Below are 57,671 nucleotides of genomic sequence, written 5' to 3'. Positions count from 1 at the left end.
TTACGATGCTTCAGGTAATGAAATAGCTACTGAAACTTATTATTCTATTGGAGGTGGTTTTGTTATTCAAGAAGATGAAGATTCTAATAAGAAACAAGATACTGAAGCTCCAAATAAATTTCCATTTCCTATTTCAAAAGCAGTTGAATTAGACAAATATTGCAAACAAGAAAATAAATCAATATCTGAAATTGTTTTTGAAAATGAATTAGTTTTAAGAACCCCAGAAGAGATCTACACTAAAATAGACGGTATTTGGGATACCATGCTAGAATGCATGTACATTGGTTGCCATACAGAAGGTACATTACCTGGAGGATTAAATGTAAAACGTAGAGCTTTTGCTACGCACGAAAAACTAATTAAAAACACTCCATATAATGGAATTTCAGAATGGATTACAGCTATTAGAAGTACTGAAGTAAAATTTAGAGAAATTTTAAAATGGGTAAGTTGTTTAGCATTAGCTGTTAATGAAGTTAATGCTTCTTTAGGTAGAGTTGTTACAGCTCCTACTAATGGAAGCGCCGGTGTTATTCCAGCTGTATTAATGTATTATATGGTTATTGAAAACCATGAAGCTACTATAGAACACGCTAGAAAATTCTTATTAACTGCTGGAGAAATTGGTAGTTTATTTAAAAAGAATGCTACAATATCTGCAGCAATGGGAGGTTGCCAAGCTGAAATTGGAGTTTCCTCAGCAATGGCTGCTGCTGCCTTAACAGAATTGCTAGGTGGTACTCCTGCTCAATGTTTAGAAGCAGCTGAAATTGCAATGGAACATCATTTAGGTTTAACTTGCGACCCTATTGGCGGGCTTGTACAAATTCCTTGTATTGAACGAAATGCTATGGGAGCAATAAAAGCTATTAATGCTGCCGAACTTGCATTAGAAACAAATCCAGAAGAAGCTGTAGTTCCTCTAGATAAGGTTATTGAAACCATGTGGGAAACCGCTAAAGACATGAGTCGTAACTACAAAGAAACTTCGGAAGGCGGTTTAGCTATAACTGTAGGTTTAGCAGACTGTTAATGAAAAACACGATTAGTGTTTACAATTTTTATCTTGTAAACACTAAATCTTGTTCTGTAGACATTTCTTCTGAAAAACGATATCCATCTGTATCGAAGCTTTTAATACCTTCTAAATTTTCAATATCATTTTCTATAATATAACGTACCATAAGACCTCTTGCTTTTTTAGCGAAAGTCATAATGGTTTTATATTGACCATTTTTAAAATCCTTAAAAACTGGAGTTATCATTGGTACTTTTAAAGTTTTTTTTGGTATTGCCTTAAAATACTCTGAACTCGCTAAATTTATTAGTAATTCATCATCTTTTAACTCTTCATTTAAAGAATTTGCTAAAGTATCTCCCCAAAACTTATACAAGTTTTCTTTCCTACCTACTTTTAACTTTGTTCCCATCTCTAAACGATAAGGCTGTATTAAATCTAAAGGCTTTAACAAACCATATAAACCTGATAAAATTCTAAGTTTTTCTTGCAATGCAGGAATCTTATCTTCTTTTATAGTTGTTGCATCTATTCCTCTATACACTTCTCCTGTAAAACTATATACAGCTTGCTTAGCATTATTAGTGTCAAACGGCAAACTCCAACTCTGATTACGGTTATAATTCAATGCTGCTAAATCTGTAGAAATTTTCATTAACTCTGATAATTTCTTTCGAGAAAGTGTTTTCAATTTCTTATGTAGCTTCTCTGATTCCTCTAAAAAACGTGGCGTTGTATGTAAATTAGTCGGTGCACTTGTTTCAAAATCTAATGATTTAGCAGGCGAAATAATTATTTTCATCTATTATACGAGTTTTATTATTGTAAAAATACAATGTTTTACAAATTTAAAAGCGTTCTTTATATAATCAATTTTGATACTAATATAAGCAAACATCATAACTTCTTGCAATTAACTAAAAGTCAGAATTCACTTATATTAAACAGTCTTAAAGAGCTAAAATAATTTTATATTTCTCAAGTTAATTCAACAAAAAATAAGAGGACAGCACTAGTATTTTAATACAAAAAAAATATTACACCAACAGAAGCAATAATAGCCACCAAATAATAGGAACAGATTCCACCCAAAAAGAAGCATAATATTTAGACTGCTTTCTCTTAGCTCTTTGTAACAATATTAATAGCAATACAAATATGATTAAATAAGCGACCTTGAATTGATGGTTAGGCGTAATAAAAAACTCAATTACCATTGTAATACCTAAAAGAACAAATCCTAGTTTTTTGGTTCGCTCGATACCAATAAGTTGCGGAATAGTTTGTAAATGTTTTTTATCAAAACGTAAATCTCTAATATCAAACGGAAGTGTTAATACAATAACAAACAAAAACCTTTGTATAGTCACTAATACTATCTTTCCATTCACATATGCATCCACATTCAATATTGGTATTAAAGAAGTTACACCTGCCCAAACTATTGCAATCACAATAATTTTTAGGCTCGCAGTATTTCTAAGATTTTTTGTAAGTCCATTAAACATAGGAACAGCATATAGCAATGTTAACAGACCTAAAGGAGCAAAATACAATAGTGTGTTATATTCTATTTTTGAAGCATAATACAACATCAACACAAAACTTATCAATGATAAGATTTGAATTAATCGTAAGTTTTTTGTCAAACTCATATGATGTAACTTCGCTATACCAGCATATTTCACAAAATTGTAGCCTGTTATACTTCCATAAAAAATGAAATAATCTAAAGGTTCATTATAAGGTAATCCAAAATATAACTCTGTAATTCTTACCAATGCATATACAGCGAATGCTACATGTAGACTCGAATTTATATAAAATGCTAAAATTGTTTTGAAAACTTTCACAAAGCAAAGGTAATTTAATTGTTCATAACACATATACTCAGTTAATAATTTAAGAGTATGGATATTAAAAAATCTTTAAGAATTAATTATTTTTGCACATCAAAAATAACAACACACTAATGAATACAAATTCGTTTCAATTACGTCACATAGGTCCTAGAACTAAGGAACAAGAAACTATGTTGAAAGCTATTGGGGTAGACAGCTTAGACCAGTTAATTTATGAAACAATTCCAGATGATATTCGCTTAAAAGAAGACTTAGATTTACCTAATGCTTTAAGTGAATATGAGTATTTGAATCATATTAATGAATTAGGAGCTAAAAATAAAGTCTATAAAAGTTATATAGGTTTAGGATATCATGAAGCTATTTTACCTAGTGTTATTCAAAGAAACATTTTAGAAAACCCAGGTTGGTATACTGCTTATACACCTTATCAAGCAGAAATTGCTCAAGGTCGTTTAGAGGCATTATTAAATTACCAAACCATGGTCTGCGATTTAACCGGTATGGAAATCGCAAATGCATCTTTATTAGACGAAGCAACTGCCGCTGCTGAAGCAATGGCGTTATTATTTGACGTTAGAGAACGCGCTAAAAAGAAAGCTGGAGCAATCAAGTTTTTTGTATCAGAAGAAATTTTACCACAAACATTATCTGTACTTAAAACACGTGCTATTCCTATTGGAATTGAATTAGTTGTTGGTAATCATGAAAAATTTGATTTCGCTGAGGATTACTTTGGAGCTCTTTTACAATATCCTGGAAAATATGGACAAGTAACAGATTATACTGATTTTGTTGCTACTGCAAATTCTAGAAATATTAAAGTAGCTGTTGCTGCTGATATCTTATCATTAGCTTTATTAAAAGCTCCTGGAGAATTTGGAGTAGATGTAGTTGTAGGAACTACACAACGTTTTGGTATTCCTTTAGGCTATGGAGGACCGCATGCAGGTTATTTTGCAACTAAAGAAGCTTATAAAAGAAGTATCCCTGGTCGTATTATAGGAGTTACTAAAGACATGAATGGAGATAGAGCTTTGCGTATGGCTCTACAAACACGTGAACAGCATATTAAAAGAGAAAGAGCTACTTCAAATATTTGTACAGCTCAAGTGTTATTAGCTGTTATGGCTGGAATGTATGCAGTATATCACGGAAAAGACGGTATTCAATTTATAGCTAATAAAGTTCATACTGCAACTATGACTTTAGCAGCTGCTTTAAACCGATTAGGTTTTACACAAAAGAACACAACTTATTTTGACACTTTATTAATTGAAGTTGAGGCTGAAAAGCTAAAACCTGTTGCTGAAGCTAATCAGATTAACTTTAACTATATCGATAAGGATCACGTATCTATTTCTCTAAACGAAACGGTTAGTTTCAAAGAGATCAATGCTATTGTTGATTGTTTTGAACAAGCATTCAACATCCAAGATATTACAATTACAGAGTTTGTTACTAAAGATATAATTCCTGCTAATATTAAAAGAAATACTTCTTTCTTAGATAATGAGGTTTTCAATACGTATCGTTCAGAAACAGATATGATGCGTTATATAAAAAAATTAGAGCGTAAAGATTTAGCATTAAATCATTCTATGATCTCTTTAGGATCATGTACTATGAAATTAAACGCTGCTTCAGAAATGTTACCTTTAAGTAACCCACAATGGGGTAACATTCATCCATTTGTTCCAATAAACCAAGCTGAAGGATATCAAACTGTTTTACAGAATTTAGAACACCAACTTAATGTAGTTACTGGCTTTGCTGCTACTTCATTACAACCAAACTCTGGTGCTCAAGGTGAGTTTGCTGGTTTGATGGTTATTAGAGCTTATCACGAAGCAAACGGAGAATCACATAGAAATATTTGCCTAATTCCTGCTTCTGCTCATGGTACGAACCCTGCTTCTGCAGTAATGGCTGGAATGAAAGTAGTTGTTACAAAAACAGATGAAAAAGGAAATATTGATGTAGAAGACTTAAGAGCAAAAGCAACTAAATATTCAGAAAATTTAGCTGCTTTAATGGTTACTTACCCTTCTACACATGGAGTTTTTGAAAAAGCTATTCAAGAAATCACGCAAATAATTCATGATAATGGCGGACAAGTATACATGGATGGAGCTAATATGAATGCTCAAGTAGGACTTACAAATCCTGCAACCATTGGTGCAGATGTTTGTCACTTAAACTTACACAAAACATTTGCAATTCCACATGGCGGTGGTGGACCAGGAGTTGGACCAATATGTGTAGCGCCACAATTAGTTCCATTTTTACCAACAAACCCTGTTATTACTACTGGAGGAGAACAAGCTATCACAGCTATTTCTGCAGCTCCTTGGGGTTCTGCTTTAGCTTGTTTAATATCTTACGGATATATTACCATGTTAGGTGCTGAAGGACTTACAAACTCTACTAAAATAGCTATTTTAAATGCAAACTATATGAAAGAACGTTTGCAAGGTCATTTTAACACTTTATATACTGGAGAAATGGGTCGTGCTGCCCACGAAATGATTTTAGACTGTAGAGAGTTTAAACAAAAAGGTATTGAAGTTGTAGATATAGCAAAACGTTTAATGGACTATGGTTTCCATGCTCCTACAGTATCTTTCCCAGTAGCAGGAACAATTATGGTAGAACCTACAGAAAGTGAAAGTATTACTGAATTAGATCGTTTTTGTGATGCGTTAATTTCTATACGTCAAGAAATTGAGAATGCCACCAAAGAAGACGGTAATAACATTTTAAAGAATGCTCCTCATACCTTAGAAATGCTTACTTCTGACACTTGGGATTTACCATATTCTAGAAAAGAAGCTGCTTTCCCATTAGAATATATTACAGATAATAAATTCTGGCCATCTGTTCGTAGAGTTGATGACGCTTATGGAGATAGAAACTTAATTTGCTCATGCAACCCTATTGAAGATTATATGGAAGCAGAAGCTTAAAAATGATTATAATAAAATTTTAAATATAAATGCCATTCTAAAAATAGAATGGCATTTTTCATTCACCTCTCACCAGAATAACTAGCACTATTTAAACAACAAAGCCTTTCTATTATCTAGAGAGGCTTTATTTTTACACATTTTCAAAATTATTCTTACTTAGATATTCTCCAAAATGACCTTTTATATAATTAAAAAGTTAATTCGGAAAGTCCTTTAAGCAATTCACAAGATCTGAGTAAAATTGTAGTTCTTCGGTATATTTCTTGCGCCTTTTAAATCAAATTTAAATTATAATAAATAATGAAAAAACTATTATTATCTGCTATTCTATTAGCAAGCACAATGACATGGGGGCAAGAAAAAGAAGAAAAACTAATTATTGAAAAAGGAACTTGGGGTGTATCTGGCCAAATTTCCACAAGCCATGATAAAACTACCTTTGAAAACACTCCGAATTTAAAAAACACTAACTCTATATTCAATTTATTTCCAAGTACCGAATACTTTATTTCTGATAATTTATCTTTAGGTTTAAGCTTAGGTTATGGGTATTTCAAAGGAAAGTCATCAAATACAAATTTTAATTCTGAAACTACTATAAATAACTATTCATTTGCTCCTTTTGTAACAAAATATATACCAATTACAAAAAGACTAGCTTTTTCTTTACATAGTGAATTAAGTTATACCTATTCAGATTCAAAATCTATTAATAGCAACACCCCTACGGTTATTAATACTGGCTTCGCTCATAATTATGCTATAAACATACGACCAGGAATTAGTTTCTTCGTAAGTAAAAATATTGCATTAGATGCTAACATTGGACAACTAGGTTATAACTACAGAAATCATAAAGGAAGAGCAGATAGTAGTTCAGAATCATTCACTAGTGGTTTTAATTTCAACCTAAACTCTTCTTCTATATTATTGGGGGCTTCCTTATACTTATAAATAAAGGACTAATGAAATAACAAATCTTTTCTATTTAGAAAGACTTACTTTATGTTTATAAAAAAACTCTCTAAATACTATTGATATTTAGAGAGTTTAATAATTTATTAAATTATGTTATTAATTTATGCCACGCATACAATTCGTTGTAAAGGAATTAATGTTGCTTGTTTTAGTATTACCGATTTATCAGTAACACCCCAAACAGTTGTTTCAACTCGCTTATAGCCATCATCGTCTACAAAAGTAATTTTAACTTTCTGACGTTCTAAATTTCCTAGTGCAAGTGCTCTTTGTAATTCTAAAGATCGATTTGCTTGATCTTTTCTTTTCTCTAAAATTTCATTTTTTGGGAATGTAAGGAACTTAATTTGCTCCTTCTCGACTGTTTTTACATTAGAATGTAATGTCATAAGGGATATTGTTTAGGGATTAATAAGATATATACTATTTAAAGTATGTAATTCAACGAGATAAATATAAAATTTTATTTCTAATCAAAAAACATAAAAATTAAACACTTTTCAACAAACAATCAACAATATTGAAAAATATCAAAAAAAACACCCAAAACAATACTATTACATAAATCCGTTTTTTATTGTTTTATGCATTCATAAATAATAAATTTAGAATTAGTTGCTAGTACAGTAACAGCTGTAAACAACAAATCTAAGTGAGTTTTGTAATTCAAATGTTTATTAGCTACCATTACAAAACGCCCATTCTCTTTTAACGAATTAGCTATTTTATTAAATAAATTCAAGCTAACCTCTATATTATTCTCATATTCAAAATGAAATGGAGGATTAGAAACTATTAAATCGTAGGAATCATTTTCTATTCCATCCATTATATCAGTACATATAAATTGAGATTTTTCTTTTGGTAAATTCAATTTAGACGATTCAATTGCCAAATTAAAATCATCTACTAAAGTTACATTTACCATCTTATTTCGCTGTAACGCTGTATAAGCTATAACTCCATTACCCGCAGCTACATCCAAGATCTTTTTTTCATTCTTTCTTACCTCTAAGTTTGATAACAAAAATTGTGTTCCTATATCTATACGTTCAGAAGAAAATACTCCATAATACTGTTTAAGCACTTCTTCTTTCCATAAAATTTTATTTATCAGTTCTTTCTTTTCAAATGATTTTGGCGATTTTAAAATAAGTAAGCGTGCCTTTTTCCATGCTTTAGTCTGTTCAATAACCTCAAAATAATGTGCAGCAATTTTAAGGTATGTGGTACTAAAATACTTAGTCATAAAACCACATATCACTTCTGTTTTTTCATTTGCTGCTTGCTGAATTTGATATAAAAACAACTCAAATAGCTCTAATGATTTTGGAATCTTCATTAAAGCTACGTCTACTTTGTTCAAAGTATCTAAAGGAGTTTTATAAGAAACTTCTGTAGAAAGCTTGTTTATTGATAAATTTTGCTTAATTGCTTTTTGTTGACTTGCGTAAGTCCATATAGTAGTTTGTTTTCTATTGTGTAATGTAGAATTCCAAACACCAAAACGATCATTATATAAATGAAACTCTCTATTTTTATAATCTTTGACATGCTCTAAAACCAAAAGTTCAGCATTACTCCATGCTCGTAAGGATTTATCTTTTGTTTTTGGGTATCTTTCTAAGGTAAACTCAGTCGTATTAAACTTTATATTTCTTTCCAATTAAAACTATTGTTTTAGATCTTCAGGTCCTACTTTTAATTCATTCTTTTTTATATAGCCATTAACAGCCAATCCTAATCCTAATAAAACCCAAAAAGTAGGAATAGCACTTAACATTCCTGAACTAATTACTCCCATTATACTAAATCCTAATACAGCTAAGAAGCATCCTAAGCTCAAATAATGTATCCAATTATTTAATGGTACTTTTAAAAGTAATTTAAAAGAGCTTATTAAATACCAGATAATCATTATTATAAAAGTAAACATCGCAATCACCCCAAACTCAACCCCAATTTGTAAGTATAAAGAGTGAGAAGCAGCTATATAAGGAACTTGACCTTTTTTACCATACACTTTTAACTTACTTACATAATCATGATTTGGAAAAGTCAATGGAAAAGTATCCGCTCCGCTTCCTAAAAAAAATCTATCTTTTAGTAATGGGATTCCTAAAGACCATACAATCCCTCTACCACTTATTATACCATTTTGTTTATTCAAAAAAGAGGTTTTTTCTGGTGTAATAATATCTACTATCTTTTTTGTATAAGGATTTATCGTCTTAAAAGTTTTATCCATTATTAAAACTTCATAGTTAAATTCATTATTATATCTCAGTATCATCACATTATATTTCTTTCTTTTTTTAAACAATAGTTTATAATGCTCAAAACCTTCATCTTTCATCATTATAGTATCACCTTTCTTCATAATCTGCAATTGACCGTTAAAATCAGGTGTGTTACTAAACTTAATATTTTTATCATCTAATACCTTTACAAACAAAGGATTTAATTTAAAAGGCTTTATTTCTAATACATCTCTTTTAACTTTAATTTCTTCTAATGATGAATTAGCTATAGACATTTTAAATCTTGCATAATCATCCTCCACACTATTAGCTGCTCCAACTGAATTATATACAAAAAGAAATATTATAAAGCTACTTCCTAACAATATTAAATAATCTTTTATTACATTTTTGTTTTTTTTCCAAAATATAATAAGCAACAACAAAGACATTAATGTAAAAATTATATCTCCTGCTAATGTTCTTGTTCCTGTCAAATTAAAAAAAACAATTAAGTAACTTAATAACAAAACAGTTTTAATTTTTCTATTGACAATAGAAAGATACATTACTGATATTATAATTAATGACACATACAAAAGCATTGCATAATAATTCGTATTATAACTTATAGAGTTTATACTAACTTCATTTATATAATTAAGATTTCCATTTGTTTCTAGAAAAAAAGCTAAGTAATTTTTATGAAAATCTATACTAAAATACTCTAACACCCCTATTACACTTAGAAAAACAGCTGAAAAAATAACTCCATAAACAACTATTTTCACATATTTTAAAGAAGTAAGCTGTGAGGCTCCGAAACAAATGATCATATAAGACAACCAGACTAAAACTCCTTGGTAAGAATCTGCTCCTCCAATTAATGTGTATGCCCTAAATTCAGAAAATATAGAAGATAATAAAATGAAGAAAGAGAGAATTAATAAGAATACATGAAGTTTATACTTAGTACGTTTTCCTTTATTTAATAATACGGCTAAAATGAAAAATGTAATAATTACTAAAAGAATTCCTTTGTAATAATGAAAAAAATCAAATTCACCTCTTGGAATTGGATATGCTTTAAAATCTAATGAATGAACATCTCTTTTTCGTAAGTATGTATGAATAACTAAAGGAATTATTCCAACTACTAAAAAAAGTAAAAACGATAATGCTTTTTCTGCCGTAATAGCAGCGAGGTATTTTTTAATTTTATCCATAAATTTTAAAAGTAAACTTTATCAAACGAAACAATCTCTCCATCTTTATTCCTTCTGAAGATATCTTTTGCTTCCACTTCGGCTATAGAGTTTTTTCCCATTGCTGAGACAACTTCTTTTACCGCCATAATTGTTTTATCATGATAGTTCTTTACGCGTACATTTTTGTCTGTTACTACCAAGGCCTCTACCAAATCTTCATCTTGAGTAGCAACACCAACTGGACACGTATCTAAATTACATTCTCTAGCTTGTATACATCCCAAACTTAACATAAAACTACGTGCCATTCCAATAGTATCTGCTCCCATTGCTTTTAATTTCACAATATCAAAAGCATCGATGGCTTTACCACTAGCTATAATTTTTATTTGATCTTTTAATTTATATTTCACCAACATTTTATAAACAAATGAAAGTCCTTCTAATAATGGTGTTCCTACATAATTAGAAAACTCTAATGGAGCCGATCCTGTTCCTCCTTCTCCTCCATCTACAGCTATAAAATCTGGATAATTATTTTCTTTAGCAAAGGTTTTAATCATTGCTTCAATTTCTTCATTATTACCAACACAAAATTTGATTCCAACTGGCTTTCCATTACTCAAATCTCTTACTTTTTGCAAAAAGACTACCATCTCTTTAAAATTAGAAAATGCTGAATGCCCCGGTGGCGAATCTACTCTTGTAAATGGTTCTACAGATCGTATTTCTGCGATTTCTTTTGTGTTTTTTTTGGCTGGTAAAATACCTCCATGCCCCGGTTTTGCTCCTTGTGAAAGTTTTATTTCAATCATTTTTACTTCGGAGCGAACTGCATTCTCTTTAAAAACTTCTTCATTAAAAACACGTTTTCCGTCTACCGTAGTTCCTGCTCCAAAATATCCTGTCCCAACTTGAAAGATTAAATCTCCTCCTTGTAAATGATAAGGTGAAATCCCTCCTTCTCCAGTATTATGAGCAAAACTTCCCATTTTAGCTCCTTGATTTAATGCCATAATTGCATTCTTGCTCAATGAACCAAAAGACATTGCTGAAATATTAATGATTGAAGAGGTATACTTCTGCGTACACTTATCTGAACCAAAAACTACAGTTTCTCCCTCTACATGATGATGATCTGTAGGAAATAATGAATGTTTTACAAATTCATATCCTTTTTCATAAACATTGTGTTGTGTACCAAAAGGTACAGTCTCTATTTCTTTTTTTGCTCTTTGATATACAATACTTCTCTTTTCTCTATTAATAGGAGTACCATTTAAATCATCTTCTATAAAATATTGTTGAATCTTTTCTCGCTCTTCTTCAAAAAGCCAACGCAATCTCGCTACAATAGGAAATGCTCTCATTAAAGAGTGCTTCTTTTGAATAAAAGCGTCATAAACTGCTAATAATGTAAATGCAGATGCTATACTTAATAAAATATAGTTTCCTGTATCTGGCATAAAATACACCAATACACCACACAATACATTTATAACAATTACAATTGTTAAAATGGTATCTCTCATTTTAATAGAATTTTTGTTTAGTTTTCTGTGTTAAAAATACAAGATTTATTGTACAAAAAAAGCTCTAACAGAGTTAGAGCTTTCAATATTTTCTAGTACGCTAAAATTACTTTTTGAATTTAGCATATTTATTTTTGAACTTGTCAATACGTCCAGCAGTATCTACTAACTTAGACTTACCTGTATAGAAAGGGTGAGAAGTTCTAGAAATTTCTAATTTTACTAATGGATACTCTACACCATCTACATCTAAAGTTTCTTTTGTTGCTGCTGTAGATCTTGTTAAAAATACATCTCCGTTAGACATATCTTTAAACGCTACCATTCTATAATTTTCTGGGTGTATACCTTTTTTCATTTTAAAAAACTTTTAATTTAATTTGAATTTGTTTAAAATTGGTAAAGTTTTAAACGCCTTCAGAAAAATCAAAAACCTGCAATGGCTATTTGAGGGTGCAAATTTAACCCTTTTTTTTAAATTCCAAACAAATAAATTGCTTTATTTGTATTGAAATTCAAGAAAAGATATCCAACCAAAGTAATATGAGATTTTTTAAATACGTCCCATCCCTTTTTTTACTTCTTTTAACAGTAAGTAGTTGTAGTGAAACTAATTATCGTTTCAAATTAAGAACTATTAAAAATACAAAGGCAAAGAAATTAAAGTTAGGTGAAACCGTAACAATAGAATTAGAACAATTAAGCGGAGCGAAACCTGATAGTGTAAAACTTTATGTTGGTACAAAGCAATTTGAGTTAAAAGATAACAAGGCCACTATAAATACTTCAGAAATAGGTATTGGTAAACATCAAGTTTCTGTTTTAGCGTTTATTCCTAATAAAGTAAAGAAAGTTAACAACTCTATTGAAGTGTACTCTAATGTAAAGCCTGAAGTATATACTGCAAAAATAATTAATACTTATCCACACGATCAAACGTCTTTTGTGCAAGGACTAGAATATTATAATGGTTTCTTATATGAAACAACAGGAAAAAAAGGTAGATCTAGATTACGTAAAATAGATCTTAAAACTGGTGAGGTATTACAGCAATATGATTTAAGTGACAAGTATTTTGGAGAAGGAATGACAATTGTTGGTGATAAATTATTTTGGCTTACTTGGCAAGCTGGAAAAGGTTTCATTTTTGATTTAAATACTTTTAAGCTTATAAAAGAGTTTTCTTATAATAGAAGTATCGAAGGTTGGGGATTAACGCATTCCGAAAAAGAACTGATAAAGTCTGATGGAACTAGTAAAATTTGGTTCTTAAACCCAGAAAATCAACAAGAAAAAAGAAGCATTCAAGTATATACAGACAATGTTTCCTTAGAGAAATTAAACGAATTAGAATATATTAATGGAAAAATTTATGCGAATTACTGGCAAAAACCGTTAATAGCTATTATAAACCCTGATAATGGTGTTGTAGAAGGAATTATTGACTTAAGAAATGTTGTTGAAGAAGTTGAAAAAACGCAAAAATTAGTTGAAGGAGAAGATGTGTTAAATGGAATTGCTTTTGATATAGAAAACAACCGTTTATTTGTAACTGGTAAAAACTGGAGCAAATTATTCGAAATTGAAATTATAAAAAAATAACCCTAACCCCCATATATAATGAAGTACTTACAGTCTGTTTTAATCATAATCATAATTATTGCAATAAGCTCATGTAGAAAAGATTTCAGTACTGTTAGTAGCTTCGGAAGACTAGAGTTTTCTAAAGACACAGTGTTCTTAGACACTATTTTCACCAATATAGGTTCTTCTACTTATAATTTAAAAGTTTATAATAGAAGTGATCAAGCAATTAGTATTCCTGAAATTCGTCTAGAAAATGGTCCTACATCGAATTATCGTTTAAATGTTGATGGAATACCTGGGAAAACTTTTCAAGATGTTGAAATTTTAGCACAAGACAGCATTTTTGTGTTTATAGAAACTACCATTGATTTTAACCAAGTTCCAGATCCTCTATACACTGATAAAATTTTATTTGATAATGGTACCAATCAACAAGATGTTGATCTAGTTACACTTGTTCAAGATGCCACATTTATCTTTCCTGGACGAGATCCCATCACATTAGAAATTGACAACTTATCTTTAGACGGTCAGAGCACTACTACTCAAGGACGATTTTTAGAAGATAGTGAACTTACTTTCACTAAAGACAAACCTTATGTTATTTATGGTTATGCTGCAGTTCCTGCTAACAAAACACTTACTATAGAAGCTGGTGCTAAACTCCATTTCCATAGTAATTCTGGATTAATTATTGATAGAGAAGCAACATTAAAAGTAAATGGAACTTTAGATGAAAAGGTAAGTTTTGAAGGAGATAGATTAGAACAAGGTTTTGATAATGTTCCAGGACAGTGGGGAACTATATGGATGCGTGCTGGTAGTAGAGATAATGAAATAAATCATTCTATTATAAAGAACGGTGTTGTTGGTGTTTTAGTAGATAGTATTGGGTCTGATACTACTCCAACATTAAAAATTCAAAATTCTGAGATTTACAACCAATCTAGTTTTGGAATCTTAGGTAGAGAAGCAAATATTGAAGGAAATAACTTGGTTATTGGAGATGCTGGCCAAGTATCTTTTGCAGGAACAGTTGGTGGCACCTATAATCTTGATCATTGTACATTTGCAAACTATTGGAGCAATAGCCTTAGAACACTTCCTGCTGTTTTAATCAACAACTTTTTTACTTTCCAAAATGCTCAAGGTCAAAATATAATTGGAACTGCAGATTTAAAAGCTGCAAATTTCACTAATTGTATTATATACGGTAATAACAATATTGAATTTGTATTAGACAGAGCCGTTGGTAGTAGTTTTAATTACATGATTGAAAACTGTTTAATTCAGTTTGATGATTTTAATGGTTCTTTTGCTAATAATAATGAATTGAACTTTACTGACACAACACATTATCTAAACAATATTATCAATCAAAATCCAGACTTCAAAACTCCTTTTGAAGAAGATTTTAGAATTGGTGCAAATAGCCCAGCAATAAATAAAGCAAAAGCTTCTCCTATTTCATTAGACATACTTGGTGTTAGTAGAACTGCTGCTCCTGATATTGGTGCTTATCAACACATTACATTTAACTAATCTTATATTTTCACTTAACTATACTTATACTACCATTCATCGAAATTTAGACTTTAATACATACATCTAAATTAACTTTGCTGTAAAGTTTGTTTCATTATAATAATTATTTATAATAGTTAATTTGGTTTGTTAAGGACTATTTGTTGTGAGGATAACGAGTAGTCCTTTTTTATTTTAAATAAAATTTTTTACTGTTTTAAGCCTCCCCTATCAATTCTTCGATCCTTTTTTGAAACGCTATTTTATCGTCTATTATAAAGGCCAAAGCCTTAGCTTTCTTTTGTTTTCCATATAAACTTTCATAATCCACGGGTTCTTTAAAGGATAAAACTATATTATGTCCACTCAAACTACCTATAAAAGAAAAATATTGAATATTAGGATTTTTTAAATCTGCTGTAGAAACTTTTATCAATTTAATATTTTCTAAAGCAATAGTAGCTTTTCCTACTATTCCAAATTGCAATATCAATTTCTTATTTTTCTCATCGATATAAATAGGTCTTTTAGATATCGTTTTATATATGGCAATAATTTGCAACAATGTATAAATACTTAATAAGTTTGTTATCCACGCTAATACAACATTACTCTTCATTAAGAACGCATGCAATACGAAAGTTTCTATGATGAGTATTAAAGTAAAACCTAGAAATATTCCTTTATAGGTTCCTTCTTTATGATATGAATATTCATCTGCTTTTAATTGTGTGTTTTTCCAGCTGAAAAAAGTGTAATAAAAAACACTTATTTCTGTAGCTAAAAATGTTGCCAATGACTTTGGTAACACTTCATGACATGCTACGGTAATTGCATCAAAAAAATCTCCTTTACCTTCATTTTTATGAATGGACTTATATAGTAACCTTGCTTTATAAACTACAAAGCTAATCACACAAATTTCTATTACTGGAACAATAAAACTTTTGATGACTTCAAGAAAGAATTGGTCTTTTTTAGGAAGTACATAACTACCAATTACAGTACCCATTACAAAAATACTTAGAACCGTAATCTTACTAACCTCTTTCTTTCTAATTGATAAGAAATATAGAAAAGGTATTGTTACTAATAAATCAAAAACAATAAAACCAGATATACTAGATGAATAGTAATTCGATTGGATTAATAACGTAAGTAGTAGCCACAAAAAAACAGGTATCATTATTACATAATACCTGTTCATATATTTATTTAATCCGTACATAAGACTTAGTTTTACATCTAATAAGTCTATGTAAAGTTAATTTTGTTACAATTATTCTTGTTTAAAAACAGTTCCGTTTTTCATTACAAAAACAACATTTTCCATTGTATCAATATTTTTCGTTGGATCATCGTTTACTGCAATAATATCTGCATAAAAACCTTTTTTAACCTGTCCAATTTCATCATCCATTTTTAAAATTTTAGCATTCGTTACTGTTGCAGATTGTATTGTTTCCATTGCTGGCATTCCAGCTTCAACCATATATCCAAACTCTTTTGCATTATTACCATGTTTAAACACTCCTGCATCTGTACCAAAAGCAATACCAACACCTCTCTTATATGCTTTTGCAAAAGTCCCTTGAATTTGTGGTCCAACTGCTAATGCTTTAGGAACAACAATTGCTGGATAATATCCTTTTACTTTTGCCTTCTCCTCTACTTCTTTTCCTGCAGTGATAGTAGGCACTAAATACACATCATTTTTCTTCATTAAGTCCATCGTTGCTTCACTCATATATGTTCCATGTTCTATGGTTTTTACACCTCCAATAATTGCTCTCTGCATTCCTTCATCTCCATGAGCATGTGCCGCAACATGCATTCCATAATCTTTAGCTGTATCGCAAATTGCTTTTACTTCCTCAATAGTAAATTGTGGATTATCTCCACTTTTTGCAACACTTAACACACCTCCTGTAGCCGTAATCTTAATACAATCTGCTCCATTTTTATATCGTTGACGTACTGCTTTTTTAGCATCTTCTACACTATTTACTACGCCTTCTTTAGGTCCTGGATCTCCAACAATTACACGTCTACTTCCATTGGTAGGATCTGCGTGTCCTCCAGTAGTTGCCAATGCTTTTCCAGCTGTAAACACTCTTGGACCTGGAATCTTATTAGCATCAATTGCTTTTTTTATAGAAATGTTTACACCAGTTCCTCCCAAATCTCTTACTGTTGTAAATCCTTTTAAAAGTGTTGTTTTAGCAAACCCAACCGAATTAAATGCTATATCTGCTTCATCTAAAATATAACGTTCTAAGCGCGTTCTTGGTCCAAATTCATTTTCAATATGCACATGCATATCTATTAAACCAGGCATAACAACTTTATTTTTTAAGTCAATTACTTTAGCTTTTGCATCTCTTGGAATTACATAGCCATCTATAACATTTGCAATCTTATTTTTAGTAACAACAATCGTTTGTTTTGTTTTTATTTTTCCTGACTTTGTATCAATTAGTTTCCCTGCTAATATATAAGTAGTTTGTGCAAAGAAACTATGAAAAGCCATTAGAAAAAGGCAGCATAATACTATTTTTTTCATCGTAATAATGGTTTTAGGATTCTAAAAATAGAGAATTTCATATTAAAAAGACAAAAGTTGTGTAACAGAAAATAAAATCGCACATTTGATATGTATTATCGCAAACAAGTTACTATGGAGCCTATATATGGACGTTCAAACGATAGAAAACGTTTTAATTATTTTGGTAAAGGAAGTGAATTTGCTCTTCTTTTCTTTAAAAATTTCTTGCTAACTATTATAACTCTTGGACTTTATTATCCTTGGGCAAGAGTTGCTATATTATCATATCATTACCAAGCTACAGAATTTGATAAAAATCGCTTTCAATTACATGCTACTGGAGCAGAAGTTTTTAAAGGATATGTAAAAGTATATGCTGTATTTTTTGTTTTGTATGCTTTTCTAATCTATGGTTCTTTATCTAACAATCCAGTAACAGCAAGTATTGCGCTAGGTGTTTTTTATTTATTCATTATTCTATTAATTCCTTTTGCAATTCATGGAGCTGTTCGTTATAAGAGTTCTAAAAGTTCTTGGAAAGGTATTCATTTTACCTACTTAGGAGATAAAATAGAATTATTCTGGAAATGTATTATTGGTATTTTATTAACTATACTTACACTGGGTATTTATGGAGCTTGGTTTAGTGTTGATTTAAGACAATATATCATTAGTCATTTACGATTTGGAAATCTATCCTTTAATTTTAAAGGAAAAGGAGAAACTTACTTTTGGATCAATTTAAAATTCTTCTTTTTATTCTATTTAACATTAGGAATTTATACATTTTGGTATGTAAAAGAGCTAGCCGCTTTTTATGCAGATAATACTGAAATTACTCAAAACGGGAAAAAGGTAAACTTTAGATTCAATGTAAAAGCTGGAGATGTATTTGAGCTATTAATCATCAACTTTTTCCTTATTATACTTACACTAGGATTAGCAACACCATGGGCAATTGTTAGAACACTAAAATTCTTATTTAGATTTTTAGAAATTGAAGGCTTAGATACCAATGCTATCCAGAAAGTTAATTATGATGACTATAAAGATGCTAGTGGAGAAAGCTATTTAGACTTCTTAGACATTGATCTTTTATAAATTAAAACACTACACAATTCATGAAAAAAAATATTGTCATTACTGGAACTAGTAGAGGAATTGGTTTTCAGTTGGCACAACAATTTGCAAAAGCAGGTCATAAAGTAATTGCTTTATCTAGAAATAGTGAACCTTTAGTAGCTGTTAATAATGAAAATATTACTGCTATTTCTATAGACTTAACGGAAGAAAGTGATCTTGCCAAGGCAGGGAAAATTATTTCTGAAAGTTTTAAGCAAGTAGATATTTTAATTCATAATGCAGGTTTACTCGTTAACAAACCTTTTCAACAATTAACTTCAGAAGATTTTCAAAAAGTATATCAGGTAAATGTATTTGCTGTAGCAACACTTACTCAAAATTTACTTCCACTTATGAAAGCCGGAAGTCATGTTATTACAGTAAGTAGTATGGGAGGTATACAAGGTAGTATGAAATTTCCTGGTTTAGCAGCATATAGTTCAGCAAAAGGCGCTGTAATTACTTTATCTGAATTATTAGCAGAAGAATACAAAGAACAGCAAATAGCTTTTAACGTATTAGCTTTAGGTGCAGTACAAACAGAAATGTTAGAAGAAGCTTTCCCTGGCTATAAAGCTCCGTTAACAGCAAATGAAATGGCAGATTATATCTACAATTTTGCATTAACCGGGCATAAATTTTATAATGGTAAAGTATTACAAGTTTCTAGTTCTACACCATAATTTTACAACCTAAAAAATACAACAAAACATTAATTAGAATATCTCACTAATTAATTTCCTTTTTGTATCTTAAAACTTTGAGAAATACATTATTAAAATATATTCCAGAAAAAGCCATTCCATTAGTCATTTACTTGATTAAGGAGCATAAAATAAATTTAAAAATAGTTAGCCAACGACAATCAAAACACGGTGATTTTAGAGCTTTACCTAATGGTGAAACTCAAATTACTGTAAACAACAACTTAAATAAATATCAGTTTTTATTAACGTTAGTTCATGAAATTGCACACCATGTTACCTATAAGAAATTTGGTAGAGTGCAACCACATGGAAAAGAATGGAAAACAGTATTTCAGCATTTGATGCTACCTTTTTTACGACCTGATATTTACCCTAAGGAAATGTTACCATACTTGGCTAATTATTTTAAAAATCCGAAAGCCAGTACAGATACAGATGCAAAATTATCTTTAGCATTGCGTGGTGGTATGGCAGAACCGGGAAAGAGTTTTATATTTGAAATTCCTAACGGAAGTATTTTTCGTTATAAAAACATCCCATACAAACGCGGTAACAAGCGAAGAACGCGCTATGAGTGCACTAATTTAAATACCAATCGCGTTTATCTTTTTAACCAAAATGTTGAAGTTTTACTTTTAGAGTAATAAACCTACATATTTATGAAAAATAACTATTACGCAGTAATTATGGCTGGCGGAGTCGGTTCTAGATTTTGGCCAGTGAGCACACAAAAATTTCCTAAGCAATTTCATGATATGCTAGGTACTGGACAATCTTTAATTCAAAGAACATTCGAACGAATTAATGAATTAGTTCCTACAAGTAATATTTTAATTGCTACGAATGAGAATTATGAGAAACTTGTGTTACAACAATTGCCTCAACTCAATAATAAGCAACTTTTATTAGAACCTGCTATGCGAAATACAGCTCCTTGTATTTTATATGCAGCACTTAAAATATATGACACAAATCCAGATGCTGTAATTTTAGTAGCACCATCAGATCACTGGATTAAAGATGAAGGGGAATTCCTTAGAAACATTCAAACTTCTTTTGAAGCATGTTCTAAAGATGATATTTTAATGACTTTAGGTATTCAACCAGATCATCCAAATACAGGATATGGATATATTCAGTATGAACAAAATGATGCAGAAATAAAAAAGGTAAAAAACTTTACTGAAAAACCAAATCTTGAAACTGCTAAAGAGTTTTTAGATAGTGGTGATTATTTATGGAACGCTGGAATTTTTGTTTGGTCTGCGAAAAGTATTATTGAAGCTTTTAAAAAGTATTTACCTGAAATGGTAAACATACTAGATTCAGAGAAATATAATACTGAAAATGAACGTGGTTTCATCAATAAAAACTACGATAAATCGCAAAATATTTCTATCGACTTTGGAATCATGGAACGTGCAGAAAATGTTCATGTATTACCTGTAGATTTTGGTTGGAACGATTTAGGAACTTGGGGTTCTTTATACGGAAAACTTAAGAAGGATGATCATGAAAATGCCGTTGTAGGTGCTAATGCTATTTTCAGAAATGCAAAAGGTAACATGATTAGAACAGAGAATGGAAAACGTGTTATTATTCAAGGACTCGAAGACTATATTGTTGTAGAGAAAAAAGATATTATTTTGATTTGCCCAAGGGAAGACGACCAAGACATAAAGCAAATCATGGCCGAAGCCAGAGATAATTTTGGTAAAAAATACGTGTAAAATTATCTAAACACTACACTTTATCTTATAAAAACGGTTGTTATTTCATAACCTATCTGACTGTTTTTTAACCTATTCCCTAACGTTTAAAGCTAAAAAATTTAAATTAAACACAATTTTGTATTAGCTTTGCCGTTAGGGAATAAGAATTGATTTTTTCAATTCAGGGATTATAAACAGAAAAAAGCCTTAGATCATTGATTCTAAGGTGGGGAAAAATGAAAAACAAACTTTTATTACTCTCGTTTGCTATTTCTATAATAGCAAGCGCGCAGCAACATACCTATGGTATTTATTTTCCTGATGGGGACAGGGAAACAAAATGTAACGCTTTTACAAAGGTTTTTAAACAAAAACCTAACGAGGTTAGCTTTGGTGTACGATTAATAGAAAACAAAATCTATTTTGAAGTAAACAATCAAAGCTGGTACTACGCACTTTTTAAAGAACCTGGTGATGGAATTGCCGTAGACATCGTCTTAAAAGAACGTTATTCTTGCAACAAAGAAGTAACACCGAAACAAGTAAGAGGTGTTTTATTACCACCTGTATACAATATTAAAGCTTTAGGAAAACTCAAAAGAGTTAAAAGGAATCGATATAGAGTATATATAGGTAAAGTACCTCCTAATCTACAAAAGAAAGATATTGAATTTAACTTACTTTTCTTACACAACAAAGCTTTTTGTAAGTATTATACCATCTATAACTTAGAGAAATATCCTAGAGATTTACTAGATATGGGAATCTATTTAGATGATATAACGTACAACAATAAGAAAATCACTTCTAATAAAAGGAATCTTGTTACTAAGTATAAAAAGCTCACTTTTTCTATTCCTTTTGAAAAGGATAAATCTGAATACAAACCTGAAGATATTAAACCTTTGTATGATTCTTTACAGTTAACAGATTATCATATTAAGAAAATAGATATTAAAGCATACGCTTCTGTAGAAGGTAGTATTGAACGTAATACGGAATTACAAAAACAACGTGCTACTAGTATTGCAGGGTCATTACAATCATTTCAACAGCCAGATATTTTAACAAAAATCTCTACTTCAGAAAATTGGGTAGAGTTTTTTAACGACATCAAGAAAACAAGGCATAAAAAGTTAATTTCTTTATCCAAGAAAAAAGTAAAAGCAAAACTTGTACATGAGTATGCAGCAAGTTTAGAACCTATTTTACGAAACCACAGAAAAGCAGTTGTGGTTCTTTCCTTAGAAAAAAAAGATCAATACAAGGAATTACATGTAGATCAATTAATAACACTATTTAATAAAGCTGTTGTAAAAGATCAATTAACAGAAGCTAGTCATATTCAAAATTCTATTTTAGAAAGAGTTCGTAATGATTTATCTCCTACGCCTCTTAAAAAGATGAAAATTCCTAAAAAGAAAAAGTATGTAAAGTTACTAGCAAAGAACTGTATTATTAAATATTTAATTAATTTAAGACAAACCTTAAATGTTGAAAAGGAGTTGTTAGCCTTAGAAAAATTAGAACCTAACAACAAACGTATTAAGTATAATTTAGCAGTACTAAAGTTCATTGTTTGGAAAAATAGAGCAAGAAAAATAGATAGAGATCAATTTAAAAGAGAAATTCTTAATCTTAAGAAATATGGAATTTCTCAAGATTTGGTTGATAAAATGATTATCAACTTTCATATTGTAAAAGCTATGGAAGATATGCGTAAGAACGACCTTAAAGGAAAAGATACTTCTGTAGCATATGTATTAAAATCTTGCGAAAAAATTCCTTTATCAGATTTTGATTACTTAAATCTTTCTCAGTTTTTAACGTACTATGGAACTGTTTACGACGCTATAGATATTTTAAAAAGTAAGGTAAAAGAAATTACTGTAGATGAAGATTTATTATTCTACTATCTCAATTTAACGATTACTAAAAATGAGCTGACAAAAACAAAAGTATATCGAATGATTATGCTGAATGCGATTAACATGAATCAAAAGCGTTTTTGTAGACTTTTCAATTCTGCTCTTAAAAAAGGAGTTACATTTCAGTTATTAGAAGATGATTATTTAAGAGCCACTTATTGTGAGAATTGTACTAATAGTGATCAGAAAGGAATATAAATAAATTAATTTATTAAGAACATTTGTTTTATAATTTTGAATACTAAGGAAATTTGAAGGATAACCACCTTTAGTTTCCTTATTTTTTTATATAATTAGAAAATTCCTTTCTATTTTTTTCGGTTCTTTTCAGGAGTTACTTAGGGTTACATTTTTCTATGCTGCCTATATTTTTGTTTTATCTTTTGTTATTCTGAACAAAGTGAAGAATTTCTTTCTAACAAAACGTTATTTGCAATAGATCCTTCGTTTCACTCAGGATGACATTGATGTTCCTTTTGTCATTCTGAACATAGTGAAGAATCTTTTAAAAAGAGAATTTAGTTCTTACCGACAGATCCTTCAATCCTCCTTCGATAAAACTCAGGAATCTCTCAGGATGACATAATTTGCTATTATGAATACATTAAAAATTTAGTTTACAAAAAAACACTTTTCTATATAAACTCATTGTTTCACTCAAAAACTCCTAACAAACTCCTCTACTTGCATATTAAAACCTTCTTCGTTTTTTATAAACTCAGTACGGATTTCTATGTAGAACACATTTGCTAATTTACCTTGTAAACGCACATAGTCTTTTTCTGTAGTTAGGATTATTCCATCTTCATTTAATTGCTTTCGCGTTGCTTCTATTTTCAAAATATCTTGCGAAGAAAAATGATGATGATCTGGGAATTTTACATGTTTATATTCGATTTCTTTTTCATCTAAATACGATAACAATGGTGTTGGATTCGCTATTCCCGTTACTAAGGTTACTTTTTCATCTTTTAAATCAGTAATATTTATAGCTTTCTCTTCCCCTTTTATATCTTCATCATAAGAAATTGTTGTAAAAAACACTTGTTGTTCTGGCAACACTTTTAATTGCTTTTTTATCTTTTCTCGCTCAATATCAGACATGTCTGATGGACATTTTGTTACTACAATACTTTTTGCTCGTTTTGCTCCACTCCTACTTTCTCTTAAATTTCCTGTAGGCAACAAAAAGTCTTTGCTATACAAATCGTTGTATTTTGTTAGTAAAATATAGTGTCCTGCATTTACTTTTCTATGCTGAAATGCATCGTCTAACAACACAATATCAGGCTGTATTAATTCTTGTAGTTTTTGTATTCCTTCTGTTCTATTTACATCAACAGCTACATGTATACCCTTAAATTTTGAATAGAATTGTAATGGCTCGTCTCCAACATCTTCAGCAGTATGTGAATCATTTACTAATTGAAATCCTTTTGTTTTTCGCTTGTAACCTCTACTCAATACTGCTATTTTATAATCATCTTTTAACAATCGAATTAAATATTCTATTTGAGGCGTTTTTCCTGTTCCCCCAACACTTAAATTTCCTACAGCAATTACTGGGATTTTAAATGACGTAGATTTTAAAATTCCTCTATCAAAAAAAAGGTTACGAATGCTCGTAATTATATCGTATATAATTGCGAACGGAAATAATAAAAAACGAACTAATTTCATCAGAACGAAAATACATTAAATATCTTAACTTTGATCTTTACAAATGCATACTATGATCATAAGAGATATTACAAATTATATAGAAGAACTGGCTCCTTTAGCCTATGCAGAAGATTTTGATAATGTTGGTTTGTTAGTTGGTTCTTACAATACAGAAGTAACTGGCGTTTTAGTCACGCTAGACACTTTAGAACAAACAGTAGATGAAGCTATTGCTAATAACTGTAATCTTATTGTTAGTTTTCATCCTATCATTTTTGGAGGTTTAAAAAAGTTAAATGGCAACAATTATGTAGAAAGAACCGTATTAAAAGCGATTCAAAACAATATTGCTATTTATGCTACACATACTGCTTTAGACAATTCTAACAAAGGTGTATCTGCTAGAATGTGCGAAGTATTACAATTACAAAATACTAAAACCTTAATTCCTAAAAAAGGGATTATAAAGAAGTTAACGACTTATGTTCCGTATGCAGATGCAAATGATTTAAGACAACAGCTATTCAATGCAGGGGCAGGAACTATTGGTAATTACGATCTTTGCTCTTTTAATATTGAAGGAAAAGGTAGTTTTAGAGGTAATGAACATTCTAATCCAACTGTGGGTGAAAAAGGAGCATTACAATTTGAAGAAGAAACCTGTATTTCTGTCATTTTTGAAAGTTATTTAGAAGGAAAAGTTCTTTCTGCTTTGTTTAAAAATCATCCGTATGAAGAAGTTTCTTACGAAGTAATTACGTTAGATAATTATCATCAAAATGTAGGTATGGGAATGATTGGTGAATTTCCAGAGGCTATTGCTGAAAATGATTTTCTACAATTCGTAAAAAGTACTTTTAAAACAGATTGTGTTCGTCATTCTAAATTATTAAGCAAACCAATTAAAAAAGTAGCCGTATTAGGTGGTGCAGGAAGTTTTGCTATTTCTAATGCTATACGAGCTGGAGCTGATGCTTATGTAAGTGCTGATTTCAAATATCATGAATTTTACAAGGCCGAAAACAAGATTTTATTAGCAGATGTTGGTCATTATGAGAGCGAACAGTTTACAAAAAATCTTTTAGTTGAGTATCTTACAAAAAAATTCACTAGTTTTGCAATTATTTTAAGCGAAAAAAGTACGAATCCAATACATTATATTTAATAAACAATGGCAAAAAAAGAAGTAACGGTAGAACAGAAATTAAGAGCGTTGTATGATTTACAGTTAATTGATTCGAGAATTGATGAAATTAGAAGCGTTCGTGGTGAATTACCATTAGAAGTAGAAGATTTAGAAGATGACGTTGCCGGATTAAATACAAGACTTGCAAACTTAGCTCAAGATATTGATAATTTAAATACTGATATTAGTAACAAAAAATTAGCAATAGAAGAGTCTAAGAATTTAATTAAGAAGTACGAAGAACAACAAAAAAACGTACGTAACAACCGTGAGTTTGATTCTTTAAGTAAAGAAACTGAATATCAAGAGTTAGAAATTCAATTATCTGAAAAGAGAATTAAAGAATTCAAAGCTAAAATAGCCCAGAAAAAGCAGGTTGTAGAAGGTACTAAAGAAAAATTAGCTAGACAACAAGGTCACTTAAACGCTAAGAAATCTGAATTAGATGCGATCTTAAAAGAAACTGAGAAAGAAGAGAAATTATTAATTGAAAAATCTCAAGAATACTCAGAATCTATCGATAGACATTTATTAACTGCTTATAATAGAATTCGTAATAAAGTTAAAAACGGATTGGCTGTAGTTTCTATTGAGCGTGGTGCAGCTGGTGGATCTTTCTTCACTATTCCTCCACAAGTTCAATTAGAAATTGCCAACAGAAAGAAAATTACTATCGATGAGCACAGTGGTCGTATCTTAGTTGATGCTGCTTTAGCTGCTGAAGAAAAAGAGAAAATAGACAACTTATTTTCTTAATCGATATAAACATATTATGAGAAACTCGCCAAATTGGCGAGTTTTTTGTTTCTGAAAAAGAGTGTATAGATTACTTTTTAGTTTAAACATAAGATTCCTAATTTCATAGAAATGATATGTAAGAAAACTTATTCTGCTAAAACAGATTCTTTTGCCAACAGTGCTCTAATCATAACCGTTGCTGTACAAGCTCCGTAAACACCATCTGCTTTTAAGTTTTCATCTTCTTGAAATGCTTTTAACGCTTCTTTTGTTGCCTCATCAAAAACACCGTCTAATTCTTTAGAAAGATATCCTAATCTAATTAATGCTTTATTTAAATGTTTCACTTTACTTTTAGCACTCCCTTTTTTTAATGTATTTCCATTTAAAATAATTTCTCCAAACTCACGACTTTGAAATGGATCTAATACACTTAGTGTTACAAAAAACTTTGGAGTTCCCGCATATACATCTTTCCATTGTTTTGGATCGGCATTTTTATTCAACCATAAATCCATTACTTTTCCATCTCCTACATACATAACCATATGATGTCTTGCCCATCTAGAGTAATCTTTTGTACACTTGTAGTAACGCATCCATTTTTCTTTTCCTTCTCTTACATCAGAAAAGCTTTCTGTGCTATATAATAACATTCCTGGTTTTAATTCTATTCTACGATCTAATACTTGCTCGTAATAGCTTCCAGGATCGTTTTCTAAGTCAATTTCTCCATCCCCTCTATGAATGTATATAAAATAACGATTATCGCCTTCTATAGCGCTTTTTTCTATTCTGTCTGGATATCCGTTTTTATATCTAGCTTTTGCTTCTTTAATATCTTTTTCTGCACATACAATATGATGTGGTTTGGCATACAAAACTTGTGTTTCTGACCTTCCTCTACCTCCTTCTTTTTTAGAAATATGTCTTGCAGCTACTCCACAATCCATACGATCTCCTTTGGGCTTTTTTCTTTGTTCTTTAACTAGTTTTTTCCATTCCCTTATTAATTCTTTCGTTTCTGGTCTCATTCGTTTTTGTATTTAAGTTTGATTGTACTAAAAATACTTTCACTCATAATAAAATATGAAAGGGAAAAAGCTATTTCATTGTCAGGGAATTACTGTTGTTTTAATAAGGAAAATAACTTTAAACTTAAAGTTCTATATTAAAAGGTATGAAGGTTTTGTTTTACAAGGGACTGAAATCCCTTGGTTTTGGTTCAATTACTATTTATAATCATAACAATATTCAGTGCATTTAAATTGTAGATTATTTTGAATTTCTAAAAATACTACAAGCTATCCTAGAAGTTTAGAGCAATAAAAAAGTGCGGTAAAAACCGCACTTTGATATTATAAATGTATAACGAACAAAATTCTATTCGAAACTTGTATTCATTTTCAAGTAATCTAAAAACTCACGCTTGGTTTCTTTTTCTTTAAACTTCCCACCAAACTCAGCTGTTACTGTAGAACTTTCGATGTCTTTTACACCTCTAGAGTTTACACATAAGTGTTTTGCATCTATTACACAAGCCACATCTTCTGTTCCTAATGCTTCTTGCATAGCTTGTACTACTTGCATTGTTAAACGTTCTTGTACTTGTGGACGTTTTGCATAGTATTCTACAAGTCGGTTCATTTTAGATAAACCTATTACTTTTCCGTTAGAAATATATGCTACGTGTGCACGACCAACAATTGGTAATAAATGATGCTCGCAAGTTGAGTATACAACAATGTTTTTCTCAACTAACATTTCACCATAATTATAATTATTATCGAATGTAGAGGCTTTTGGTTTGTTCTCTGGGTTTAATCCCATGAATAGTTCATTTACAAAAGCTTTAGCTACACGTTTTGGAGTTCCTTGTAGGCTATCGTCTGTTAAGTCCATTCCTAAGGTTTCCAATATATCTTTTACACTTTCTTGAATTCTAGAAATCTTTTCTTCGTCCGAAATATCAAATGCATCAGCACGTAATGGAGTCGTAGCAGAAGTACCGATGTGGTTCTCCCCTATTTCATCAATTCTCTCGTCTTTCATATTAGTTGTAATCTCAAACATCTTTTTTTGTTTACTATTGTTATATAAAGATAAAACAAATGGATGTTTCTTAATGTATAATGTTAATTATTTCGTTTACTGTTAATAATTGTTGCTCTCGAGTTTCGCTGTTTTTCAGCATGAATTTATTGTCTTCTATGTCTGAAACCACAAACTCAATAGCTCTTTTATCTACATATTTCCACTGTTTTTTCTGCTGATTGTTACTCTTAGCAACATCAGGATATAATTCAGCTTTTACACCATTTGCTCTTAATTCATTTACTGCTTTCATTTTAAGTAAACTCTCGTTTTCATTAAAATTTAAGAACAGTACTTTTGGTTTTGGTAGTGCTACATCTTCAAACAATCCTAATTCTTCCATTACTAAGTAAATACGATCTAATCCAAACGAAATTCCTACACCACTTACGTCTTTCATTCCAAAGATTCCTGTTAAGTCATCGTATCTACCTCCACCACCAATAGAACCAATTTTCACTTCTTTTGGAGCTGCAACTTCATAAATAGCTCCTGTATAATAGTTCAATCCTCGTGCCAAAGTTACGTCTAAGTCTAAAGAGGCAGTTTCTAATCCTAATTCTTGTGCATTATACACTACAAAGCGTAATTCTTCTACTCCTTTAGTTCCTTCTTCAGATGTTGACAACATGGCAGCTAAGGCGTCTAATTTGTCTTCATTGGTTCCGGTAAACTCAAATAACGGTTGTACTTTTTCTATAGCTGTTTCTGCTATTCCTTTTGCTAGCATTTCCGCAACTACACCGTCTTTTCCTATTTTATCTAACTTATCTAAGGCTACCGTAAAATCGATTAATTTATCTTTTGCTCCAATTACTTCTGCAATTCCAGATAAAATTTTTCGATTATTGATTTTAATGGTCGTGCCTTTTACGTTTAACTTACTAAAAACTGCATCGTATAATTTTACAAATTCTACTTCTTGCCATAAAGAAGTGCTTCCTACCACATCTGCATCGCATTGATAGAACTCTCTATAACGTCCTTTTTGTGGTTTATCTGCTCTCCAAACTGGCTGAATTTGGTAACGTTTAAACGGAAATGTAATATCGTTTTGGTGCTGTACTACATAACGTGCAAAAGGTACAGTTAAATCGTAACGTAAGGCTTTTTCTGAAATCTGAGCCGTAAGCTTGTTACTATCTTTATCTTCTAAAACTTTATCATTTGCTTTATTAAGATAGTCTCCTGAATTAAGAATCTTAAAGATTAAACGATCTCCTTCTTCACCATATTTCCCCATAAGTGTTGATGAGTTTTCAAAACTTGGGGTTTCAATAGGTTGAAATCCGAATAGCTCGAAAGAATGCTTTATGGTATTAAATATAAAGTTTCTTCTGGCCACTTCTGTAGATGAAAAGTCTCTGGTTCCTTTTGGGATACTTGGTTTCATAACTATATAAATCTGTTTAAGATAGTAATCTGCATTATTTTAGCCTGCAAATATCCGAATTTATTGGCGGATTATGAAGTTTTATTTGTACATGTTTTTACTAAAAAAGTTGGAAGTTTTAAAAGATAAAAGATGTCATCTTGAGTACGCCCTGAGGCCGCTCGAAGGGAAAGCGAAAGATCTATCGGTAAGAATTAAATTCTGATATTAAAAATTCTTCACTCCCTTCGTTTATACTCAGTTGACAGTTCAGAATGACAATGGAAAAGAGCTACTTTACGCCTTTTTAATCTAGCTGTTTTTTTAGTCTATAAATAGATGCATTTAGCTCAAAACCTAGTAATAATACAATTGCATTTAACCAAACGAATAACATTAAAATTAGTAATGTTCCAATAGATCCGTATAGCTGGTTGTACTGTGCAAACTTTACTACGTAAATTCCAAAAAGGTAAAATGTAAATAAAGAAACGACTGTTGTAAGAATGGCTCCAGCTGAGAAAAATTTAATTTGACGTCCTTGCTTCGTTCCATATCTGAATAACAATGAAACAATGGTATATATCATTACTAAAAAGAGAAAACCTCTTCCTAAGTAGAATAGGTCTAATTCCCCTGTATCAAACCAACCGATTTTGTCTATTTTAGAAAGTGCAATTTGGTATAAAATGATTAAAGAAACGGTTACAATCAGGAAGAATGCCATTAGTAACGAAACACCTAACGACACGATGTAAGCTCTGAAAACATTTCTAAATTCTTTTACGTGGTAAGAATATTCAAATCCTCCAAAAATAGCATTGACTCCATTTGTCATTAGAAAAATTGAAGCTAAAAAACCAAACGATAATAATCCTCCATATTGGTTATTCAGAATATCTTTAATAACACCGTTTACCGCATCGAATGTTTTTGGTGGTAAACCTTCTTTTATTAAATCGAAAAGTCCTTGTTGAAATCCTTCAATAGGAATGTATGGAATGAGCGTAAGAATGAACAATAAAAACGGGAAAATTGCCATAAAAAAACTAAATGCAATTCCTCCTGCTCTTGTTGTTAACGCTCCTTTTACAATTCCTATACCGTACATTTCTAGCACATCGTATAAAGACATACCTTGTAAACCTGGAATTTTTATTTTCTTTCCTAGTTTTATAAACCAATTGATTACTGGTATTTTTTCAAGACTTTCTTCTATTCTTTTTGTCATTTTAGCACATAGCTTATTTCATTAGCTAATCTCTTAATAATGAATACACTTTCTTGGTTTGTATTTCATTATCGAATTTTAATTGTATGGTAATATTGCTTTTACCTATCAATCTATGTTTAACTCCTTTAATTATAAGTTTTCTTCCGTCTATTAAACACTCTGTAAAGATAACCTTAAATTTAAACTTACCTTCTAAATTCCTACTTCTAACAATAATTTCATATTTGAATTTATTTCTCAGTAGAATATAATCATCATAGATTTTTATTTCCCCTAACCAATAGCTAGTCTTTCCTAATTCTCTATTAACAATCTCTATTTCGTCATATACTTCTAATAATCTTCCTTTAGATAGCTCTTTTTTTGCTTTATTTTTTTCAATTACAGTAAAAATAATCCCTATTGTAAAAAACAATATTAATATACCTATAAAGAGGCTTGAGATAACAAAATTAACATCCAATTTACTCGATTTTAACCTTATACTTTCTTAATAAATTAGCTATATTTTCTTTTGAGAAAATTGCTTTTTCTATTCTATTTGTTTCTAAATCTATTGAAAAGTTACGCGCTGTTTTAAAATTTGCTTCTCTGAGGTCTGTATTTTCAAAAATAGCACCTAATAAATCACAATTATCAAACTCACTTTGCTGTAAATCTGTTTCTGTAAAATCCACTTCCTTAAGACTTGTATTTATAAATTGGAAGTTTTGCATTCTTAATTGGTAAAAAGAACTATAATCTAAATGACAATTGGTAAAGTTTATTTGTAATAAAAACGGATCTACTTCATGAAACTTTATTCCCATCAGTTTAGAATCAAAAAAATGTGTGTTCTTAAAACTACATCCTCTTACCCGTGAATTACTCAAATTACAGTTTATAAATTCACACTCTAGGAATTCTGATCCATTAATATGTAGTTCTGATAAATCACAATCTTTAAATATACAAGCATCAAAGTCAGCTTTACTAAGCTTTTCACTAGTAAAACTGACTTTGGTAAATGTTTCGTTATCGAAATAATCGTTCATTGTTGTATCCGTTAGAAAGCATTTTTTGAAAGCTAAAAATACGCTTTTTGTCAGCTACTTTCTAAGTTTTACAACCGAACTATTTTAAACCTCTTGCTTTTAACATTGGTTCTGCTTGCGGATCGCGACCTGCAAAAGTTTTATACATTTTTGCATAGTCCATTGTATTTCCTCTAGATAAGATTTCTTTACGGAACTTCTCTCCATTTTCACGAGTTAATAATCCGTTATCTTTAAACCAATCGTATGCATCATGACTTAACATTTCTGTCCATAAGTACGAATAGTATCCTGCAGCATATCCTCCACTAAAAATATGTGCAAAATATGTAGAACGGTATCTTGGTGGAATCTCCGCTATTTTAAGCTTCATTTTCTCTAAAGCTTCTTTTTCAAAAGCAGCTACATCTTCAACATTATCGTCTACACCAATTGTGTGCCATTGCATATCTAAATTAGATGAACCTAAGTTTTCTATAATTGAATATCCTTGGTTAAATGTTCCTGCATTTTTAATTTTTTGTAATAATGCATCTGGAATTACTTCTCCAGTTTTATAGTGTAATGCATAATTATTTAATACTTCTGGATGTGTTGCCCAGTTCTCGTTAAATTGCGATGGAAATTCTACAAAATCTCTTGCAACACTTGTTCCTGAAATCGAAGCATATTTTTGATCTCCAAATAAACCGTGTAATGCATGTCCGAATTCATGGAACATTGTTTCTACCTCATCAAAACTGATTAACGCTGGCTCTCCTTCTGCTGGTTTAGGAGAATTACATACGTTATAAATTACTGGTTTTTGATCTCTTAATTTTGATTGCTTTACAAATGCACTCATCCAAGCACCTCCTCTTTTGCTATCTCTAGCAAAGTAGTCTCCATAAAATAATCCTAATTTACTTCCATCTTCATTGAATAATTCATACACCACAACATCTGGGTGGTACGTTGGAATATCGTCTCTCTTTTTAAAAGTGATTCCGTATAATTTATTCGCAGCATAAAACACTCCTTTTTCTAATACATTGTTTAATTCAAAGTATTGTTTTACTTCTTCTTCGTCTAAATCATATTTAGATTTACGAACTTTCTCTGCATAGTGATTCCAATCGTACGGAGTTAATTTAAAATCGCCTCCATCTTTATTAATTTGTGCTTGAATTTCTTTAATTTCTGAATCTGCTTTTTCTAATGATCCAGGAATTAAATTCGTAAACATTTCGAATACTTTTTCTGGTTTAGAAGCCATTGTTCCTTGTAAACTCCAGCTTGCATAATTATCGAAACCTAAAATTTGTGCTTTTTTAGCTCTTAATGCAACCATTTGCTTTACTAAATCAGAAGTATCAAATTCTCCTCCTTCAGTTCTTTTAATAGATTTATTAAATAACTCTTCTCTAGTTCCTCTGTCTTCTAATGTTTGTAACGATGGTTGTTGTGTAGTATTAATTAACTGAATGTTATACTTACCATCTTTTTCTAATGATTTTATTTTTTCTTCAGAAAATCCTTTCAACTTCGCTTTGTCTTCTACTACAACTCCTCCTTTTTTACTAGCATCTAATAACTTCTTTCCAAAATCGTTTGATAAGCTAGCTATTTGTGCATTTATATCTTTCAGCTCTTTCTTCTTCTCTTCAGATAAATTAGCTCCAGCTTTTACAAAGTTTTTATAGTATTCTTTTACTAAGTGTTTAGATTCTTCATCTAAACCTGAACTTCCTAAGTTATTATATACTGTTTTGATTCTTTCAAACAACGGAGTGTTTAATAAAATCTCATCTGTATGTTTTGAGAACTTTGGTGCTAATTCTTTTTGAATTTCTCTAATCTTATCATTTGTATTAGCTCCAGCTAAAGCATAAAATACTGCTGTTACATTATCTAATACTTTACTACTTTCTTCTAAAGGTAAAATGGTATTATCAAATGTCGGTGCATCTATATTCTCTACAATTTTAGCTATTTCTTCATTTTGAACTTCCATACCTTTTAAGATAGCAGGCATAAAATGTTCGTCTTTAATTTTTGTAAAATCTGGTGCACCGTAATCTAACGTGCTTTTTACTAATAATGGATTTTCAGTAACATTCATATTAGTATCTTCTTTCTTAATGTTTTCTTTCTTGGTTTCTTTGGTATTACAACTTACCATTACAGCGATAATGGCAGTTATGAGCATATGTTTCTTCATGTTTAGGTATTATTTCTGGTTTTCTAGTTTAGTATTGGTTAAATATTGTAAGTTTTCTGTTATTTTTTCAATAGGCCAGTTCCACCATTGCTGTTCTAATAATGTTTCAATAGTTGCTGCATCAAAACGTTTTCTTATTTCTTTGGCTGGATTTCCTCCTACTATTGAATAAGGCGCTACATCTTTAACTACAGTTGCATTGGTTGCTATAATTGCTCCATCTCCAATAGTTACTCCTGCCATAATTGTTGCGTTGTAACCAATCCAAACATCATTACCAATAGTAATATTACCTTTATTCGGATAGGTTTTATCTTTCATTGCTTCTTCCCATCCATTCCCAAAAATGGCAAAAGGATAGGTAGAAAAAGCATCTGTTAAATGATTTGCTCCATTCATAATGAATTTTACATCTGAAGCAATCATACAGAACTTTCCTATAATCAGTTTATCATTTATAAAATCGAAATGATATTTTACATTCTTTTCGAAGTTTTCTACGTTCTCAAAATCGTCGTAATACGTATAATCTCCAACACTGATATTTGGATTCTTTACGATGTTTTTTAGAAAACAGAGTCTATCGTAATTTTTTAAAGGAAACTTGGTATGTTTATCGGGTCCAAGCATATTATTATTCTACCGCTTTCAAACTCAAGTCCATATTATATACAGAATGTGTAAGTGCTCCTGAAGAAATGTAATTTACTCCACACTCTGCATACTCTCGAATTGTTTTCTCATTAATTCCTCCTGAACTTTCTGTTAAACATTGCTCTCCAATTAATGCTACAGCTTCTCTAGTATCTTCATAATTAAAGTTATCTATTAAAATTCTGTAGACTCCTTCATTCGATAAAATTTCTTTAATTTCTTCTATATTTCTGGCTTCAACAATAATTTTAATATCCAATCCTTTTTCTGCTAAATACTTTTTTGTTTTTGTAATTGCTTGTGTAATTCCTCCTGCAAAATCTATATGATTGTCTTTAATCATAACCATATCATACAATGCAAATCTATGATTCTCTCCACCTCCTATTTTTACAGCCCATTTTTCTAGAGCTCTAATTCCTGGTGTTGTTTTACGAGTGTCTAAAACTTTGGTTTTTGTTCCTTCTAGCAAATCCATAAAAGAACGTGTTTTCGTGGCAATAGCACTCATTCGTTGCATTGCATTTAATACTAAACGTTCTGCTTGTAATATAGATTGTGATTTTCCTGACACATAAAATACAATATCTCCGTATTTTACATGCTCTCCATCATTTATAAGTGTTTCAACTTTTAAGTCTTTATCTACATAAGCAAATACCATTTTAGCAAACTCAACACCTGCTATAATTCCTTCATCTTTTACTAATAGTTTTGCTTTACCTTTTGCTTCAGCTGGAATACATGATAGTGATGTATGATCTCCATCACCAATATCTTCTCTAATTGCATTTGCAATGATCAATTCTAATTCTTTATTGAACTTTTCTTGTGATATCATTCTCTTATGATTATTGATCGTAAAAATAAGATTTTAAATATAAAATGGAATATCCGTTCTTCCCTACAGGAAAAACGGATATTTAAATAAAAGTTTACGCTTTTTTAAATTTGTTACAATATCTTCTTAACGTATTTTTAATTCATTTTAAAGTCAATTACAAGTTATCTCCGTAGAACCATAATATAGCTCCTACTATTAGTTTTGATCTAAATAACCTACCTTTCATAGCGTATCTATATGCTCGGTTTATAATACGTAACATACGCTTATTTTTCGCAAATTTTTTCTTCAACTTATAGATATAATAGGCTAGTTTCAAATCTTCATTTTTATATGAAACTTGAGTTAACTTTTGTAGTTGTTCTAAGTATTTATACCCAAACTCTTCCGTAGGTTCTATCATTGTACCTTCTCCAAAATCGTTCCAAGTAGCAATTTGTATAAAATCTACTGGATGCTTTAATGATTCTAGATAGGAATCTACAAACATATCTTCGTTTGTTCCATCTAATATCCATTCACTTTCATTTGCTGGTCGCCATCCTCCTTCTTTATAAAAGTCATTGAAATTTGGGTACGAAACACCTCCTATTACATCATTCTCAAAATCTGCATTATAATTGTAATATCCTTCTAATGTTTCTAGGTGTTTTTCATCGATCCAAGCAAACTCACCTTTACTGTTTTCTGTTCCAATAATATTTTTAGCTCCCCAAAGTGAAAGTATATTATACTCCTTTTTTAAAGAGGAAAGAATATCTGTCCAATCGTTACTATCATCTATAAAATTAGGTCCGAAAATGAATAACAGTTCTTTGTTATTTATTTTAATATAATTCTTTTTACTGAAATAATTTTGTTTGATATAGTTTAAATCGTTCTTTGCTTGTGCTACTTGAATAGGTGTAAGTATTCTTGCTTGTTCGTTAACAACTCTATCTTCATACATTACAGCAAATTCTAATTTCGTTTTATCTAACTCTTTTAAGAAACTTTCCATTCCTTCCTTAATCAAGTTAAAATCACGAACATTTCGAATTCCGTACCAATCGAATATTACACCATCTACACCGCTTAATTTCATTAACAACAAATGATATTGCTGTAAGTCTCTATCTATTGTAGAATAAGGGCCAATTAATGGGTAATAGTGCGATGCTATTTGCCTTTTGCCATCTTTATCTAACATCTCTGGGTTCTGATTTGTCATCGTCCAATGTTGGCCCCAGAAACCATTTATTTCTTTAGATTGAAACCAAGGCATGTAATGCACGTATACTTTTTCTCTAGTACGTTTATTTACAGTTTCGGTAGTACTACTTTTAATAATGGAGTTGTTATCTAACTCTTCTTCAATTACTTTATCCAGTTCATCTGTTTTGTAATTAGCAATCCAATTTTCATAGGTTTTAAGGTCAGTTTGCGCCGCAGGTATTTCTTCTGTTTCTATACCTTTTTTAAAGCTGTCTTCTGTACATGCTACGCACAATAAAATGCACGTACTTAACAGTACATGTTTAACGGGGGGTACTCTCATGTTCTAGTATTCAAATATTTAACTCGCTAAAATTATTTATTTCTATTTTACTAATTCATAGGATAATCCCTTTTTTTTAGTTTAGTTTTGCCCCAAATTATTTGTAATGAAAATTAAACTACTTGCTATTGGTAAGACAGATGATAAAAATTTGATTCAATTAATCGATTTATATCAGAAAAGATTACAACACTATATTAAGTTTGAGCTTGAAATTATTCCAGATATTAAAAATGTTAAGAATCTTTCCGAGTCACAACAAAAAGAAAAAGAAGGTGCTTTAATTTTATCTAAACTACAAGCTACTGACCAATTAGTTTTATTAGATGATAAAGGCAAGCAGTACACTTCTATTGAGTTTTCTAATTTTCTTCAGAAAAAAATGAATAGCGGAATTAAACAATTGGTTTTAGTAATTGGTGGTCCGTATGGTTTTTCTGATGCCGTGTATCAAAAAGCAAGTGGTAAACTATCGCTATCTAAAATGACTTTTTCTCACCAAATGATTCGTTTATTTATCGTTGAACAGATTTATCGTGGTTTTACAATTCTACGCAATGAACCTTATCATCACGAATAACCTTACGCTATTTCTTTATGATTTTCTGCGATCTTATACAATAAGATAATCTCTAAAAGTTGTAAGGGTAATAATATGATTATTCCTAATTCAGGAATTAGAAATACAAATACTACTCCTGAAATAATTTCGAAAATTCCAGTAATTAAAGCTAAACCTCCATATTTCTTTTGTAGCATTAATACAGGAATTCCTAAAAGAATTAATAAAACTCCATATATTAACGATCGTACCCACATCATGAATAGAAACCAATTCTCTGCATAATAAATAGAAATAATATCGTAAACACTAAAGCAAAATACTGCTATTAACATAATCATACCTACTATAGAGAGCATACTTTTTTGATAAATTTTACCTGTAGCTATAAAACCTCGTATGAAAAAGAAAAATGTAATCATTGAGGCTACTTTAATTAAAACATAGAGTGTGTTTGTTAGTATAGCATCTCCTTCTTCTATTCTATAATACTCGCTCATTATTTCAGGAAACCCTAAGAAGAAATAGATAATTCCGAAAATCCAAGAAAATTGTAATACTTTAAATTTATTTTTTGGAGTAATTCCTAATACTGGTGTAAAATCTTCCGAAACTACATTCTCTGTTATACTTTTATAATCCGCTCCTAGTACTTCTAGAATATTCTTTAAGGTATAACTTCTTGGAGTTACCTCTCCTGCTTCTATACGCTGAATTGTTCTAACGTTAATGTTACATTTTTCTACAAGTTCTTCTTGTGTTAATCCTTGTTGTTTTCTTAAATCGGAAATCTTCTTTCCTAATGCTGGTTGTTTCATTGTAAATATATTTTCGTCTTTCATACAATCTTACTCTTGCTTTTTATTTTGAGGAAACATTTTCATTGATTTTACCCCGACTTTCACACGACATTCCTTTATTTATAGTACTTTCAGAGAATTACTCTCATGATAAACAAAATGTGTTTATCTTAACAAAGATGATAAAAAATATTACATTTGTTTGGTAATTTTTTATGATATGAAGCTAGTTTTTGCCACCAACAATTTAAATAAACTAAAGGAAGTACAGGAAATTCTCCCTTCTTCTATTGAGTTGCTATCTTTAAAAGATATTGATTGTTTTGACGAAGTAGCAGAAACTGCCACTACTTTAGAAGGGAATGCTCAATTGAAAGCAAATCATATTACTGAGAAGTTTGGATATAATTGTTTTGCAGATGACACTGGATTAGAAGTGGCTGCTTTAAATGGTGCTCCTGGCGTATATTCTGCAAGATATGCTGGAGAACCAGCCAATGCTGAAAACAACATGGCTAAATTACTTACAAACTTAGATCAAATAACTGATAGGCAAGCGCAATTTAGAACTTCTATTTGCTTGAATTTAGACGGTAAACAATTCCTTTTTGATGGTATTTGTAAAGGTGAAATTTTAACTCAGCAACAAGGAGAAAAAGGTTTTGGTTATGATCCAATTTTTCAACCTGATGGTTATACTGTTTCTTTTGCTGAAATGACTTCTGAAGAAAAGAACGAAATTAGTCATAGAGGTTTGGCTATTCAAAAATTAATAGCGTTTCTAAAAACATATTAAAGTTGCTTTAAAATACCAATTCTTATCGATATAGAAACTATTACATGGAGCAACAACGAACATATACAAACCATTTTATATTAATTGGATTCCTGCTGCTTATTTTAGCTTTCTTAAATATAAACTTAGGTTCTGTACACATTCCTTTTGAAGAAGTTTTTACTAGTCTTACTGGTGGTACTGCTTCGAAAAAAAGCTGGCAAACCATTATCCTTAATTATCGTTTACCTAAAACAATTACTGCCATTTTAGTAGGCTCTGGACTTTCCATTTCTGGCTTGCTTATGCAGACATTATTTCGAAATCCTTTAGCAGGCCCCTTTGTATTAGGTATTTCTTCTGGTGCAAGTTTAGGTGTTGCTATTTTTTTACTTGGCGCAGGTCTTTTCGGAAATTTCACATTGTTTTCTGTTTTTTCTGGTTGGGGATTACCTATTGCATCTAGTATCGGTGCATTTTTAGTCTTGCTTGCTGTAATAGTAGCCGCCAATAAAGTAAGGAATACAATGTCTATTTTAATAATTGGACTCATGTTTGGTGCTCTTGCTGGGGCTTTAATTAGTGTATTGTCTTATTTTAGTGAAGCAGAGCAAATTCAGCAATTTGCTTTTTGGAATTTTGGTAGTTTAGGAAATTTAACTTGGAATGAGATTTTAATTTTCTCCGTAGTTTACTTGCTCGCTATTATAGGAGTTATAGCTTCTATAAAACCTTTAAATAGTTTTTTATTAGGTGAAAATTATGCAAAAAGCTTAGGAATTAATACTCGAAGAAGTAGGAATGTCATCTTATTCATAACAAGTTTACTAACTGGCATTATTACTTCTTTTGCAGGCCCAATAGCTTTCGTTGGTTTGGCTGTTCCTCATATTACTAAATTAGTCTTTAAAACCTCAAATCATAAAATCTTACTTCCTGCCGTTGCAATAATAGGTGGAATAGTTTTATTAATTTGCGATAGTATTGCTCAATTACCTAATAGTGAATTTACTTTACCTATTAATGCTATTACTTCTTTATTTGGTGCACCTGTCGTAATTTGGTTATTGGTTAGAAAGAAGAAAATTTATGTTTAGGTTGGAAGTTAAAATATTTAATTATTACAGATACAAATAAAAATATCGTTTTACATACCAAGGATTTGACTATTGGTTATCGTAAGAAAAAAGGTCAGAAATCTATTATTTCCAATATCGATTTACATATTGAGAAAGGAAAGTTTGTTGCTTTATTAGGAAAAAATGGTGCTGGTAAATCTACTTTATTAAGAACTATTAGTAATGTTCAAAAAAAGTTAACAGGTGAAATTTACATTAACCAGAAAGAAATTACTTCTTTTTCTCAGCAAGAACTCGCTACTCTTTTAAGTGTTGTACTTACAGAACGATTGCCAGAAAGTCAACTTACCGTTTTTGAAATTGTTGCTTTAGGAAGACAGCCTTACACCAACTGGCTAGATCGTTTATCTGAAAAAGATACTCAAAAAGTACTAGATGCTTTAGAGTTGACTAATGTCTTACATTTAAAAGATCGTCCTTTTTATACACTTAGTGATGGACAATTACAACGTGTATTAATTGCACGAGCTCTAGCTCAAGATACTGAAGTAATTATTTTAGATGAACCAACAGTGCATTTAGATATTCATCATACTTATAAAATATTTTCACTTTTACAGAACTTAGTAAAAAAAACTCAAAAAACTGTTATCATTTCTACTCATGAAGTAAACTTAGCATTAAAGTTAGCAGATACTTTTGTTCTTATTGTAAACGAAGGTTTGTACTCTGGTAATGCTTCTGAATTGATGCAACAAAATGCATTTTCTTCTCTTTTCCCCAAAGAATTAATTAGTTTTAACAAAAATTTACAACAATTCGTAATTAACAAAATTTAAATTTGATTTCTTATAGCTATACTTTAGCTAAACCATTAAACAATAACTTAAATTCAATGAGAAAATTAATTTATACCGCTTGTGCTTGTACTTTCATCGCTTGTGGTTCTAGTCAAAATACAGTTTCTAGTAATACTAGTACTAAAAATGACTCTAATATTGATTATGCTGAAAAGTATGCTCAAACTATTACTGCAAAAGACTTAGGGAAACATTTATTTACGTATGCTTCAGATGAATTTGAAGGTCGCGATACTGGTGAACCTGGTCAGAAAAAAGCCGTTGAGTACTTAAAGAATTTTTACATTTCTGAAGGAATTTCTTCTCCATTAGGCGGCGATAATTACTTTCAAAAAGTACCATCTTCTTATTTAAGTAATAATCGTAGAGGTATTAAATTAAATGATTCTGAAAACGTTGTTGCTTTTATTAAAGGTACAGAAAAGCCAGATGAGATTGTTGTTATTTCTGCCCATTTAGATCATGAAGGTGTAAAGAATGGAAAAGTATACAACGGTGCAGATGATGATGGTTCTGGAACTGTTGCTATTTTAGAAATTGCAGAAGCTTTTAAAAAGGCTGCAGATGAAGGACGAGGACCAAAACGTTCTATTTTATTTTTACATGTAACAGGTGAAGAAAAAGGCTTATTAGGTTCAAAATATTATACTGAAAACCCTGTTTTTCCTTTAGAGAATACAGTTACGGATTTAAATATTGACATGATTGGTAGAATTGACGCGCGTCATAAAGGGAATCCTAATTACGTGTATTTAATTGGATCTGATAAGTTAAGTACAGAGCTTCATAATTTATCTGAAGAAGTAAATAAAAAGTATACAAATATTGATCTTGATTATAAATACAACGATGAAAATGATCCAAATCGTTTCTACTATCGTTCAGATCATTATAATTTTGCAAAGCATAATATTCCTATCATTTTCTATTTTAATGGTACTCATGCAGATTACCACCAGCCAACAGATACTCCAGATAGAATTAACTACGAGTTATTAGAAAACAGGGCTCGTTTAGTATTTCTTACCGCTTGGGAAGTTGCTAATAGAGATAAAAGATTAGTTGTTGACAAAGCTCAATAAACGATATTCTTTATAAAAACATTTTTAAAAGGCTCTTAACAAAGTTGTTGAGAGCCTTTTAAATTTTAACATATCGCTAATTTCTATACTTCATTGAAATTAACTATATTTAGGAAGTAAAATAACAACCCGAAAATATGCTTAATAAAACTCCAATTATTTTATTAGTAGTAGGTTTAGTACTACTATCATTAAGTCAAATTCTTGCTCGTTTTTATACTCCAGAAAATTTTGTGACAGGTTTTGCTTTTGGTACGGGTATAGGAATACTTATTGTTGCTCTTATTACTCTATCTAAAGCTCGTTCTGCAGAAGAATAAACTACAGATACTATTTTACACACCTTCTATAATTTAAATCAAATAGCTTTATGATTATCAATATACTAATAGGGTTTATTGCTCTTTTACACTTATATATTTTATGGTTTGAAATGTTTGCATGGGAAACACGTGGGAGAAAAGTTTTTAAACATTTTCCTGGTGAATTATTTCCAAAAACTAAAACCATGGCTGCCAATCAAGGTTTATATAATGGTTTTTTAGCTGCTGGACTTATCTGGACTTTTTTCATTCAAAATGAAGAATGGAGAACTAACGTTGCAGTTTTCTTTTTAGGTTGCGTTGCTGTAGCTGGAATTTTCGGAGCTTTAACTGCAAGTAAAAAGATTTTCTTTGTACAGGCATTACCAGCTCTTATTACATTAGCCTTACTATTTTTATTATAAAACTGTTAGTAATAGTTTTACTTCCTTATTGTTCGTAATCCTCTTTTAATAATGTAGGTTGTTTCTTTTGTAGTCGATTCTTTTTCCCATCGATTACAGGTATTTTGCACCCATATTGGATCTGATTTGCTTGCATCATTTAACCAATTTGCTACAGCATCTCTAACATACTTAGAACTATCTGATTTTAATGGTTCTAATAGTGTAATTCCTTTTTGCGGTTCTTCTTGAAAAGCTGCTATTTTTTTCGTCCAAACTCCTACTGGTCGTAAAGACTCTACTGCAAATCTTCTGATATTTTCATCTTCATTTTTAGTCCAAGTAGAAAGTATGTTAATTGCTGTATCCAAATCTGCAATCATACGCTCTTTAGTTGCAAAAATCACAACTTCACGAACACCAAAATGTGTATCTGCTGCATATTCTTGCATTGCTGGTAATAAACTAGTAACTGTATCGTAATGTAAACTTTCTGCCCAACATGACCAACAACGTACTATGTCTGAAGTATGTGTTTTTAACTGTTTATAAATAGTACTTTCTTTCGTTAATAACCCAAAAGTTTCTCCTATTACTTTTGTATTACTATTCGCCGTAGGTTTCTTTTGCGAACTTACAGCAGCTTCAAAATCTATAAACCATTCTTCTTTTCCTAATGTTTGCAATACCAATTGTAGTAAACTTAACTGATCTACAGCTAGCCATTCCATTAAGTTTTTCGTTTCTATTAATCCTTTATTAAGGTATGTAATTACTTCTGGATTTACATCTTTCGCACTTCTTGGTCCTTTTCTATCTAAAATATGTTTTGGAATCATTTTCTTGTGTAAACAAAAGACAACCCGATGAGTTGTCTTTCTTGTTATTTCTTATTGATTAATTCATTTATTTATTACAATATAGGCATGCTAATATCTACAATCATCTCTTCTGGTTTAGCTTGAGAAGGGTCGTTGATATAAATTTCTAATGGTGCTCCTTTTTTATCCTTTTTGAATTCTTTATTTCGCTCCATCATCATAATAGTAGACCAAGCATTTCCTAAATGTTCATATTTTCCTGTATGACGAACTGTTTGCATTTTCCTTTTAGATAAATTCCCAAAGAAAAAATCATTAGGTAAGTTATCTGGTTTTTCTTTTACTGGAAACCCTGTAACATATACTACATTATCTTTTACTAAGTTGAATTTTTGATATTCTGAAAAAGGTACACCAATAACATCAATATTATTTTTAGCTATATATTCTTTTAAATCACCAAAGTCTTTTTCCATAGCTTCTGCTATTTTAGAGAAAGCTGTATCGGTTTTCTTTCCTATAAAGCTACCTCCTTCAAAATTATTGACTTCCATAATTTCAATTTTACTATGAACTGTGCCTTCTTCAATTTCTTCTTTTAACATTCTCAATCCTCTCTCATAATCCATACCTATATAAATCTGCATAGATTTTTTCATCCAAAACATGAAAAAAGGTAGTGAACTTTCCATTGTCCATTCTACTTCTGTACCTTCTTGAGTATCTTTAAAATTAAAAGCTACTTTGGCTTTCGATTTCCATGGTTTTAAAAATGTTAAATCATAATTTATACTATTATCACTTTCATTAAGCACGCTCATTTCTCCGCTTCCTACTCTATTTCCTTCCCACTTATAGTATTTCCCGTCCTCTGCATAATTTACAGTTGCTTCTGGTTCACAAATTAACCATGGAGACCAGTTCTTCCAATTATGAAAATCGGCTAAAAATTCTTTGATTTTTTCTTTTGAAGCATTAATAATAATACTTTTAGATACATTCATTTTTGGCATGACAGTATAAGTTTAGTTTTCTATAAAGTTATAAAAAAAGTGTTAGTGTTATAACCTTAATTCAAACAAACCGTCGTGAATCAATTACTATAAGTCTATATGATTATTTTTAATGTAAGATTTTAAAGACTAATTCTTTTAAAATATCTTCTTGAGATTGATTAGCTCCTACTCCTTTACTTTTTACGTCTGCATCTCTTAATAATCCTATTACTTGAGAAACTTTACGCATAGGGTAATTTCTTGCCGCTTGTACATAATCGTCTACAAAATATGGATTTACGCCTAAAGCTCTAGCTACAGAAGCTTTCGATTTATCTTGCAGACCATGATATAATAAAAGTTGTGTAAAAAAGCTATTCAACAAAGAAATGGTCATTACCAAAGGATTGTTCTTTGGATTTTGACTAAAATAATTAATAATTCTGTTTGCTTTTACTACATCTTTTACACCTACGGCTTTACGCAACTCAAAATTATTGAAGTCTTTTGAAATTCCTATGTTTTCTTCAATATGTTGTGGTGTAATAATTGTATCCTCTGGTAATACTGAGGTAAGTTTATCTAATTCATTGCTAATTTTGCTCAAATCAGTTCCTAAGAATTCTACCAACATTTGTGCTGCTTTCGGCTCAATATTATACTTTTTACCACCTAAAACACGTCGAATCCAGTCTCCTACTTGATTTTCATATAACTTTTTACTTTCATAAATAAGTCCGTTTTTAGCAATTGTTTTGTAAACTTTCTTACGTTTATCTAACTTCTTGTATTTATAATTTAATACTAAAACGGTAGAAGGTTGCGGATTTTCTGCATACGCTTCTAATTTATCTATCGTTCTACTTAAATCTTGTGCTTCTTTTACAATAATTACCTGATGCTCTGCCATCATAGGAAAACGTTTTGCTGAAGACACAATTTCATCTACAGATACATCTCTTCCGTACATAATTACTTGATTGAATCCTTTTTCAGATTCATCTAAGACATTATGCTCTATATAATCTGATATTTTATCTATATAGTAAGGTTCTTCTCCCATTAAAAAGTAAATAGGTTTAAGATTTCCTTGCTTAATATCTCCTACAATTTGTTTTACATCATTCATCTACTTATGATTTTAAAATAGTACTATACTTCTTTAAGTTGTATAGTCCCCAGATCATCATTATCAATTCTAAAATAGCTCCTATTAAAAACTGGTTAGAAACACCATCTACTAGAATACTTATAAATCTTCCAAAAGCTAAACCTCCCATGAATAAAATATTAGAAAGTGTTGCGGCTTCCCAAAATCTTTTTTTCTGAGTCCCAATAATCCAAAAAATCCCTAAAAAAATATACAGCCCCATAATCGCTCTAAATATATTTTTCAGTTCCAAATCGGCAACTTCAAAACCAAATACAACTGGTAATATTTTGCTTGGATTAAATCCGTATACAAAACTCACCAAAATTACAATGATAGCGGATATAATTAACTGTAGGTTTTTTACCATACTCATTGTACTAGTATTCAAATTGATTATTTTTGATTGATGGAAAAATTAAATTTACCTCCGTATCCTTTCAAGATCAAAAGTAACGAAAAACATCACCTTATCTTTGATGAAGTACGAAAAAAATACATCGTATTAACTCCAGAGGAATGGGTACGCCAACATTACCTTCAGTTTTTATTGAACGATAAAAAATATCCTATTTCATTAATCGCTGTAGAAAAACAGCTTACGATTAACAATTTAAAAAAGCGAACGGATATTTTGGTTTTTTCTCCTAACGGAACTCCTAATATTATTGTAGAATGCAAAGCTCCTGAAGTAAAAATTACACAGGCTACTTTTGACCAAATTGCTCGTTATAATCTAAAATTGCAAGCCAATTACTTGATTGTAACCAATGGCTTGCAACATTACTTTTGTATGCTCGATACTAAGAATGAATCTTATGTCTTTTTAAAAGACATTCCGAGCTACTTAAAACATTAATATAACTCTAAAATCTAACCAACGAGTTTATATCCTTTTCCATATATCGTAACAATTTTCACTTTTTCATCTAATAATAAATGTTTTCTTAGCTTAACTATGTATGTTATCATACTTCTAGCTGTATAGCTATTATCTTCTCTCCATATTTTAGTTAAGGCTAGCTCTTTTGGTAGTATATCATTCTTATGCTCTAATAAGAGTTCTAACAATTTACTTTCTCTTCGAGTTAATTTCACAGAATTTTCCTTTCTAAAAGATAACTCTCGTTTTCTAAAATTAAATGTATAACCACCAATTTCATATTTGCCTTGAGCCAAACTTTTGGTATTGATGATTAATTTAATTTTTTGTAGCAGATTACTAAGCTCAAATGGATTTTTATGGCACGAATATGCTAAACTTAACTTATAAGATAGCAGCCTATTATAAGCTCTAACATCTTCCGTTAAAAAAATCATTGGAATGTGATGATTAATCATCCTAATGGTATTTATCATTATAGCCTCTTTGCTGTTTATCAGCTTTTCGTCTATGATGCATAAATCACATTCTTCTTTTCTGATACTTAATAGTTCATCTGCTATACTTTTAGCATAAGTAACATGATAACCTTTTAATTTTAAGCAGTTTTTTAATGTTTTTCCAAAGCATTCTTCCCCGTCGATCAGTAAAATTTTTAGTCCTCCCATTTTTATTTAGATTTTATGAAACCAATATGGTTTCTTAGTTCTTACAAAAACAGAAAATGATTAACGTTCGTTTGTATTTCTTACCTTTAAAAACTTTATTAAGTTTTACTTTTCTTTAAGAAAACTTTCTTCGATTTTTTAAGGCTGTTATCTCAAAATCAGCATCAATATTTTTATCAATAGTAATTTTAATTCATATTGTTCTATATTCTCCCGTCTAAAATATACAACAGATTGTTAACTTATATTTCTGTTCCTACTCTAATGAAACAGTTGAACAAAAAAACACCCTACCTTTATTTTATATTTTTTTTAAGACAAAGTAAAAATCTTTATCATTCCTCAATGTATTTAACTGAAACAATACACTTTTACAAAAACATTTGCAAGCCCTTTATATAATTACAATAAAGAGCTTACAATATTCTTTTGATCGTATATATAATCTTATACCTAGAACATTTTAGTCTCCATCATTATCTGTAAAAGTAATTGTTACAGAAAGAGCACTTGCAACGTCTACTTTAACAAGTACAATTAATACATTTATACTTTCATATAATTTAGTTACTCCACTTATATTAAAAGTGATAGCATTGCTTAATGATGTATTTTCTAGCGTTGCTATATCTCCCTCAATAGCATTAATAACTCCTAAGATTTTATCATTTATTTCGTTAGAATTTGTTACAGCACTCACATAATTATCTAAGCTATTAGCAGTACCGAAGTAAATACTTTTAACTGCGGCAATATTTTCTTTAATTAAATTTAATGAAAATTCACTTTTTTCTGCTTGTAAAGCTATTGTATTAATAGTACTTGTACTCTGAAAACCAGCTGGTTCACCAATTTTAAAACGTTTTACATTTTCTAATAATACATTTATTTGATTCACCAACATATTTACACTCCCATTGATTCCAGTACTACTATTATTGATAAAAGTTGACCTATAACTGGCCCAAGCACTATTTAATATTTGCGCTTTTTTTACTAAATTTTCTCCTAATACTTTTAAATATTCTTTTCTTCTTGTATTACTGAAATCATTCAAGGTTTCTGTAATAGCATTTTCGAATAATAAAAACTCGATTGCACTTAATCCTCTTGTATTTGTAGATCTTGCATTAATTGTAGTTTCTGTAATTGGATTTGTAGAGGCTATATAATCATTAATCGCAGTTTCGTTAGCTCCCCATGTATAAAATGATGACATGATTAATGATGATTGAATTTCTCCGAAATCCATAATTTCAATAAAAGCAAATGCTTTTGCTGTTTGCTTCCATTGTGTTCTTAAACTTTCTAAATTAGTTTGCGAAGTAGTATTATAAAAAGCTACAATGGCTGTATTTAAATCTGTAACACTATTTACAAATGCTGTTGTTGCTGGAGTTTCTATTTCACTTATAAACTCTGAACGTAGTTTTGCAACATCAAATGTTGCTTCACTTCTAGACTCACTGTCGTTACTACAAGCAAAGACAATGGCTATTACTGTAAGCATTACTATAATTTTTCTCATTTTATAATGAATTAATAAAAGCTATAACTGCTTCTCTATCTTCTTTAATTAATTTTTTATATGCTTCTTTAGAAGCTACTGCTTCTCCTCCATGCCATAATATTGCTTCTTGTACATTTCTTGCTCTTCCGTCGTGCAATAAGAAGGTATGTTGGTTTACTTCTTGGAATAAACCTATTCCCCATAAAGGCTGAGTTCTCCATTCGCGTCCTGTTGCTTTAAAATCAGGTCTATTGTCTGCTAAATCTTCTCCCATATCATGCAATAAGAAATCAGAAAATGGTCGAATTGTAACACCTTCTAATGTTTCATTAAATGAATAACTTGAGGTTGTAAATGATTCTATGTGGCAACTATTACATTTTAAATCTCTAAATATTCTTTTTCCTTTTAATACTTCAGGATCTTCAAAATTTCTTCGAATTGGTACTGATAAAGAAGTAGAATAAATCATAATATTATCTAGAGATCTATCTTCTACTTCTGGTAAACCTCCATTAGGAGCATCATTACAATCGCTTTGAGGTGATGGACAATTTTCATCAGGAAATATAGACGTTGTTAATCCCATATCTCCTATAAAAGCTCCTGCTACCTGTTGTCTTAAATTTGGTTGATTTGCTTTCCATCCAAACCTTCCTAGTTCTTCTTGATTGCTTACTACATTCCACACGTAATTAGGTTTTCCTGATATACCATCATTGTCTGCATCAAACTCATCAGCATTTATTAAAATATCTTGAACAGATATTGCATCTATTAAGCCTAAACCTATTACTTGTTGTCCAACTCTTGGTGACGTTAATACATTTTGTAAAGAACCAAACTGCTCATCAAAAATGGTATAAATAGGCTTTGTAAGCTCATATGTTTCTCCATCTTCAAAACTTCCCTGAATCGTTTCATACCTAACACTTACCTTAGCTTCTATAGGTATTCCTAAATTAGCTCTTTCTTGGATTTGATCTCCATATCCTGGTACAGGTAGTGGTTCTCCATGAACTCCTGTACCTGGTACACTAATTCGCATTAAAAAACCTTGAGAAAATTGTTGTCCTTCTTCCAAAGGTAATCCACGTCCATCTTTATTATGACAAGCACTACATGCACGCGCATTAAAAGTAGGTCCCAATCCATCTCTAGCTGTTGTTGAAGCTGGAGCACTTACCCAATTTTGTCTGAACAATGAATTTCCTGCGAAAAACAATAAATCTTGTTGTTGAGGTAATCCTGGAACTGCTTGATCAAATGCATTAGATCCTAAAATTCTAGTTGTAAGTCTACCTGCTGATAACTCTTCTCCTTCTTCGTAGGTTTCACCTACAGGTATATACGGCTCTTCATTAGAACACCCTATAATAAATAGTATACATATTAAATAATATACTTTTTTCATCATCATTTCATTTACCAAATAAACCAAACTACCTAAAAATATAGATAGTTTGGTTAGTGATTTTTTGTTAGAATTTACTGTATAAGACTAAAGTCTTCGTGTAAAACTATACACTAGGATCAATTGTTTTTCCAGTAATTGTTTTTCCAGCTTGCGCTAATTCATCTCCTTGCTTTCTTAAAGAAATAACTGCAGACATTACTGGTTTTGTTGGATCGTCTATTGTCTCTCCAATAATTAAATTATCAAAAGATTTTGCATCTGAAATAGCCTGTACTTTGGTCATTACTTCTGCTGCTGTAGCTGTTAAAGCTGTAGCTTCAGTTGCATTTACTAATGCTAAAACATCTAATAAAGAAGTTCCTGATACTACAGTTCCACCAGTACGCACATAAGTTCCATTTATAATATTATTAATAGACTTTGCATTTAAGAAAACATCTCTATGAGTATTATCTGAAAAACATGAATGCTCATCTTCTTGATTTTGGTTTTCAACAGCAGTTGCCATTCTTTCTCCTGCTAATTCTCCTTTACTTAATTTAGCAGCTCCAGTTAAGATTTTATCGATTGCATCATCTTTACTTAAACCTAAAAAGAAATTTCTGTATGCAGCTCCAGATTTCCACTGATCTGCTACTGATTTTAAATCTTCTACTAAAATTTCTGTTGCAATTTGTAAATATTGACCTCTCCTATCTGCATTAGCTGCAGTAGTATAATCTGTATAAGGTCTTTGTCCTGCCATTTTAGCTGAAGGATCTGTACTATCCTGTCCCCATAATAAAAACTCAATTGCATGATAACCTAAAGTAACATTCGACTCGTTATCATTATAACCAGAGATTTCTTTGATAACTGCTTTAGTTAATGTCGGATATTCTGCTGTGTTATTCACAATATTCTGTCTATTATCAGAAGTGTCTTCTCCTCCTGTACCAGTAGCCACATAATCAATTAATGCTTCATCTAATGGCCACGCATTGATATATCCTTCTGGTTCACCATCATCACCATCGATTGGTCCGTCGTAAAAACGATATGCTTCAGTTTGCCCATAAGGCTCTCTAGCTGCTAACCAAGCTGTTTTAGCAGCATCAAAACTAGCTTGTGTAGGTGTTGCAACGAATGCATCAATTGCAGTTTTTAACTCATTGGTTCTCTCTAAAGCGTCACTGTAACTTGCTTCAACTATATTAACATAGTTTGCTACAAAATCTGTTTTTGCTTGCTCTAAGGTGTTTGCTGTATTATCTGTGTCATCTGAACACGATTTAAAAGCAAAACCAACTAGAACTACTAATAGTATTTTGAATAAATTTTTCATTTAACTTTATTTAGACTGTTTTAAAATAAAAAACAAATGTAACTGTATGAATTTTATATTCAAATTTTTTTTATGATAATCATAAAATATTTTTATACTAAAATATTCTATCTAAAAATTAATAAATCTTTACATTTTAAAATCATATTAATAATGTATGTTTGCTGACTTGAAAACTGCAGTAGTCATATTAAACTGGAACGGGGAGCAATTATTAGAACAGTTTTTACCCTCTATTGTAAACTTTAGCGCTGGACAAGCTGAAGTTTATGTAGCTGATAATGCTTCAACTGATAACTCTATTGCCTTTGTAAAAGAGCATTTTCCTAGTGTTCATATAGTGATTAATTCAGAAAATGGTGGCTATGCAAAAGGGTATAACGATGCTTTACAGCATATAGAAGCTGATATTTACTGCTTAATTAATTCTGATATTGAAGTTACTGAGAATTGGCTTCCTCCTATTCTTTCTATTTTTAATGAAGAACCAAACACAGCTATCATTCAACCTAAATTATTAGATTTTAAAGACAAGTCTAAATTTGAATATGCTGGCGCTGGTGGTGGTTTTGTAGACTCTTTAGGGTATCCTTATTGTAGAGGACGTGTTTTTAATCATTTAGAAACAGATGAAGGTCAGTTTAATGATACTTCAAATATTTTCTGGGCTTCTGGCGCATGTTTTTTTATAAGAAGTACTGTTTTTCATCGTTTAGGTGGTTTTGATGAGGATTATTTTGCACATCAGGAAGAAATAGACCTATGTTGGCGAACACATAATGAAGGTTATACTGTAAAATATGTGGGAGCTTCTACAGTGTATCATGTTGGAGGAGCAACTTTACAGGAATCTAACCCGCATAAAACCTACTTAAATTTTAGAAATAGTTTACTTACTATTCTTAAAAATATTCCAAGAAAATATGTAGTGTTTACCATTTTAAGCAGGCTTATTTTAGACGGTGTTGCTGGTGTTAAATTTGCTTTAGAATTACGCCCTATACATACTTGGTCTATCGTAAAAGCACATCTTAGTTTTTATAAAAATTTTTTCCGATTTATAAAAAAACGAAGAAAGCTACAACGTAAAGAACATTACAGTATTCATAAATTTATAGCTTGGCAATATTTTATTTTAGGCAGAACTAAGTTTAAAAATCTTAAATAATCAAATACCTAAAAAGTGTTCTTCTTTAAGATCTTTTAAAATTAGATTTTTCACTTCTCCTACTCCATAAAACTTGAATCGTACTCCTACTACATTCCCAATAGGCTCAATGAATGAGTCCATATAAGTCTGTTTTTCATTTATATACACTTGTAGTTCTTTGTTTTCTACTTTTAACTTAATATTATTGAAGTTAGATAGATTTACTCCAAAAGCAGATAAATCATTTTTCTTTCCATCTAAATATTTCTCACTTAACATTAAACCTATTTCAGAAATACATCCTGGAATAGAAAATGGAATTAAAATAGCACTTTTAGTTCCTATAATAACCACGATAGTTTTTTGACATGTACTCCATTTCTCTGTAAATAAACTTTTCAAATCAGCAGTCAACTCAAAATTATCTCCAGAAATTGGATCTAAATCATTTACATAATGAAAAGTAGAACTAATTGGTTTTTCTTTTTCTATTATCTCTTTTATAACATCTTCTGAAAATGATAATGTATTTTCTTTTTTTATTTCCTCTTCTTTGAAATATTTAGGAACAGGTTCATAATCAATAGTACCTAACCATCCATTTGATTTAATAAATAAATCATGTTCTCGTATAATTTCACCATCAACTAACAACTTTGCTCTAAAATAACCTGGATAATAATATTGTCCAGTAGCTTGTTTTTGGCTTTTCTGTATTTCAATTTTTTTGCTTGGATCCCAAAATTGTTGAATTAAAATATTTTCAGATGTAATGCCTTTTAAATCAAAATTAAAAACGACAGAATTAGGTAGTCCTTCAGTTATTGGTTGGCTTTTGAATATAACATTTGAATAATTAGGTTTTTCAATGCTTCTATTATTAGACATAGAAAGTATTGAAAAGAATAATAAGGCTATTATAAAAGCAGAAAACATTATTACTCGAAAATTCGATGAAAAAACTTCTTTATAGCTTTTTATTTTGAAACTTCCAGCGGTGTTTTTAAAGTCTCTCCAATTTAGAAAACCTGCAAATTGTGCTAAAGCATTTAAAGTACTTATACTAGGGGCACTATTGTAATTTACCCTTCCCCACACTCTTTTTAATGTTGTAGGACTCAGTAATACTTTTGTCTCTTCTTGTATTCTTTCGCTTAGTTCGATAAAAACATTATTGTGCCATTTCTCAGCATCTCCCCAGCTTAATTTTTTTTCTATTAAGCGTAAACATTTTTGTACTTCATTATATTCTTTATAAGCCTTCATTAGTACAAAAATCATTAAAATTTATTGTTTGAACAACTATGAATCAACTTGAACATCTTTGTTTTCTACTGATAGACAGATTTATAGATTTTTGACACTCACTTAAACATCTTAATCATGACTTTACGATTATTTATCAGCTTATTATGCATCGCATATATCGGAAACGCTCAAAATACCATTCCTTTAGATACTATTAATTGGGATATACAAGCTAAGTCTTATTTAATTGAAAATTATAAAGGAAAAAATGCTATCTATATTCAAGCGGGTGCAATGACTCTAAAAAATAAAATCTTTTTAAATGGAACAATTGAGTTTGATATATTTTTGAAAGAAGAGCAAGCTTTTCCTGGAGTATATTTCCGAGGCACTAAAGATCTCGATTCTGAACAATGGTATATGAGACCTCATTTATCAGGGAAGCCAGACGCTAATCAGGCTGCTCCAACAACAAAAGGGATTTCTGCATGGCAGCTCTATTTTGGAGAAAAATATTCATTCCCTTATAATTATAAATTTGATGATTGGACACATGTAAAAATAGTTGTAAAAGATGATAAAGCTCAAGTGTTTTTAGATGGTAATAAAGAACCTAATCTATCTTGGAATTTGTTTCATAAACCTAAGGAAGGTATTGTAGCGTTTAGAGGAGGTCGTTTTAATGGTATGCACATTGCCAATGTTAAAATAAATCCTAGTCAAACTGAAATCATAAATTTCTCACCTAAAACAAGAAAAGCTATTGTGAATTTAATTCCGAAATGGAATATTTCTACTGCTTTTGATGAAAAGCAATTGACTGATATAAACAATCTACAAAAAACTCTTAATTCAAGAAAGTGGCTTGGTACAATTGCTGTTGAGGAAGGTACTGCTGCTAATATTTCAAGAAAGGTAAAACTCAATAGGAAAAAAGGCAATACCGTTTTTGCTAAAATTGACATACATTCTACCAAAAAACAAACTAAATTATTTGAATATGGATATAGCGATCGGGTTGTAGTAATTTTAAATGGCAAACCAATTTATAAAGGAACAAATAAATGGAGATCTAGAGATTATCGTTATTTAGGTACTGTTGGTTTATTTGATGCTGTTTATTTACCTCTAAAAAAAGGGAAAAACACTTTACTCATGGCTGTTTCTGAAGATTTTGGCGGCTGGCTTATTACTGGTAAATTCAAAAACGATAAAGATATTACCATATCTTATTAAAGTTTATATTAAAATAAAAAAGCCCATAATAGGGCTTTTTTTATTGTATAGATATATAAATTGGTACTTCTGTATTTATAGTGGGCACTACATTTTCTGAATATATTTCAAAATCTGCTTTATATTCTCTATTCAGATTCGTTTGCCAAATTTCCATCCATTTATTATAAACAATATTATCGTTTAACTTACCTTTTGCTATAAATTCTTGATAAGTACATTCTGGAATAACCACTCCTGTCATGTCTGTTGGAATATCATTTAACGAAGTTACTTTGCAACCTATAATCATGTCATAAGCACCAGTATAATCACTTTCATAGTTTGTATAAATTGCATACACATCGTTATTATGTTTATTTGGAATTTTTTCTCTTAGATTCTTCGACATAAATTCTTCCCATAAAGCAGGAATATCCTTTGCTGCTTGCATGTCTTTATTTGTAGTTCTTACTTTAATTCCAATGACGTTAAAAGTATTCATTCGTGTTGTTTTCATCGTAGTTTATTTTTAATTACAACACAAAATTATATGCAGCCTATGCCATAGGTTTGTCAGGGGTGGGAGAAAAATTTTTAATACATTTTTCAAAGTACTCTTGCAGAGTCATTTCATGAGGAGGAAATTTTTCGTGTAAGAGTGTAATACTTTCAATTAAGTCGATACGGAAAACTCTGAAACTCTTTCTTAATCTACAATAAGCAACCAATAACCAATTTTCATTAGTGCTATATAATGCAAAAGGTTCTATAATTCTCTTGGTATGCTCACCTCCTAAAGAGTTATAAGTTATTTGTACTAGTTGAAAACTCGTTATTGCAGATTGGATTTTTGCTAGATTAGCACTCGTTATTTCATTTTGTGGATTGTATCTGAATGCAATTCTTTCTGAAAGTAATTCTGATTTTTTCTTTTGCACTCCTCTAAAAACAGATTTTATCTTTGTAATAGCACTCTGGTAATTCTCTACAAGTGATTGATCTTTATTTCTTTTAATTAAATGCTCTGCCGTAATCAATGCGTTTGCTTCTTCTTCAGAAAACATTACTGGCGGTAAATGATACCCTTCCATTAACGAATATCCCTTTCCTTCTTCAGTAAAAATCGGAATTCCTGAAGCTTCTAAAGTTCTAATGTCTCTGTAAATTGTTCGGATACTTACATCGTATTTCGCTGCTAATTCAGTAGCCGTTACAATTCTTTTAGATTGTAAGTGCGTAAGAATTGCTGTAAGTCTAGATATTCGAGGTTTACTTTTCATCTAAGATTGCTTCTCTATCTATATAAATATAGTATAATAAGAAAAATACCGCAACTCCTCCAAAAGTATGCCATAGCCAGTGCGTACCCATAGGTAATAATACAACTATATTATCTAATGTTCTAAATGTAACAGCAACTCCAAAAATGAAAAAACCTATAAAAATATATTGAGCATATTTCCATTTTGTCTTGTATGCATATACAAGAAATGGTGTTACAACTGTAATGGCAGTAATAAAATACCCAAACGAAATTCTATATGCTTTTGGTACTGGTAATAATCTAGGAATAAATGATAAAAATAATAGACCCAAGAAAATCAGTATTCGTTTCCACCATATTTTCTCAATCTTTCCAATAAAATAAACGATTCCTCCTAAACAAACTAACATGATGGGCATCCAATCTAAATACAACCAAAATTGATGGCTACGTGTACCATGAAACATGGTTCCTCCAATCCAGCTGATAAAAATTACAGGGATTGCGAATAAGAAAAAAGGATGTTGTTTTGGATATTTGGCAATTTTTCTACCAAAATAAATTAAGATGAGAATGAAAATTAAGTTACTAAACGTATTAAACGGTTCTACAGGTAATCTACCTTCTATAGTTTCCTGATAAATTGGTCCTGAATCGTTAGGGAACTTT

Annotated in this window: 55 protein-coding genes (2 of these 55 cut by a window edge); 22 read left to right on the top strand and 33 right to left on the bottom strand. The window is 30.5% G+C overall.

Features of this window, described 5'->3' with window-relative positions; translation table 11 throughout:
• Positions 1 to 1,036: the 3' portion of an L-serine ammonia-lyase gene (locus ACKTTC_RS14210; protein WP_408040504.1), read on the top strand. The gene continues 395 nt to the left of window position 1, outside the view; the window shows 1,036 of its 1,431 coding nt (coding positions 396–1,431); its start codon lies off the left edge, out of view; its stop codon occupies positions 1,034 to 1,036.
• Between the two features lie 28 nt (positions 1,037 to 1,064).
• Here ACKTTC_RS14210 and yaaA read toward each other — a convergent pair whose 3' ends face one another.
• Positions 1,065 to 1,823: a peroxide stress protein YaaA gene (gene yaaA, locus ACKTTC_RS14205; protein ID WP_408040503.1), complete on the bottom strand. Its 759-nt coding sequence runs from the start codon at positions 1,821 to 1,823 to the stop codon at positions 1,065 to 1,067.
• Between the two features lie 235 nt (positions 1,824 to 2,058).
• Entirely contained in the window at positions 2,059 to 2,874 is an 816-nt protein-coding gene (locus ACKTTC_RS14200; protein WP_408040502.1) for a UbiA prenyltransferase family protein, read from the bottom strand.
• Between the two features lie 119 nt (positions 2,875 to 2,993).
• Here ACKTTC_RS14200 and gcvP point away from each other — a divergent pair, with 119 nt between their 5' ends.
• Positions 2,994 to 5,849, top strand: coding sequence for an aminomethyl-transferring glycine dehydrogenase (gene gcvP, locus ACKTTC_RS14195; RefSeq protein WP_408040501.1), 2,856 nt, complete (start codon positions 2,994 to 2,996; stop codon positions 5,847 to 5,849).
• A gap of 303 nt (positions 5,850 to 6,152) precedes the next feature.
• Positions 6,153 to 6,806 (top strand): autotransporter outer membrane beta-barrel domain-containing protein, encoded by a 654-nt coding sequence (locus tag ACKTTC_RS14190; RefSeq protein ID WP_408040500.1) that lies wholly within the window; start codon positions 6,153 to 6,155, stop codon positions 6,804 to 6,806.
• Between the two features lie 125 nt (positions 6,807 to 6,931).
• Here the strand turns inward: ACKTTC_RS14190 and ACKTTC_RS14185 are convergent, their stop codons facing one another.
• The 5 genes from ACKTTC_RS14185 to ACKTTC_RS14165 form a co-directional block, all read right to left on the bottom strand.
• Complete coding sequence (locus ACKTTC_RS14185; protein WP_408040499.1) at positions 6,932 to 7,219, bottom strand: hypothetical protein; 288 nt, start codon at positions 7,217 to 7,219, stop codon at positions 6,932 to 6,934.
• Positions 7,220 to 7,404: 185 nt separating this feature from the next.
• Entirely contained in the window at positions 7,405 to 8,496 is a 1,092-nt protein-coding gene (locus ACKTTC_RS14180; RefSeq protein WP_408040498.1) for a class I SAM-dependent methyltransferase, read from the bottom strand.
• A gap of 6 nt (positions 8,497 to 8,502) precedes the next feature.
• Positions 8,503 to 10,296, bottom strand: coding sequence for an O-antigen ligase family protein (locus ACKTTC_RS14175; protein ID WP_408040497.1), 1,794 nt, complete (start codon positions 10,294 to 10,296; stop codon positions 8,503 to 8,505).
• Between the two features lie 5 nt (positions 10,297 to 10,301).
• On the bottom strand, positions 10,302 to 11,810 hold the full coding sequence (locus tag ACKTTC_RS14170) for an FMN-binding glutamate synthase family protein (RefSeq protein WP_408040496.1): 1,509 nt from the start codon (positions 11,808 to 11,810) through the stop codon (positions 10,302 to 10,304).
• Positions 11,811 to 11,916: 106 nt separating this feature from the next.
• Positions 11,917 to 12,168 carry a type B 50S ribosomal protein L31 gene (locus tag ACKTTC_RS14165; protein ID WP_408040495.1) on the bottom strand — a complete coding sequence of 84 codons (252 nt, stop codon included), beginning with the start codon at positions 12,166 to 12,168 and terminating at the stop codon, positions 11,917 to 11,919.
• Between the two features lie 185 nt (positions 12,169 to 12,353).
• Between ACKTTC_RS14165 and ACKTTC_RS14160 the strand changes: the two genes are divergently transcribed.
• Positions 12,354 to 13,412, top strand: a complete 1,059-nt coding sequence (locus ACKTTC_RS14160) for a glutaminyl-peptide cyclotransferase (RefSeq protein ID WP_408040494.1) — start codon at positions 12,354 to 12,356, stop codon at positions 13,410 to 13,412.
• Between the two features lie 18 nt (positions 13,413 to 13,430).
• Entirely contained in the window at positions 13,431 to 14,939 is a 1,509-nt protein-coding gene (locus ACKTTC_RS14155) for a choice-of-anchor Q domain-containing protein (RefSeq protein WP_408040493.1), read from the top strand.
• Positions 14,940 to 15,138: 199 nt separating this feature from the next.
• On the opposite strand, the gene ACKTTC_RS14150 is transcribed toward ACKTTC_RS14155, so the two are convergent.
• Together ACKTTC_RS14150 and ACKTTC_RS14145 are read right to left on the bottom strand one after the other, a co-directional pair.
• Complete coding sequence (locus tag ACKTTC_RS14150) at positions 15,139 to 16,149, bottom strand: hypothetical protein (RefSeq protein WP_408040492.1); 1,011 nt, start codon at positions 16,147 to 16,149, stop codon at positions 15,139 to 15,141.
• Positions 16,150 to 16,200: 51 nt separating this feature from the next.
• Positions 16,201 to 17,484 (bottom strand): metal-dependent hydrolase family protein, encoded by a 1,284-nt coding sequence (locus tag ACKTTC_RS14145; protein ID WP_408040491.1) that lies wholly within the window; start codon positions 17,482 to 17,484, stop codon positions 16,201 to 16,203.
• Positions 17,485 to 17,574: 90 nt separating this feature from the next.
• On the opposite strand from ACKTTC_RS14145, the gene ACKTTC_RS14140 reads away from it, so the two are divergent.
• The 5 genes from ACKTTC_RS14140 to ACKTTC_RS14120 all read left to right on the top strand — a co-directional run bounded on the left by ACKTTC_RS14140 (position 17,575) and on the right by ACKTTC_RS14120 (position 23,133).
• The gene (locus tag ACKTTC_RS14140) at positions 17,575 to 18,567 is read left to right on the top strand and encodes a YjgN family protein (protein ID WP_408040490.1); all 993 of its coding nucleotides are present in this window, start codon (positions 17,575 to 17,577) and stop codon (positions 18,565 to 18,567) included.
• Positions 18,568 to 18,587: 20 nt separating this feature from the next.
• Positions 18,588 to 19,271 carry an SDR family NAD(P)-dependent oxidoreductase gene (locus ACKTTC_RS14135; protein ID WP_408040489.1) on the top strand — a complete coding sequence of 228 codons (684 nt, stop codon included), beginning with the start codon at positions 18,588 to 18,590 and terminating at the stop codon, positions 19,269 to 19,271.
• A 77-nt stretch (positions 19,272 to 19,348) separates the two neighbouring features.
• Positions 19,349 to 19,939, top strand: a complete 591-nt coding sequence (locus tag ACKTTC_RS14130; protein WP_408040488.1) for a SprT-like domain-containing protein — start codon at positions 19,349 to 19,351, stop codon at positions 19,937 to 19,939.
• Positions 19,940 to 19,954: 15 nt separating this feature from the next.
• Positions 19,955 to 21,025: a mannose-1-phosphate guanylyltransferase gene (locus ACKTTC_RS14125; RefSeq protein WP_408040487.1), complete on the top strand. Its 1,071-nt coding sequence runs from the start codon at positions 19,955 to 19,957 to the stop codon at positions 21,023 to 21,025.
• Between the two features lie 218 nt (positions 21,026 to 21,243).
• Positions 21,244 to 23,133 (top strand): hypothetical protein, encoded by a 1,890-nt coding sequence (locus tag ACKTTC_RS14120; RefSeq protein WP_408040486.1) that lies wholly within the window; start codon positions 21,244 to 21,246, stop codon positions 23,131 to 23,133.
• 459 nt (positions 23,134 to 23,592) lie between these two features.
• Here the strand turns inward: ACKTTC_RS14120 and lpxK are convergent, their stop codons facing one another.
• Complete coding sequence (gene lpxK, locus ACKTTC_RS14115) at positions 23,593 to 24,615, bottom strand: tetraacyldisaccharide 4'-kinase (protein ID WP_408040485.1); 1,023 nt, start codon at positions 24,613 to 24,615, stop codon at positions 23,593 to 23,595.
• A 52-nt stretch (positions 24,616 to 24,667) separates the two neighbouring features.
• On the opposite strand from lpxK, the gene ACKTTC_RS14110 reads away from it, so the two are divergent.
• Together ACKTTC_RS14110 and ACKTTC_RS14105 are read left to right on the top strand one after the other, a co-directional pair.
• Complete coding sequence (locus ACKTTC_RS14110) at positions 24,668 to 25,762, top strand: Nif3-like dinuclear metal center hexameric protein (RefSeq protein ID WP_408040484.1); 1,095 nt, start codon at positions 24,668 to 24,670, stop codon at positions 25,760 to 25,762.
• 6 nt (positions 25,763 to 25,768) lie between these two features.
• Positions 25,769 to 26,539, top strand: coding sequence for a zinc ribbon domain-containing protein (locus ACKTTC_RS14105; protein WP_408040483.1), 771 nt, complete (start codon positions 25,769 to 25,771; stop codon positions 26,537 to 26,539).
• A 128-nt stretch (positions 26,540 to 26,667) separates the two neighbouring features.
• Here ACKTTC_RS14105 and ACKTTC_RS14100 read toward each other — a convergent pair whose 3' ends face one another.
• From ACKTTC_RS14100 to ACKTTC_RS14055, 10 genes are all read right to left on the bottom strand, one after another.
• On the bottom strand, positions 26,668 to 27,555 hold the full coding sequence (locus ACKTTC_RS14100; protein WP_408040482.1) for a peptidoglycan-binding domain-containing protein: 888 nt from the start codon (positions 27,553 to 27,555) through the stop codon (positions 26,668 to 26,670).
• A gap of 349 nt (positions 27,556 to 27,904) precedes the next feature.
• A complete protein-coding gene (gene folE / locus ACKTTC_RS14095; RefSeq protein WP_408040481.1) occupies positions 27,905 to 28,594 on the bottom strand; it encodes a GTP cyclohydrolase I FolE in 690 nt (229 codons plus the stop codon).
• Between the two features lie 49 nt (positions 28,595 to 28,643).
• Entirely contained in the window at positions 28,644 to 30,008 is a 1,365-nt protein-coding gene (hisS, locus tag ACKTTC_RS14090) for a histidine--tRNA ligase (RefSeq protein ID WP_408040480.1), read from the bottom strand.
• A 286-nt stretch (positions 30,009 to 30,294) separates the two neighbouring features.
• A complete protein-coding gene (locus tag ACKTTC_RS14085; protein ID WP_408040479.1) occupies positions 30,295 to 31,218 on the bottom strand; it encodes a YihY/virulence factor BrkB family protein in 924 nt (307 codons plus the stop codon).
• A gap of 25 nt (positions 31,219 to 31,243) precedes the next feature.
• Complete coding sequence (locus ACKTTC_RS14080) at positions 31,244 to 31,636, bottom strand: hypothetical protein (protein ID WP_408040478.1); 393 nt, start codon at positions 31,634 to 31,636, stop codon at positions 31,244 to 31,246.
• A gap of 49 nt (positions 31,637 to 31,685) precedes the next feature.
• A complete protein-coding gene (locus ACKTTC_RS14075) occupies positions 31,686 to 32,255 on the bottom strand; it encodes a pentapeptide repeat-containing protein (RefSeq protein WP_408040477.1) in 570 nt (189 codons plus the stop codon).
• Between the two features lie 79 nt (positions 32,256 to 32,334).
• Complete coding sequence (locus tag ACKTTC_RS14070; protein ID WP_408040476.1) at positions 32,335 to 34,455, bottom strand: M3 family metallopeptidase; 2,121 nt, start codon at positions 34,453 to 34,455, stop codon at positions 32,335 to 32,337.
• A gap of 9 nt (positions 34,456 to 34,464) precedes the next feature.
• Positions 34,465 to 35,085, bottom strand: coding sequence for a CatB-related O-acetyltransferase (locus ACKTTC_RS14065; RefSeq protein WP_408040475.1), 621 nt, complete (start codon positions 35,083 to 35,085; stop codon positions 34,465 to 34,467).
• 4 nt (positions 35,086 to 35,089) lie between these two features.
• Entirely contained in the window at positions 35,090 to 35,950 is an 861-nt protein-coding gene (gene nadC / locus ACKTTC_RS14060; protein WP_408040474.1) for a carboxylating nicotinate-nucleotide diphosphorylase, read from the bottom strand.
• A gap of 157 nt (positions 35,951 to 36,107) precedes the next feature.
• On the bottom strand, positions 36,108 to 37,490 hold the full coding sequence (locus ACKTTC_RS14055) for a glycoside hydrolase family 71/99-like protein (protein ID WP_408040473.1): 1,383 nt from the start codon (positions 37,488 to 37,490) through the stop codon (positions 36,108 to 36,110).
• Between the two features lie 106 nt (positions 37,491 to 37,596).
• Between ACKTTC_RS14055 and rlmH the strand changes: the two genes are divergently transcribed.
• Positions 37,597 to 38,070 (top strand): 23S rRNA (pseudouridine(1915)-N(3))-methyltransferase RlmH, encoded by a 474-nt coding sequence (rlmH, locus tag ACKTTC_RS14050; protein ID WP_408040472.1) that lies wholly within the window; start codon positions 37,597 to 37,599, stop codon positions 38,068 to 38,070.
• Positions 38,071 to 38,072: 2 nt separating this feature from the next.
• Here the strand turns inward: rlmH and ACKTTC_RS14045 are convergent, their stop codons facing one another.
• Positions 38,073 to 38,870: a helix-turn-helix domain-containing protein gene (locus tag ACKTTC_RS14045; protein ID WP_408040471.1), complete on the bottom strand. Its 798-nt coding sequence runs from the start codon at positions 38,868 to 38,870 to the stop codon at positions 38,073 to 38,075.
• A gap of 202 nt (positions 38,871 to 39,072) precedes the next feature.
• On the opposite strand from ACKTTC_RS14045, the gene ACKTTC_RS14040 reads away from it, so the two are divergent.
• The 6 genes from ACKTTC_RS14040 (at position 39,073) to ACKTTC_RS14015 (ending at position 43,375) form a co-directional block, all read left to right on the top strand.
• Positions 39,073 to 39,648: a non-canonical purine NTP diphosphatase gene (locus ACKTTC_RS14040; RefSeq protein ID WP_408040470.1), complete on the top strand. Its 576-nt coding sequence runs from the start codon at positions 39,073 to 39,075 to the stop codon at positions 39,646 to 39,648.
• A gap of 44 nt (positions 39,649 to 39,692) precedes the next feature.
• Positions 39,693 to 40,724, top strand: a complete 1,032-nt coding sequence (locus tag ACKTTC_RS14035) for a FecCD family ABC transporter permease (protein WP_408040469.1) — start codon at positions 39,693 to 39,695, stop codon at positions 40,722 to 40,724.
• Positions 40,725 to 40,789: 65 nt separating this feature from the next.
• Entirely contained in the window at positions 40,790 to 41,545 is a 756-nt protein-coding gene (locus tag ACKTTC_RS14030) for an ABC transporter ATP-binding protein (protein ID WP_408040468.1), read from the top strand.
• A 56-nt stretch (positions 41,546 to 41,601) separates the two neighbouring features.
• Positions 41,602 to 42,648, top strand: a complete 1,047-nt coding sequence (locus ACKTTC_RS14025) for a M28 family metallopeptidase (RefSeq protein WP_408040467.1) — start codon at positions 41,602 to 41,604, stop codon at positions 42,646 to 42,648.
• Positions 42,649 to 42,785: 137 nt separating this feature from the next.
• On the top strand, positions 42,786 to 42,968 hold the full coding sequence (locus tag ACKTTC_RS14020; protein ID WP_408040466.1) for a hypothetical protein: 183 nt from the start codon (positions 42,786 to 42,788) through the stop codon (positions 42,966 to 42,968).
• A 50-nt stretch (positions 42,969 to 43,018) separates the two neighbouring features.
• Positions 43,019 to 43,375: a DUF1304 domain-containing protein gene (locus ACKTTC_RS14015; protein WP_408040465.1), complete on the top strand. Its 357-nt coding sequence runs from the start codon at positions 43,019 to 43,021 to the stop codon at positions 43,373 to 43,375.
• Between the two features lie 17 nt (positions 43,376 to 43,392).
• Here ACKTTC_RS14015 and ACKTTC_RS14010 read toward each other — a convergent pair whose 3' ends face one another.
• The 4 genes from ACKTTC_RS14010 to ACKTTC_RS13995 all read right to left on the bottom strand — a co-directional run bounded on the left by ACKTTC_RS14010 (position 43,393) and on the right by ACKTTC_RS13995 (position 46,711).
• Positions 43,393 to 44,193: a DNA alkylation repair protein gene (locus ACKTTC_RS14010; RefSeq protein ID WP_408040464.1), complete on the bottom strand. Its 801-nt coding sequence runs from the start codon at positions 44,191 to 44,193 to the stop codon at positions 43,393 to 43,395.
• Between the two features lie 74 nt (positions 44,194 to 44,267).
• Positions 44,268 to 45,188, bottom strand: coding sequence for an SRPBCC family protein (locus ACKTTC_RS14005; protein WP_408040463.1), 921 nt, complete (start codon positions 45,186 to 45,188; stop codon positions 44,268 to 44,270).
• Between the two features lie 109 nt (positions 45,189 to 45,297).
• Positions 45,298 to 46,299, bottom strand: a complete 1,002-nt coding sequence (gene holA, locus ACKTTC_RS14000) for a DNA polymerase III subunit delta (RefSeq protein WP_408040462.1) — start codon at positions 46,297 to 46,299, stop codon at positions 45,298 to 45,300.
• 4 nt (positions 46,300 to 46,303) lie between these two features.
• A complete protein-coding gene (locus ACKTTC_RS13995; RefSeq protein ID WP_408040461.1) occupies positions 46,304 to 46,711 on the bottom strand; it encodes a DUF4345 domain-containing protein in 408 nt (135 codons plus the stop codon).
• 18 nt (positions 46,712 to 46,729) lie between these two features.
• On the opposite strand from ACKTTC_RS13995, the gene ACKTTC_RS13990 reads away from it, so the two are divergent.
• The gene (locus ACKTTC_RS13990; protein ID WP_408040460.1) at positions 46,730 to 47,179 is read left to right on the top strand and encodes a type I restriction enzyme HsdR N-terminal domain-containing protein; all 450 of its coding nucleotides are present in this window, start codon (positions 46,730 to 46,732) and stop codon (positions 47,177 to 47,179) included.
• 14 nt (positions 47,180 to 47,193) lie between these two features.
• On the opposite strand, the gene ACKTTC_RS13985 is transcribed toward ACKTTC_RS13990, so the two are convergent.
• The 4 genes from ACKTTC_RS13985 to ACKTTC_RS13970 all read right to left on the bottom strand — a co-directional run bounded on the left by ACKTTC_RS13985 (position 47,194) and on the right by ACKTTC_RS13970 (position 52,122).
• Positions 47,194 to 47,871 carry a response regulator transcription factor gene (locus ACKTTC_RS13985; RefSeq protein ID WP_408040459.1) on the bottom strand — a complete coding sequence of 226 codons (678 nt, stop codon included), beginning with the start codon at positions 47,869 to 47,871 and terminating at the stop codon, positions 47,194 to 47,196.
• Positions 47,872 to 48,334: 463 nt separating this feature from the next.
• Positions 48,335 to 49,399 (bottom strand): imelysin family protein, encoded by a 1,065-nt coding sequence (locus tag ACKTTC_RS13980; protein WP_408040458.1) that lies wholly within the window; start codon positions 49,397 to 49,399, stop codon positions 48,335 to 48,337.
• A 1-nt stretch (position 49,400) separates the two neighbouring features.
• Positions 49,401 to 50,795, bottom strand: coding sequence for a di-heme oxidoreductase family protein (locus ACKTTC_RS13975; RefSeq protein ID WP_408040457.1), 1,395 nt, complete (start codon positions 50,793 to 50,795; stop codon positions 49,401 to 49,403).
• Between the two features lie 106 nt (positions 50,796 to 50,901).
• A complete protein-coding gene (locus ACKTTC_RS13970) occupies positions 50,902 to 52,122 on the bottom strand; it encodes an imelysin family protein (protein ID WP_408040456.1) in 1,221 nt (406 codons plus the stop codon).
• Positions 52,123 to 52,279: 157 nt separating this feature from the next.
• On the opposite strand from ACKTTC_RS13970, the gene ACKTTC_RS13965 reads away from it, so the two are divergent.
• On the top strand, positions 52,280 to 53,290 hold the full coding sequence (locus ACKTTC_RS13965; protein ID WP_408040455.1) for a glycosyltransferase family 2 protein: 1,011 nt from the start codon (positions 52,280 to 52,282) through the stop codon (positions 53,288 to 53,290).
• Here the strand turns inward: ACKTTC_RS13965 and ACKTTC_RS13960 are convergent, their stop codons facing one another.
• Positions 53,291 to 54,553 carry a hypothetical protein gene (locus tag ACKTTC_RS13960; protein WP_408040454.1) on the bottom strand — a complete coding sequence of 421 codons (1,263 nt, stop codon included), beginning with the start codon at positions 54,551 to 54,553 and terminating at the stop codon, positions 53,291 to 53,293.
• Positions 54,554 to 54,655: 102 nt separating this feature from the next.
• Between ACKTTC_RS13960 and ACKTTC_RS13955 the strand changes: the two genes are divergently transcribed.
• On the top strand, positions 54,656 to 55,756 hold the full coding sequence (locus ACKTTC_RS13955) for a hypothetical protein (RefSeq protein ID WP_408040453.1): 1,101 nt from the start codon (positions 54,656 to 54,658) through the stop codon (positions 55,754 to 55,756).
• Between the two features lie 40 nt (positions 55,757 to 55,796).
• On the opposite strand, the gene ACKTTC_RS13950 is transcribed toward ACKTTC_RS13955, so the two are convergent.
• The 3 genes in view from ACKTTC_RS13950 to ACKTTC_RS13940 are tightly spaced (at most 40 nt apart) and all read right to left on the bottom strand, a layout consistent with a single transcriptional unit that may run on beyond the window.
• On the bottom strand, positions 55,797 to 56,255 hold the full coding sequence (locus ACKTTC_RS13950; RefSeq protein ID WP_408040452.1) for a GyrI-like domain-containing protein: 459 nt from the start codon (positions 56,253 to 56,255) through the stop codon (positions 55,797 to 55,799).
• 40 nt (positions 56,256 to 56,295) lie between these two features.
• Positions 56,296 to 57,018 (bottom strand): helix-turn-helix transcriptional regulator, encoded by a 723-nt coding sequence (locus tag ACKTTC_RS13945; protein ID WP_408040451.1) that lies wholly within the window; start codon positions 57,016 to 57,018, stop codon positions 56,296 to 56,298.
• Positions 57,008 to 57,671: the 3' portion of a hypothetical protein gene (locus tag ACKTTC_RS13940; protein WP_408040450.1), read on the bottom strand. Its footprint extends 20 nt past the window's final position; the window shows 664 of its 684 coding nt (coding positions 21–684); the start codon falls outside the window, past its right edge; it ends in the stop codon at positions 57,008 to 57,010. The genes ACKTTC_RS13945 and ACKTTC_RS13940 overlap by 11 nt, the downstream gene beginning before the upstream one ends.

Source organism: Tenacibaculum amylolyticum (assembly GCF_964511145.1).
Lineage (GTDB): Bacteria > Bacteroidota > Bacteroidia > Flavobacteriales > Flavobacteriaceae > Polaribacter > Polaribacter amylolyticum.
This window is presented reverse-complemented; position numbering and strand designations above follow the sequence as displayed.

Bases quoted from the DNA above. Each gene is read 5' to 3' on its own strand.
- ACKTTC_RS14160 (WP_408040494.1), top strand. From the start codon at position 12,354: ATGAGATTTTTTAAATACGTCCCATCCCTTTTTTTACTTCTTTTAACA.
- ACKTTC_RS14070 (WP_408040476.1), bottom strand. From the start codon at position 34,455: ATGAAGAAACATATGCTCATAACTGCCATTATCGCTGTAATGGTAAGT.
- ACKTTC_RS13955 (WP_408040453.1), top strand. From the start codon at position 54,656: ATGACTTTACGATTATTTATCAGCTTATTATGCATCGCATATATCGGA.
- ACKTTC_RS14055 (WP_408040473.1), bottom strand. From the start codon at position 37,490: ATGAGAGTACCCCCCGTTAAACATGTACTGTTAAGTACGTGCATTTTA.
- ACKTTC_RS13950 (WP_408040452.1), bottom strand. From the start codon at position 56,255: ATGAAAACAACACGAATGAATACTTTTAACGTCATTGGAATTAAAGTA.
- ACKTTC_RS14175 (WP_408040497.1), bottom strand. From the start codon at position 10,296: ATGGATAAAATTAAAAAATACCTCGCTGCTATTACGGCAGAAAAAGCA.
- ACKTTC_RS13970 (WP_408040456.1), bottom strand. From the start codon at position 52,122: ATGAAAAATTTATTCAAAATACTATTAGTAGTTCTAGTTGGTTTTGCT.
- ACKTTC_RS14185 (WP_408040499.1), bottom strand. From the start codon at position 7,219: ATGACATTACATTCTAATGTAAAAACAGTCGAGAAGGAGCAAATTAAG.
- gcvP (WP_408040501.1), top strand. From the start codon at position 2,994: ATGAATACAAATTCGTTTCAATTACGTCACATAGGTCCTAGAACTAAG.
- ACKTTC_RS13945 (WP_408040451.1), bottom strand. From the start codon at position 57,018: ATGAAAAGTAAACCTCGAATATCTAGACTTACAGCAATTCTTACGCAC.
- folE (WP_408040481.1), bottom strand. From the start codon at position 28,594: ATGTTTGAGATTACAACTAATATGAAAGACGAGAGAATTGATGAAATA.
- ACKTTC_RS14155 (WP_408040493.1), top strand. From the start codon at position 13,431: ATGAAGTACTTACAGTCTGTTTTAATCATAATCATAATTATTGCAATA.
- ACKTTC_RS14145 (WP_408040491.1), bottom strand. From the start codon at position 17,484: ATGAAAAAAATAGTATTATGCTGCCTTTTTCTAATGGCTTTTCATAGT.
- ACKTTC_RS14065 (WP_408040475.1), bottom strand. From the start codon at position 35,085: ATGCTTGGACCCGATAAACATACCAAGTTTCCTTTAAAAAATTACGAT.
- ACKTTC_RS14005 (WP_408040463.1), bottom strand. From the start codon at position 45,188: ATGCCAAAAATGAATGTATCTAAAAGTATTATTATTAATGCTTCAAAA.
- lpxK (WP_408040485.1), bottom strand. From the start codon at position 24,615: ATGAAATTAGTTCGTTTTTTATTATTTCCGTTCGCAATTATATACGAT.
- ACKTTC_RS13975 (WP_408040457.1), bottom strand. From the start codon at position 50,795: ATGAAAAAAGTATATTATTTAATATGTATACTATTTATTATAGGGTGT.
- ACKTTC_RS14045 (WP_408040471.1), bottom strand. From the start codon at position 38,870: ATGAAACAACCAGCATTAGGAAAGAAGATTTCCGATTTAAGAAAACAA.
- ACKTTC_RS14085 (WP_408040479.1), bottom strand. From the start codon at position 31,218: ATGACAAAAAGAATAGAAGAAAGTCTTGAAAAAATACCAGTAATCAAT.
- ACKTTC_RS14165 (WP_408040495.1), bottom strand. From the start codon at position 12,168: ATGAAAAAAGGTATACACCCAGAAAATTATAGAATGGTAGCGTTTAAA.
- ACKTTC_RS13965 (WP_408040455.1), top strand. From the start codon at position 52,280: ATGTTTGCTGACTTGAAAACTGCAGTAGTCATATTAAACTGGAACGGG.
- ACKTTC_RS14125 (WP_408040487.1), top strand. From the start codon at position 19,955: ATGAAAAATAACTATTACGCAGTAATTATGGCTGGCGGAGTCGGTTCT.
- ACKTTC_RS14190 (WP_408040500.1), top strand. From the start codon at position 6,153: ATGAAAAAACTATTATTATCTGCTATTCTATTAGCAAGCACAATGACA.
- nadC (WP_408040474.1), bottom strand. From the start codon at position 35,950: ATGATATCACAAGAAAAGTTCAATAAAGAATTAGAATTGATCATTGCA.
- hisS (WP_408040480.1), bottom strand. From the start codon at position 30,008: ATGAAACCAAGTATCCCAAAAGGAACCAGAGACTTTTCATCTACAGAA.
- ACKTTC_RS14150 (WP_408040492.1), bottom strand. From the start codon at position 16,149: ATGTACGGATTAAATAAATATATGAACAGGTATTATGTAATAATGATA.
- ACKTTC_RS14140 (WP_408040490.1), top strand. From the start codon at position 17,575: ATGTATTATCGCAAACAAGTTACTATGGAGCCTATATATGGACGTTCA.
- ACKTTC_RS14035 (WP_408040469.1), top strand. From the start codon at position 39,693: ATGGAGCAACAACGAACATATACAAACCATTTTATATTAATTGGATTC.
- ACKTTC_RS14100 (WP_408040482.1), bottom strand. From the start codon at position 27,555: ATGAGACCAGAAACGAAAGAATTAATAAGGGAATGGAAAAAACTAGTT.
- ACKTTC_RS14010 (WP_408040464.1), bottom strand. From the start codon at position 44,193: ATGATTCCAAAACATATTTTAGATAGAAAAGGACCAAGAAGTGCGAAA.
- ACKTTC_RS13985 (WP_408040459.1), bottom strand. From the start codon at position 47,871: ATGGGAGGACTAAAAATTTTACTGATCGACGGGGAAGAATGCTTTGGA.
- yaaA (WP_408040503.1), bottom strand. From the start codon at position 1,823: ATGAAAATAATTATTTCGCCTGCTAAATCATTAGATTTTGAAACAAGT.
- ACKTTC_RS14075 (WP_408040477.1), bottom strand. From the start codon at position 32,255: ATGAACGATTATTTCGATAACGAAACATTTACCAAAGTCAGTTTTACT.
- ACKTTC_RS14015 (WP_408040465.1), top strand. From the start codon at position 43,019: ATGATTATCAATATACTAATAGGGTTTATTGCTCTTTTACACTTATAT.
- rlmH (WP_408040472.1), top strand. From the start codon at position 37,597: ATGAAAATTAAACTACTTGCTATTGGTAAGACAGATGATAAAAATTTG.
- ACKTTC_RS14135 (WP_408040489.1), top strand. From the start codon at position 18,588: ATGAAAAAAAATATTGTCATTACTGGAACTAGTAGAGGAATTGGTTTT.
- ACKTTC_RS14110 (WP_408040484.1), top strand. From the start codon at position 24,668: ATGATCATAAGAGATATTACAAATTATATAGAAGAACTGGCTCCTTTA.
- holA (WP_408040462.1), bottom strand. From the start codon at position 46,299: ATGAATGATGTAAAACAAATTGTAGGAGATATTAAGCAAGGAAATCTT.
- ACKTTC_RS13980 (WP_408040458.1), bottom strand. From the start codon at position 49,399: ATGAGAAAAATTATAGTAATGCTTACAGTAATAGCCATTGTCTTTGCT.
- ACKTTC_RS13960 (WP_408040454.1), bottom strand. From the start codon at position 54,553: ATGATTTTTGTACTAATGAAGGCTTATAAAGAATATAATGAAGTACAA.
- ACKTTC_RS14120 (WP_408040486.1), top strand. From the start codon at position 21,244: ATGAAAAACAAACTTTTATTACTCTCGTTTGCTATTTCTATAATAGCA.
- ACKTTC_RS14025 (WP_408040467.1), top strand. From the start codon at position 41,602: ATGAGAAAATTAATTTATACCGCTTGTGCTTGTACTTTCATCGCTTGT.
- ACKTTC_RS13990 (WP_408040460.1), top strand. From the start codon at position 46,730: ATGGAAAAATTAAATTTACCTCCGTATCCTTTCAAGATCAAAAGTAAC.
- ACKTTC_RS14020 (WP_408040466.1), top strand. From the start codon at position 42,786: ATGCTTAATAAAACTCCAATTATTTTATTAGTAGTAGGTTTAGTACTA.
- ACKTTC_RS14040 (WP_408040470.1), top strand. From the start codon at position 39,073: ATGAAGCTAGTTTTTGCCACCAACAATTTAAATAAACTAAAGGAAGTA.
- ACKTTC_RS14105 (WP_408040483.1), top strand. From the start codon at position 25,769: ATGGCAAAAAAAGAAGTAACGGTAGAACAGAAATTAAGAGCGTTGTAT.
- ACKTTC_RS14170 (WP_408040496.1), bottom strand. From the start codon at position 11,810: ATGAGAGATACCATTTTAACAATTGTAATTGTTATAAATGTATTGTGT.